Genomic DNA, 57671 nt, shown 5'->3' with positions numbered 1-57671 from the left:
AGCGGGCGCTGGGAAGAAAGCTGAAGCTGTCAGAGGGCATGATCAGGATTAAGTTTCAGATGGCGGAAGGGTTTGTAGAGGGTTGTTTGTCTATGCCTGATGTGCGCCTGGAGATGGACAGTAAATAGAGAAATAAAGCCCACAACGTGGGCTTATTCACGTTTACCATTTCTGATTTGTAAATCAGGCAAGAAAATACCTCTCATTAATAAATCTAGCTAAAACCATTAATACAACGAAAATACAGGAGTATGCATATACAAGTGTAACTCTGTAATACAAATGCATCCATTTATAAAGTTCGTGGGGGATACCATCAAAAAAGTTGTATACATTTTTGTTTTTATACCACATGAAAACAGGTTTTTTCTTTTTTAACAGGCATAAAAAGTAATAAACCAGGGTAAAGGAACCAAAAAAACCAAATAGCGAATGAAAATGGTATGGGGTATAAAATAAAAAACGATTATTATGGTATAAGTCAATGAGCCTGTTATATCTCTTTTTGTTTGCGCCGAAATGAAAGAAAAGAAAAATGAAACATACAGCACACACCCACACAGCAGCTAAACCCAAATAAGAAAATATAAGCGACATACTTTTAATCCTTGATAAAATAATCAATTATTTTGTTACCGGCAGAGCTTCCAATCGCTCCACCAGCCGCCGCCCCAACAACAGCACATGCTAAACCGCCAACACCGCCAGCGGGTGCTGTAATGATACCCAGACCAACGCAGGTTGCACCGCCCAGCGTTGCTCCCAACGCCCCGCCGCCGGTTCCCATTGCTGTAGATATTACAGGCTCTGAAAGTTATGTTTAGCTTTTTAAGCCCACGCTGTTGTGGGCTGTTTAATTAGCTGCTTTACAGGGAGAATCTGTTTATCAGATTCAGGGATGCGCCTAAGATAGCTATTATTGCGCAACAAACTGAACTGGTCATAAATGAGTAGTATAAAGCAGCTATCCATCCTGACAGCTTATGATTTCCGTTTTCGAAAAAATCATACGCTTCACTGTCTCTGTCCAGGAAAAAAACTCTCTTTTTTTCATTAACATAAGGAAGAAGTATGCCATAGGTCCAGCGCCAAAGAATCCCACCAGGCAGTGAAACGAGTATGGGGCGGGAAATGTATATTTCTTTTGAAACTCATCAAGAAGTCTGTAATATTTTTTCCTGTGTAGTGCATACACAATAATGCATGTGGCAAAGCTGACTAAACATAATCCAATAATAAAAATACCGGTTAATTTAATGATCATTTATATGCCTGTAAATTTATAAAATGTATTCACACCCAGGTTCATAAATTCGCTCCCTGCGTAGCCAGCAGCAACTGAACCAATCGCGGCACATGCAACACCACCCGCACCCGCAGTAACTATTCCAACAGCAGTACATATGCCCACCCCCACCACTGAACCCATAGCACCGGCACCCACACTGGCGGCAGTTGACAGCCCAAATTTAGTATATTCTTTAAGTGCGTATTTGCTGCATTCCTCTTCCCGCCCCGTCGTACAGGCATTCACCACATCATTCGTCACACCTGCAAACGAAAAGCCTATACCAATATACCCACCGGCCTTGAGGAAACGCGCTGCTCTTGCCGCATTGCCAACATAATATGAATACCCAGGAATACCACTCATTCCCACCGTAGACCATTCATGCACAACAGACTTGCTGGAGAGGTTTAACGCTTTTTTCATATTTTCATACTGGCGGAATTTCACGCTATAGCGGGCAAGGGATTTTAACAGCGGTTTGTTAACCAGGGATTTCAGCTGGTTGAGCAGCTGATTGCGTTCAACATAAAACTGTTGGCTGATTAGCGTCCCCTGCGTGCGAAACTGGTTTTGATAGCTGGCTTGAGGGTCTGCTCAATGCTGTTTAAGTATTTTTCACCGGCATCCCCGGCGGTGCTGAAGACTTTATCCCCGATAGCGGTCAGCGCGGCAATGGTTGCGTAATGTCTTTGCATAAACCCGGCGTCATCAGCGTCCACACCGGTAAGGGCGGCATTGGTGGCATTTTTGGCCTGCCTCAGCGTGGTAAGCATGTGCGCGGTCAGTGGGGCGGGGGTATCGGGGTCGGCCACAATCAGAATCTGTCCCGGTTTCAGATACGGCGTATCCGCATTGAGTTGCATAAACAGGCTGGTGGCAGGGGAGCGGGTGTTTCTGAACAGTTCCCGCGCCTGATTCTCCAGCGATCCCTGCCTCTCAACGATACAATATCCGGGTGCAATGTTACGTGCCATGAGTCCTTTCTCCGTCCGGGGTAAATGTCAGTGCCACAGGTTTAATAAAAACTGCGATAAATATAAATAAATCTGGTGCGTTAGGCAAAAAGAGTTGTAACCATGCAAGGCAGTGGTTACTGCGACACACCGCTTAATTATCGAAACCTCGCCATCTGGCGGGGCTTTTTGCTTTTATACGGACAAAAAAATAGCCACCTCATATCGGGTGGCTTTTTTGGTTTCTGCACTTCTGAAAATTGGCGACTGCTGACAGCTTGCACACTGCCGGTAACCTTGCACCCATACATAAGGTCATGAAGTAAACCGGGGCACATTCCGCTATCTGGCATATGTACCGGTGTGATAGAGATATAGAGCACATTGAGACCTTAAGATTCAAAGTTGCTAAGATTTATATTCATTAAAGCGTTTTTTAATATACAAAAAGCGGTTTGACACATAAATATAGGTGCCAATATCCAAAGTTAGGTACTTTACATGAACGTGACTAATTCCGGCGGAGATGTAACTCTCAGGCCTATCCTGAAGTATAATGACATTAACAACGCATGTGCTAATAATAATGGTGTGAGTGAAAATCTTGTAAATTCTGTCAGATTTGTTGCTAATGAAAATATTGCTTTGAAATCAATAAAATCTTATTGTAATAATCAAGAGGAAAAAATTAAATTTGATTATCCTGTTGTTTTTTATTTTGCTGACACAGACAACAGGAAAAACGAATTCAAATTATCTTTTATCGACAGGGCCTACAGAAGACATATGGATAAAGAGGCTAAGAAAAATGGTATGTCTTTTGCGGCGGGGCATGATAGATATGATGAAAATTCTCCTCGTTGTTATGACAATAATGTTGCCATATGTGAATATAAGAAACTGGAATAAATTTTATTTTTAAATGTCGGTCTTATGGGCGTTATTACCAAAGGAAATTGAGAACATCATTAAGGCTGCCATATGGCGGCTTTTTTTATATTTTCAAAACGGAGTCGGGCAAATGGAGCATTCGAATCTGCCGCCCGATTTCGCGGCAACATCAATTACATGGCTGAAAAACAACGCACAGGTTATTTACGGCGTGTAAGTATCCCGCATAATCGTGCCATTAACATGCAGAGATCTTCCGGCATACTCACTTTGCCAACGAAGGAGATCGCTATGCGTAAAGCCCGTTTTACTGAGCATCAGATCATTGCCGTGATCAAGTCGGTTGAAGCCTGACGAACTGTTAAGGACGTCTGTCGTGAGGCCGGTATCTCTGAAGCGACGTATTACAACTGGAAGTCTACATATGGTGGTATGGAAGCATCTGATATTAAAAAGATAAAGGATCTTGAGGACGAAAATCGACGACTCAAACCGATGTTTGCCGACCTCAGTCTTGAGAATCGCGCACTGAAAGACGTTATCAAAAGAAAAGCTCTGAAGCCGGCCTTTAAGCGTGAGCTGGTGACGCATCTGATAACCACATTTGGACTCAGTATCCGTCAGACCTGCCGGAGTCTCAACCTGAGCAGAACGGTTTACCATTAGCCCGGATACCACGCGTGACGAGCCTGTTATTTCTGCATTACAGGCTGCTGCCGAACGGTATCCACGGTATGGTTTTCCTGAGTTATTTCAGATTCTGTGGCGGCAGGGATATCAGCGGAATCATAAAAGGATTCATCGTATTTACTGTCTGCTGAAGCTGAATTTGCGCCGTAAGGGCAAACAACGGCTGCCGGTGCGTAATCCCTCGTCACTGGTCTCGCCGAAAGCGCTGAACCAGAGCTGGTCTGTCGATTTTATGCATGATGCCGTTGCCTGTGGCTGTCGTTTTCGCACATTCAATGTCATTGATGACTTTAACCGTGAGGCGTTGTCGATCGAAACAGACCTGAATCTGCCAGCCCAGCGAGTCATTCGTGTATTCGACAGGCGGGGATATCCGGTCATGCTTCGCATGGATAACGGCCCGGAATTTATCTCCCTGACACAGGCCGAATGGGCAGAGGAGCATGCCATGAAGCTGGAGTTTATCAAACCGGGCAAACCAACTCAGAACGCTTTAACCGGACATATCGAACAGAAATACTCGATTTTTATCTGTTCAGAATCCTGGATGAAGTGCGGGAAATGACAGAAAGATGGTTTCTGAATACAACAATGAACGCCCGCACGAGTCACTGAATAACCTGACACCGGAGGAATACCGCCTTCAGCATCAAAAGTCCGGGATCTCAAAAAGTGCATGGAACTAAAACGGGTCTATTTACATTTCTCATGGCCTTGCAAAGCGCTACCAGGATCAGCTGCTGGGTTGTATTCGGCACGACCTGTCACAATCGCGTAGCGAAAAACCTCACCACAACGCTGGCGTACTTTGCTTGCGAGCTCTGGCGCTCCCTGTTTTTCCATTCGTTGCAATACAGACAAAAGTTCCAGCAGCTTAATTTCATTCACTGGCTGAGAGCCTAAATAAGGGAAGACGTTATTTTTAAAAGCTCGCTTAACGTGTTCAGCATAATTCTTCGACCAGCCAGATACTTTTGCGCCATACCACTTGAGAGCGATTGTTTCAAAAGTGTTTGAAACTGAGATCTTTTTGGCTGGCTGCTCAGCTTTTTGACCTCACCTGGAACCGTATCATTTGCAAATACCTTTCTGGCTTCATCGCGTTTAGTGCGGGCTTCTGCAAGTGATATGTCTGGATTAGATCCCGAATGACAATTTTTTCTCTTTCCCGGCAAATCGATATTTCATGCGCCAGTACTTTGAACCGTTAGTATTGACCATGAGATAGAGCCCTCCGCTGTCAGCGAGCTTACAGGCAGTGTCTCTGGGCCTTGCAGTCTCAACCTGACGCGCATTTAAGGGCATTTTGGGGGCCTCGTTTTTCATTGAACAGGATAAGCCCCACCAAGGTTCCAAACGCTTATTGATTCACGTTGACATGGGTAGACATCAGTTGACGTCGCATAGCCAGAATAGAGGGTTTGTGGCTGATTATAAGGGGGGTTATTGAATTTGGTTGATATCAGGAGAGGTGTATATGGTGTCCCCTGCAGGAATCGAACCTGCAACTAGCCCTTAGGAGGGGCTCGTTATATCCATTTAACTAAGGAGACAGCGGGAGCAGTATAGCGCATTTTGATCGCCAGATTAACCACTTACCCGTCTGACTGCTGCTTTTGTCATCAGTTTTATGTCTGTTATCGTTTGTTTTTGATAAGTTTTGCAGGCGCGGCTTCAGGCTGAAGGCCCGGTTGAAAGCAATTTAAGTGAAAGTTGAGTCAGATCAAGATCTGCATAATTAGGCAGGAATATTTTAATCCGAGCCGTCCAGTTTAAATCATTCCTGAAGGAATTTACTATGCAAACTAAATTGACCCTTGCTGTAATTGCTGCCATCTGGCTGAGTTATATCATATTTGCAGCTGGTTATTATGCCGATACGTTTGCCCTGTTTAAATAACGGTGCATGCCGCCCGGCGGTGGCAAAGAGAAAGCTACTGCCGGTGATATAAGGGCATTTGACATTACAAATTAAGTCCGGTAGGGAAAAAACATCGTTTATGCCGTTTGCTTTTTACTGGCGTTTTGCAATTTTATCACTTATCCGTTTCGTCCGAAGATTTTGCGCTTCTGGCCTTTTTTTTCGCCTCTGCTTTATTTGTGTTACTCAGATCGTTACGGATCTGAGCGTGGCTGAGCAGGGCAAAAATAAATGTTCCTCCAATAATGTTGCCTGCCAGGGTAGGCAGAGCAAAAGGCCAGATAAAGTGATGCCAGCTGATGATACCGTTGAAAACCAGATAGAGTGTTTCGACCGAACCCACAACAATGTGTGCCAGATCGCCCAGCGCAACCAGCCAGGTCATCAGAATGATCACCCAGATTTTTGCCATGCCGGCAGAAGGAAACATCCACACCATTGTGGCGATAATCCAGCCAGAGATTACCGCGTTGGCAAACATCTCAGTTGGGCTGTGCGCCATGACTTTCTCACTGATGTTGATAAAAGCCTGCCGCGTGGCCTCATCAAAAATTGGCATATGGGTAAAGGCCAGCGCCGCCAGCGCCGTGCCTGCCAGATTGCCACCCAGCACAATCCCCCACAGGCGAAACAGCAACAGTATATTGCCACCTGTGGGTTTGTGCATGATGGGTAAGACTGCGGTGACGGTATTTTCAGTGAACAATTGTTGGCGAGCCATTATGACGATAATAAAACCAAAGGTATAACCCATGTTCTCCAGAAGAAAGGCGCCGGGAACACCTTCAAGATTCACCTGGAAAATGCCTTTTGCCATCAATGAAGCGCCCATCGAAAGCCCGGCGGCGATGGCCGAAAACAGCAGGGCCAGGCCATCCCTCTCCAGCTCCTTTTCTCCTTCTTCACGAATTTGTTCATGTACAGCTGCGGCTCTGGAAGGCAAAGATCTTTCGTCCACATCAATTTTCTTACCCTCGGCGCTTTCTTCGCTCTCAATTGCCACTTCTTTTTTGTTGCTGTCCATCGGCAACTCCATTTATCACGTTGATTTTTACCTTAAGCGTAGCGTGTTTGGTGTTGTCAGCTGTCTGGTTAGCGGGTTTACTGTAAAGGGCAACGCTCTGAGTCGTTGGCAAAACGTACCGAGCCGATCAGAATAAATCTGATTAAAAAGATTAACCGGCTGAATTCACTGGATAACCCTTATGCGTTGAGTCTGTATGATGGTCACGGTATGCTGTGAATTGGCTCGGGTGGCGATGACGTACTGGAAATCATTCCAAAATGGCAAAGGGATTATTCGCGCCTGCTACGCCAGCGCCTGAATGACTCGTTATGGCACAGCGTATAAAGCTATTAAGAGATAAATACCGCAAGGAGGCAGTAACATGAAACATTGCATCATTATGGTGGTAGCGCTTCTGCTGGCATTCAACGTGCTGGCTGACAATATTAATCCCACGACATTTTCTTTTGTTGAGCAGCAGCAATACCGTTACCTCACCGAAACACTGTATTGTCCCGTATGTCATAACAAAAGTATTGCTGACTCAGGCTCGACGATCGCGGCTGAAATGCGCCTCAGAGTCGGTGAGTTGCTGGAGGAAAAGTATACGCCCGATCAGGTAAAAGTCTGGATGGTGGAACACTATGGCGAAGCGGTTACCAGTCCGCCGCAGGCGGACCCTCCGGGCCTGATACTGTGGGTGGGGCCAGTACTGTTTGTGTTTCTCGGTACGCTGTTTATTATTCTGCAAAACAGCACACGTCAAATCAGCCGTTGCGATCGCGAGGTGAAACCGCAGATGCGAATGAATATTTTACGCAAAGATCACCAGAAGCAAACCCAGGTATATGATGATAAGTGGCTTACAAATCTGTACCAGCCTGTACCAGCCTGTGACGATAACAGGCAGATACCCACCCCGTAATGAATCACCGGATGGGCAGAAAAAATGTTACCAGCGTGTGGAGTGATGTATATTTCCCTCACTGTTGCCCTGCCTGGCAGTGCCGATGGCAGTCAAAAAGACCTTTGTTTTACCTTTATCGCTGGGGCAGGATAACAGCAGTGTGATGCTGCTACCTGCTCAGCATCAGGGATATGTGGTTTTTTAGTGCAACGGTCATATGCCCGCCTGTAATGGTCCGTTGGCATTCATCAACAGAAATCGTGAGCGTTTACTACTTCACTACAGGGAGATTGATATGAGCTACCGCGTGATGGGCGTTACGCTCGCCAGCGTACTGCTGATAGGTTGTGCCAGTTCGCAAACGGCGGATCGGCCGCAGGAGCGGCCCGATCCGCTGGAAGGCTTTAACCGTTCCATGTTTAACTTTAACTACAATGTGCTCGATCCTTATGTTGTGCGTCCTGTTGCGGTAGCCTGGCGTGATTATGTACCTGTTCCTGCACGAACCGGTTTAAGTAATTTCCTGGGGAACCTCAGTGAGCCGTCAACGATGGTCAACTACTTTGTGGAAGGTAAACCTTACAAAGCGATGATTCATTTCAACCGCTTCTTTCTTAACACCATTTTTGGGTTGGGCGGTTTTATTGATGTTGCTGGCATGGCCAACCCGCAACTGGCAAAAGAGGCTCCGCATCGTTTCGGTAGCATGCTAGGTAACTATGGCGTGGGCTATGGTACCTATGTGGTGTTACCGGGCTATGGCAGTTTCACCCCGCGTGAAGATGTGGGGGGAATGGTCGATAATCTTTATGCTCCGCTCAGTTGGCTGACGTGGTGGATGTCTGTCGGTAAATGGACTCTGGAAGGGGTGGAAACGCGGGCGCAACTGCTGGACAGCGATGCCATGCTGCGTAATACCGGCGATCCTTACGCCTTTATTCGGGCAGCCTATTTCCAGCGGCATGATTTCCTTGCCAGTGGTGGCAAGCTTATTCCACAGGAAAATCCTAATGCGGCGGCGATCCAGGACGATCTGCAGGACATCGACGCTAACTAAGCGTAAATAAGACCTGTCAGTTGACAGGTCTTATTGCCTTTGGGGGATGGTCAGAACTTATAGTTAAAATTCGCGCCGTAAAGCAATGCCTTACCCGTTGCACTGAAGGTATAAGTGCCTTCTTTGATGGTGACATCCTGGCCGTGCATATAAGAAATGCCCAGGTCCACTGATGCATCCTGGTTAAAGGCGTAAGATGCGCCGGTGCTTAGCCACAGTCGATCCTGATCGGGGATGGAGATACTACGGTTATCCGCTGACACCGGACTGTCATCAAAGGCGATACCCGCACGGAATGTCCAGTTATCGTCGTAGTAGTAAGATGTCCCCAGTGCGATGCGGTAAGCGTCTTTGTAGCTTTCATTCTTCAGGAACAGCGTCTGACCGTTGCTGCCTGTCGCTTTCAGCTGCTGGAACTGACTCCAGCTGGTATAGGTCATACTGTAGTGAACGGCCCATTGTGGTGCGACTTTATGGTAGCCGGACACTTCCCACATTTCCGGCAGGTTCAGGGTCAAAGCCCCTGGAATAGTCTGTCCGCCGGTGGCGTAAGGTAGCCCAAGATTACGCGCCTGGTTAATAGCATTGATTGAGCTGGGCAGAGCACTTCTGTAGTTGCCGTCAAAATCCACTTTAACTTCTGAGCGGTAGGTAAAACCAAAACGGTTATTTTTGTCTGCCTCATATAAAATCCCGGCGTTCCAGCCATAACCCCATTTGTCGCCTTTCAGATAGGCAATCTGAGTATCAGCAGGTAACCCAAGCGCCTGACCAGCTTCGCCTGCATAACGCTCGATTTTTGCCCTGGCGTAAAGAGCGTCAAATCCGACACCAAAACTGAAATGCTCGTTGAGTCGGTAAGCCGTGCTTAAATTCAGGTTCATGGTTTGCAGGTCGGTTTTACCAGCATAAGCACCTGCGGTGTAGTTATTACTGTACTTTGTCGCCAGACCATAATTGCTGGTGGCCGATGCCCCCAGCCACCACCGATCGTTTAATGGCTGGACGTAGTGAATATTCGGCACCCACTTTGATGGCGCTATATTGCTGGCGTTCAGGCTCTGTCCTGTCGGGCTGGTGCCATCAAGACTGACATCGGGATCGATAAACACCGCGCCGACAGAGAACATTGGACGGTCCATCAGCGCCATGGTGGCCGGGTTACGGCTGGCTGAGGCCGCCGTGTCACCCATCGCCCCCTCACCGGCATAAGCGCGCCCCAAACCGATAGCGGAAAACTCATTGAGCTGAAAGCCAGCTGACCAGACATTGGAAGAAACAAGGGTTACTGCAACAGCTAACGCCGACTTTGCAAACAGGCTTTTATGGTTCATGACCATAACCTCATCATCTGATTTTTATTTACTCTGTTACATCAAGTAACAAACGCCGGGAAGTTTAGGGACTGAATGACAGCTAGCAAATCAGACCAGTGGCACCAGTATAGGGCTGAGCCATTAGGATGTTGCAATATTGGCTCATAAATATTTCAGAAATGATTCCAGAAAAAGCGATCTGGTTAACAAAATAATAACAATGTTTTATAGCAGCCTGCGACTGACATGTCCTGGATCAATTTTTACTGTGATATTCCTCACTTAATGCGGCTAACCGGGCCATCCGGCGGACAACTAAATGACTTCAGCGTAAACTGTGGGCAGTTTGTCAATTTTCAGCCAGCGTATTTGCCCAGGTTAACCGGAGACTTCACATGACTGATGCTATTAAAAAATGCAGCGCGAACGAAACCGCAGCCTGCTGCTGTGTCGATGTCGGTACTGTTATGGATAACAGTGACTGCACCGCCAGTTGGAGCCAGCTTTTTACTGATCGGCAGCAGGCTGAAGAGATGCTGGCCGGACTCACTGAAAAAGCCCGCCGTGTTGAATCAGAAGCGTGCGAAATTAATGCCCGAATGATTGAGCTGCCGGAGGGTATTCAGCTTGACGCCGATTTCACTTTCAGTTGCCAGGCGGAAACCATGATTTTCCAGCTTGGCCTGCGTTAGTTTCATTCTGTTACTGAGGAGCCGGGCACCTGTCCGGCCCGTTGCCTCGTTAAGCATAATTACTTCCGTATTTTTTTCTTCCTGCCGTGCAAAATGCAAAAGTCTGGTTAACAATAAACAGGTCAGACCTCTTTGGGCAATGATGCCTTATTCCAGTTTCCGGGGTGAGAAGAATGTGCCAGGCATTACCTTTGCTGACCCGACAGGGTGACCGTATCGCCATCACGCATGGTTTACGCACGCCTTTTGCCCGCCAGGCGACGGCGCTACATGGTATTCCCGCATCAGAACTTGGCCGCATGGTGGTCAGTGAGTTACTGGCTCGTGGTGAAATTCCGCCGGAGGCGATTGAGCAGTTGGTGTTTGGTCAGGTGGTACAGATGCCGGAAGCTCCTAATATTGCGCGGGAAATCGTGCTAACCAGTGGTCTGCGGGTGGAGACTGACGCGTACAGCGTTTCACGCGCCTGCGCTACCAGCTTTCAGGCGGTAGCGAACGTGGCGGAAAGCCTGCTGACAGGAACCATTCGCGCTGGCATGGCCGGAGGTGCGGATTCCTCATCGGTTTTGCCCATTGGTGTGAGCAAAAAACTGGGGCGCGTGCTGGTTGATCTCAGCAAAGCGCGCACATGGCGACAAAAGCTGTCGCTGTTCAGCCAGTTACGCCCTGGGGATCTCTTACCTGTTCCGCCTGCCATTGCTGAATACTCGACCGGCCTGCGCATGGGCGACACGGCGGAGCAAATGGCGAAAACATACGGTATAACGCGCGAGCAACAGGATGCACTGGCACACCGATCTCATCAGCGGGCTGCTCTGGCCTGGCAGGAGAGATGGCTTGATGACGAAGTCATGACCGCGTTGGTCCCACCCTGGGACAGGGTACTGGAAAAGGATAATAACATTCGTGAGCAGTCTAAAATGGAAGATTACGCCAGACTGCGGCCGGCCTTTGATCGCAAGCATGGCACGGTCACGGCAGCAAACAGCACGCCGTTGACCGATGGAGCCGCCGTTGTGGTGCTGATGACAGAATCCAAAGCCAAAGAGCTGGGGATAGTGCCTCTGGGCTATCTGCGAAGCTACGCTTTCGCCGCGATTGATGTCTGGCAGGATATGTTACTGGGACCAGCCTGTGCTTCCCCGCTGGCGCTGGACCGGGCAGGGATCACTCTGGATGACCTGACGCTTATCGATATGCATGAAGCGTTCGCCGCCCAGACGCTGGTTAACATAAAAATGTTTGCCGATGCGCGTTTCGCCCGCGAAGTGCTAAAACGACCTCATGCATTGGGAGAAATTAACCCGGAAAAATTCAATGTGTTGGGTGGTTCCATCGCTTATGGACATCCCTTTGCGGCGACAGGTGCCAGAATGATCACACAGACGCTGAATGAACTGCGACGACGGGGGGGCGGCCTGGGACTGGTCACCGCCTGTGCAGCGGGTGGGCTCGGTGCGGCAATGGTTCTGGAGGCTGAATGATGGATACAAAATCTGCCCTTACACTGAGCCTGCGCCCGGACAACGTCGGGGTGATTACCTTCAATGTCGCCGACGAGAAAATCAACACCCTGAAGGCAGAATTTGCCGGACAGATCCGTGGCGTGCTTGCCGACGCGCGGCGCTATCCACAGCTTGCCGGGCTGGTGATGATTTCCGGTAAACCGGATTCTTTTATTGCCGGTGCAGATATCACGATGATTGCCAGCTGTTCTTCAGCCCAGCAGGCGGAGGAACTGGCACGACAGGGGCAGGAGGTGATGGCTGAAATTGCTTCGTTCCCGGTGCCGGTGGTGGCGGCTATTCATGGCGCCTGCCTGGGAGGTGGGCTGGAACTGGCTCTGGCTTGCCATCAACGGGTCTGCACGCTGGATGATCAAACCCGACTGGGATTGCCGGAAGTGCAGCTGGGGCTGTTACCAGGTTCAGGAGGGACCCAGCGACTTCCACGACTGATTGGCGCTCCCGCTGCACTGGATATGATCCTGACCGGCAAAACGTTACGGGCCAGGCGGGCATTAAAAGTGGGGTTAGTGGATGATGCCGTCCCACCGTCAATTTTGCTGGAAACCGCAGTGAAAATGACATTGCAGAATCATAAACCAAACCGCATTTTGTCACTGCGCGACCGCCTGCTTCACACGGCGGCCGGCCGGTCGCTGATGTTTCGGGTGGCGGCAAAAAAAGCACAGGACAAAACCCGCGGCAACTTTCCTGCCACGCAGAAAATTTTGCAGGTTGTGAAGACTGGCCTGCAACACGGGAGTGACGCAGGCTATGCCCTTGAGGCTCAGGCCTTTGGGCAGCTTGCAATGACGCCTGAATCTGCCGCGTTGCGCTCGATTTTTTTTGCCTCCACGGCGATGAAAAAAGCGGCGGTTGCCGATACAGCAGCGCGGGAGATTAACGCTGTTGGTGTGTTGGGCGGCGGGCTGATGGGCGGCGGGATCGCTTATGTCACCGCCATCCGTGGCGGCGTGCCGGTGCGTATCAAAGATATCCGTTGGCAGGGGATCAACAGTGCGCTGAAATACAGCTGGGATCTGTTGAGCCGCGATGTGCAGCGTCATCGCCTCACCCCTGTGCAGAGGCAACGGCGGATGGCTTTATTGAGCGGCTCCATTGATTTTCAGGGGTTTCAACAACGTGATGTGATTATCGAAGCGGTGTTTGAAGATCTGGCCCTGAAACAAAAAATGGTCGCAGAGGTGGAAGCGCACGCCGGACCTCATACGGTTTTTGCTTCCAACACCTCATCACTCTCCATCAGCGACATTGCCGCCAATGCCCGGCGACCAGAGAATATCATTGGCCTGCACTTTTTCAGTCCGGTAGACAAAATGCCGCTGGTGGAGGTGATCCCGCATGCGTTTACCAGTGCCGAAACGATAGCCACCACGGTTGCACTGGCGAAAAAGCAGGGAAAAATGCCGCTGCTGGTGGCGGATAAAGCCGGGTTCTATATCAACCGCATTCTGGCCCCCTACATTAACGAAGCGATGCGGTGCCTGCTTGACGGCGAGCCGATTGATGCTATTGACCAGGCGCTGACAAATTTTGGCTTTCCGGTGGGTCCCATCCAGTTGCTGGATGAGGTGGGGATTGATGTGGCAACCCATATTATGCCCGTGCTGACAACCGCGTGGGGCGATCGTTTTAAGGCACCTGAGGCCTTTAGCGCCGTACTGAACGACGATCGCAAAGGCAGAAAAAACGGTCGGGGATTTTACTTATATAACGGTAAAAAGTTCGCACGGAAAAAGGCGGTCGACAACAGTATCTATACACTGCTTAATATCACGCCGCAGTCTCACCTGAGTAATGATAATATTGCCCTGCGTTGTGTAATGATGATGCTGAATGAAGCGGCGAGGGTGCTGGATGACAACGTGATACGTTGTGCCCGCGATGGTGATATTGGGGCGATATTTGGCATCGGTTTTCCCCCTTTTCTTGGCGGCCCCTTTCGCTATATGGACAGGCTTGGCATCCGGCAGGTGGTCAACACCCTGGAACGTCTGATGCAGTCCCGAGGGGAACGATTTACGCCCTGCGACCGGTTATGTCAGATGGCGGATTCACGGGAAACTTTTTACACAGCGCGGGTTAATCATGAGAATCACGCTGATTCAGCGAGTTAGATTCTCTCTTTGACTGGCGGAAAACAGGAGTTGTCCTGAATGCGGTCAATTAGTAAACAATCGGTTGACTTAACTTCCGGCATTGGGTTACAACACAGCGTTCATTCCCTGAATGAAGAGTCGGCAAGTGGTTTTTTCCGGCGTTTTTGTTTAACAACAGCGGTGCACTATGCAAGTTTTCATTATGCGTCACGGCGATGCGGCTTTAGATGCTGCCAGTGACTCGGTAAGACCTCTGACTCATTGCGGCTCTGATGAATCACGGCAGATGGCGAACTGGCTTAACGGTCAGTCGGTGCATATCGATCGGGTGCTGGTCAGTCCCTATCTTCGTGCAGAGCAAACGCTTGCAACGGTGCGTGAAGCACTGGCCCTGCCAGAAGGGCAGGAAACCCTGCCAGAACTGACGCCGGGTGGCGATCCGGCACTGGTTGCCAGCTATCTGCAGGTGCTGATGAAAGAAGGCGTGAGATCGGTGCTGGTGATTTCTCATCTGCCGCTGGTGGGATATCTCGTTTCAGCGCTCTGCCCACAGGAAGCGCCGCCGATGTTCGCGACATCCGCCATTGCCTGCATTGACTATGATGCTGAAAACGCCAGTGGCAAACTGGAATGGCAGGTCAGTCCTTCCAGGCTGGCCAGAGCTATCTAGTTTCCGGCGGGCCGGGAATACCGGCCTGTTGCTTCAGGGAAGTTCCGGCGGTTGCCACTCTTCCACTTCAATTATCACCAGCAGTGCCGCATCACCACCAAACAGCCTTGGTGCCTGGTGAAACGCCATCACCATCGGATGTTGTGCCAGCCATAACGGTGTTTGCTGTTTCAACACATGTTTTCCGTGACCGTGCATTACGCTGGCACAGAAAATGTGCTCGCGCCGACAGGCTGCAATCAGCGCTCCCAGTTCATTCTTGGCCTGCTTCTGGGTTAAACCATGTAGATCGAGAAATATTTCCGGCGTGTAATCACCACGACGCAGCTTTTTCAGTTCATAATGGCTGACGTCACTTCGCACATAACGCACCGGGCCTTCCTCTGCCAGCATTGGCTGAAACACATCAGAAAAGTAGTGACTGGCGTCGATTTGCTCACTAAGCAGACGTTTTTGTGGCACCGCTGATATTTTTTTACGCAACGGTTTATGGACAATCGTGTCCTGGGCCAGTTTACGTGTACCGGCCATCAACCCGCGAAACAGGGCCTCGTCTTCGGCACTGAGGGACTGTTTTTTACTCATTGACTCTCCCGTGGCACGACACAAGCCAGGATTTTTAATTATTGCGCACAGTCTACCCCGAGTTTTCGCGTGTGATAAACAAATGTCAGCTTTTTCACGCTGCTGCGCTGAATTATCCCCGGCTTCGTGGCAAACTAGCAGCCAGATAAAATCTGGCCTGGGGAGGGCACTTTGGACAAAATTTTCGTCGATGAGGCAGTCAGTGAACTGCACACTATCCAGGATATGTTGCGCTGGTCGGTCAGTCGTTTTGCGGCCGCTCAACTCTGGTATGGTCATGGTACTGATAATCCCTGGGACGAAGCTGTTCAACTGGTGTTGCCCACGCTCTACCTGCCACTGGATATTCCTGAAGATATGCATACGGCGCGTCTGACCTCCAGTGAGCGCCACCGCATTGTTGAGCGTGTCATCCGACGCATTAATGAACGTATCCCGGTCGCCTATCTGACTAATAAGGCCTGGTTTTGTGGTCACGAATTTTATGTTGATGAGCGTGTTCTTGTGCCCCGTTCTCCCATCGGTGAATTAGTCAGTGAGCATTTTGCCGGTATCCTGCCTGACGAGCCAAAACATATTCTTGATATGTGTACCGGCAGTGGCTGTATTGCTATTGCCTGCGCGTATGCTTTTCCCCAGGCGGAAGTTGACGCGGTGGATATTTCTCAGGATGCGCTGGCGGTAGCCGAACAGAATATCGCCCAGCACGGGATGGAACATCAGGTTACGCCAATTCGGACCGATCTGTTCCGTGAACTGCCGAAAACCCCTTATGATCTGATTGTCACCAATCCACCCTACGTGGATGAGGATGATATGAGCGATCTGCCGGATGAATACCGCTATGAGCCAGAGCTGGGTCTGGCGGCGGGCAGGGATGGCCTGAAGCTGGCCCGGCGTATCCTGGCCTGCGCCCCGGATTATCTCAGTGAACAGGGCGTGCTGATTTGTGAAGTCGGCAACAGCATGGTGCATATGATGGAGCAGTACCCTGATGTCCCGTTCACCTGGCTTGAGTTCAGCCACGGTGGTGACGGGGTATTTATGCTTACCCGTCAGCAGATTATTGCCGCACAGCATCATTTCGGCATTTTTAAAGATTAATAAATTTACAGATTACAGGGCGTTGCTGTCGCAGCGATGCTGAATCTGACCGGCGCATAATAACCATGCGTTTGTGCCGGGAGATGATCTGACTGTGGCGTTTTCACCGATCTGCCGTTTAAATTGACAGGCAATTGGTGCGCGCCAGACAGTTAAACAGCGCTTTGAAGAACAGACAGGAGTAAAAATGGCGGGGAATACTATTGGTCAGATCTTTCGCGTTACCACCTTTGGAGAGTCCCATGGCCTGGCGCTTGGCTGCATTATTGACGGAGTTCCTCCGGGCATTCCGTTGACTGAAGCCGATTTGCAGCATGATCTGGATCGTCGCCGTCCCGGAACGTCGCGTTATACCACTCAGCGTCGTGAAGCGGATCAGGTGAAAATCTTATCCGGCGTCTTTGAGGGGATGACGACGGGAACCAGCATCGGCCTGCTGATTGAAAACACCGACCAGCGTTCGCAGGACTATGGTGAGATTAAAGATCTGTTTCGTCCTGGCCATGCGGACTATACCTATGAGCAGAAATATGGACTGCGTGACTACCGTGGCGGGGGGCGCTCCTCCGCCCGTGAAACCGCTATGCGCGTGGCGGCGGGAGCGGTTGCTAAAAAATATCTTGCGATGAAGCACGGAATTCAGGTGCGGGGTTACCTGGCGCAAATCGGTGATGTGGCCTGTGAACTGAAGGACTGGGATCAGGTGGAACTAAATCCGTTCTTTTGCCCGGACCCCGATAAGATTCCGGCACTTGACGAACTGATGCGCAGCCTGAAAAAAGAGGGTGATTCCATTGGCGCAAAGGTATCCGTAATAGCGGAGCATGTCCCGGTTGGCTTAGGTGAACCGGTATTTGATCGCCTGGATGCCGATTTGGCCCACGCGCTGATGAGCATTAACGCGGTGAAAGGCGTGGAGATCGGTGACGGTTTTGCGGTGATCGGCCAGCGTGGCAGTGAACACCGTGACGAGATCCGTGCTGACGGTTTCCAGAGTAACCACGCGGGCGGCATTTTAGGCGGCATCAGCACCGGGCAGGCCATTCTGGCGACCATTGCGATGAAACCCACCTCCAGTATTACCGTGCCGGGTAAAACCATTAACCGCGCGGGGGCGGAAGTCGAAATGATCACCAAAGGTCGTCACGATCCCTGCGTGGGAATTCGCGCGGTACCGATCGCAGAAGCGATGATGGCGATTGTCCTGATGGATCACTTACTGCGTCAGCGTGCCCAGAACGCTGACGTTAAAACGGACATTCCCTGCTGGTAATGATGAAAAAAACTCTGTTGGCGCTTTGTGCGCTGATGATAAGTGCGGCACCGCGTGCCGCCACGCCGTGGCAGTCGATTCGTCAGCCGATTGACGGGCCGTCTCAGGCGATTGGTGCGTTTGCCAATGGCTGCATCATTGGGGCACAGCCCTTGCCACTGGATGCGCCAAATTATCAGGTCATGCGCCAGGACCAGCGGCGTTTCTTCGGTCATCCTGACCTGATAATGTTTATCCAGCGCCTCAGCGCCCGGGTGCATAATCTGCAACTGGGTGAAGTGCTGGTGGGTGATATGGGCATGGCGGCAGGAGGACGTTTCAGCAGTGGACATGCCAGCCACCAGTCGGGTCTGGACGTGGATATCTGGCTGCAACTGCCAAAAACGCGCTGGACTTCCGCGATGCTGTTAAAACCACAGCCGCTGGATCTGGTCAGCGCCGATGGTAAAAACGTGGTGGCCCGGCACTGGCAACCGGAAATCGACAGCCTGATAAAACTGGCGGCGAAAGACGAGGATGTGACGCGCATTTTCGTTAATCCGGCGATTAAAAAACAGCTTTGTGCGGACGCGGGTATCGACCGTGACTGGCTGCGCAAGGTCCGGCCCTGGTTTGGCCATCAGGCGCATATGCACGTACGTCTACGCTGTCCGACAGACAGCCCTGAATGTCAGGAGCAGCCAGCGCCTCCGTCGGGGGACGGCTGTGGTGCCGAACTGCAAAGCTGGTTTGTGCCAGCAAAACCGGGGGCGGGCAAGCCGGTGAAGCGCCAGCCGCCGCCTTTGCCGCCGGCCTGTCAGACATTACTGGATAAACATCTGCTTTAAGGACGTAAAATGGACTGGTTTTCTGTCAGCCCGGCGGTGGCTGGCCTGCTTTTTTTTGTCGCGGTGCTTGCTGCATTTATTGACTCGATAGCCGGGGGCGGTGGCTTACTGAGCGTTCCCGCATTGTTGTCGGCGGGGCTTTCTCCCGCTCAGGCACTGGCTACCAATAAACTACAGTCTGTTGGCGGCTCGTTCTCCGCCAGCCTTTATTTCGTCCGACGCAAAGCCGTTAACCTGGGTGAACAGCGGCTTAATATCTTCATGGCGTTTATCGGATCGGTGAGCGGAGCCATGCTGATCCAGCATATTCAGCCGGGCCTGCTGCGTCAGGTGCTGCCGGTATTGATTATTGGTATCGGGCTTTATTTTTTGCTGATGCCGCGAGTGGGCGAGGAAGACAGGCAGCGTCGTCTTCATGGTCTGCCTTTTGCGCTGCTCGCTGGTGGATGTGTCGGGTTTTATGATGGTTTCTTTGGCCCAGGTGCCGGTTCGTTTTACGCGCTGGCCTTTGTCACGCTGTGCGGCTATAACCTTGCCAAATCAACGGCGCATGCCAAAGTGCTCAACTTCACCTCGAATCTGGGCAGTCTGCTGTTCTTTATGTTTGGCGGCAAAGTGGTATGGGGCACCGGTTTGATCATGCTGATTGGCGCGATTTGTGGTGCGCGACTTGGTGCCCGTATGGTGCTCAGCCGTGGCCAGACGCTAATCCGTCCTATGGTGGTGACGGTTTCAGTCGTGATGAGTGCAAAGCTTCTGTATGACAGTCATGGCGCGGCGATAGTCGCCTCATATCACCATTTTTTTGGTTAACCCCGGTGCGCCACGGATTTGGCGCTGACTCTGAGTGATTAACAATAATGAGTTCTGCACACCATTATCAGCAGCTGATTGAGATCTTCGACCGCTGCTTTTTTGATGATTTTCAGACGCGCCTGATAAAAGGCGATGACGAACCGATTTACCTTCCTGCTGATGGGGACGTCAACTATAACCGCGTGGTATTTGCGCATGGCTACTATGCCAGCGCGATGCATGAAATATCTCACTGGTGTATCGCCGGGGCGGAGCGCCGCAGGCAGGTTGATTTTGGATACTGGTACTGCCCGGACGGGCGCGATGCCATGACCCAGAGTCAGTTCGAAGCGGTAGAGATCAAACCTCAGGCGCTGGAGTGGATGTTTTGTGTCGCGGCAGGGTTTCCCTTCAACGTAAGTTGTGACAATCTCAGCGGAGATTGTGAGCCAGATCGCATTGCATTCCAGCGCAAAGTACACGCACAGGTGATGCGGTTGTTGGACGAGGGCGTGGCGGAACGGCCAGCCCGGTTTATTGCTGAACTTGGCAGCTATTACTCAACTCCTCCGCTGAGTGCCGTACAGTTTCCGTGGCCGGAAGATCTGTGAACTCAGGGGAATGATCGGATAAGGATTGGTATGATTGATGAATTCGAGGCGCGTATCCTGGCCCTGATCGACGATATGGTGGAAAGCGCCAGTGACGATGAGCTGTTTGCCAGTGGCTACCTGCGCGGGCATTTGACCCTGGCGGTGGCGGAGACAGAACAGTCCGGGGAACACACACCGGAAGCGTTGCAGATTCAGGTGCAGAACAGCCTGCAAAATGCCATTCAGGCAGGTGAGCTGTCACCGCGCGACCAGGCGCTGGTGATTGGCATGTGGGATAACCTGTTCCTTCAGGCCCGTCAGCCACTGTGACCGGAAGCTGGCGGACGTTGCGCCGCCGGCCTTCACGGTGTTCCTCAGGCGGGAGATTTTACCGCTTTACCTTTCAATAATTTTCTTATCCAGTAGCGGTTTGGATGCAATGCCGCCAGCGTGTGGCGATCCAACGGAATGGGTTCACCACACAGCTGTGCCGCCAGTACCTCTGCTGCCAGCGGGGCGCTGCACAGCCCCCTGGAACCAAGCGCCCCCAGCACAAAAAGCCCAGGATAAACCGGTGCGGTGCCAGCGTTCTGCGGGTGTTCTGCCAGCGTAGCGTACTGGTCGAGCGTCTGCTGATAGTCGGGCAGGGGACCCACCATTGGCAGATGATCGCGCGTGGCACAACGCACACCCCCGCGAGCCATGCCTCCACTGACATCTACTTCTTCAGCCCAGTGAGCTTCTGGCAGGCAGCGTAGTAGCCGCTGGCGGTTCTCCTGCTGATCGTCTTCGCAGTATTGCGCTGAACTGCTGGCACGATGGTAGCTGGCACCAATGCAGTGATGCCGGTTAGCCGGATTAACCGGCGTAAGGTAGCCGTCATAGCAGAGCACCTGCCGCAGTTTGCTCAGTTCGGGCGTGGTGGGAATATGGCTGACCTGGCCGCTGACGGCGTAGGCGGGCAGCTGTTCGCTCTGGGAAAACGAGGTCAGTGTATGCCCGTTAGCCAGCACCACGTTCCGGTGCTGCTGTTGCGGGCCGTGGGCAAAATGTAGCTCCCAGCCTGCATCGCCGGGCACCAGCTGCGTCAGGTTATGCCGCCAGTTAAGCCGCAAGCCCTGCTGTGCTGCCAGTTGATGCAGTGCCGCGGTAAGCTGGCCGGGCGCAAGCCAGCCACCGTTGGGGTAGGTGATACCGCCACAGCCTGTTGTCACGCCACAGAGGATCTCCGCTTCCTGCTGGCTGACGCTGTGCGCAATCTCTTCCGGCAGGGCCATCTCCACCATTTTGGCAATTTTACTGCTGCTTTTTTCATCCCAGCCAAGCTGGGTTACGCCGCACCAGTGGTGATCGAAGCTGACGTTCAGTCCGTCGTACACCCGGCGGGCGAAGGTAAAGGCGGCGGGAAAGAAGCAGGCCAGCGCCGGATCGTGATGATTGAGCAATGGGTAAAGCGCGCCCTGACGGTTGCCGGATGCGCCCTCAGCCGCACCGTCATCGGCACAGTAAAGCGTCACTTTTTTACCGCGACGTAGCAGGGCAAGCGCCACCAGCACCCCGGAAATGCCACCACCGATAATGGCAATATCATCGCCCTGAGCAGCAGGACGTGCATACCACGGGGCCAGAGTCGGTGCGCTGATGGGGGTTGTCAGCACGCCACAAAGCATTTCGCGCTTTATGCCAAAACCTTTACGTTTAGTCACCACAAAACCGGCCTCTTGCAAGCCACGGCGGACAAAGCCCGCCGACGTGAAGGTGGCCAGCGTTCCGCCCTCGCGGGATAATTTTGCCATGCAGCTGAACAGTTTTGGTGTCCACATCTCCGGGTTTTTCGCCGGAGAAAAACCGTCAAGGAACCATGCATCAACCTGCTGATGCAGACTGTCATCGATATCATCAATTAACCGGTTTATATCGCCAAACCACAGATCCAGCGTTACCCGCCCGCCATCCAGCAGTATACGGTGACAGCCTCGCAATGCTGCCGGCCACTGTTCACGCAGGGCGGCAGAAAAGCGCGCCAGCTGTGGCCAGTTGGCATGGGCGCTGGCCAGATCGCTTTCCTTTAACGGATATTTCTCACAGCTGATGAAGTGCAAACGTTGTAACCTGGCGCCCGGCTGCGCGTGGCGGAATTGTTCAAAGGTCTGCCAGAGCGCAAGAAAGTTCAGCCCGGTGCCGAATCCGGTCTCGGCCACGATAAACAGGTCACGTGGATGCTGGGTAAACCGCAGGGGTAAACCATTGCCCGAAATAAAGACGTAGCCTGTCTCCTCCAGCCCGTCGTCATTAGAGAAGTAGACATCGTCAAAGATTCGGGATACAGGTGTACCCTGTTCATTCCAGTGCAGCTCAGCATGGTTAATCGGGGTATTTTCCACGGTGGAAGCTCATATATCAGGCTGTGCCGCGATTGTAACGGCGTGATGCCACGCACGCAAATTTACAAAAGTTAACCGCTGATCGGACTTGTTCGGCTTACAACTGTAAGCTAAAGTGCCTGTCGAATCTAAATGTAAGTAGGAAATGAGGTATTGAATGAAACGAGCAGTGATTACTGGCCTGGGGATCGTTTCCAGCATTGGTAATAACCAGCAGGAAGTTCTCGCGTCTCTGCGTGAAGGACGTTCCGGCATTACCTTCTCTCAGGAGCTGAAAGATTCCGGCATGCGTAGTCACGTCTGGGGTAACGTCAAGCTGTCTAAAGACGAGATCTCCGGCCTCATTGACCGCAAAGTTCTGCGTTTTATGAGTAATGCATCTGCTTATGCCTATATTTCCATGCTTCAGGCCGTCGAGGACTCCGGTCTGAGCGCTGAACAGTATCAGAATAACCCGCGTGTGGGCCTGGTTGCCGGTTCAGGCGGCGGTTCACCCTTCTATCAGGCAGCAAGCGTCGATGGTATGCGGGCAAAAGGTCTGCGCGGCGTGGGTCCGTACATGGTGACCAAAGCGATGGCCTCTGGCGTGTCAGCCTGCCTGGCCACCCCGTTCAAAATTCACGGTGTAAACTATTCTATCAGTTCTGCCTGTGCCACTTCTGCTCACTGTATCGGTAACGCTGTAGAGCAGATCCAGCTGGGTAAACAGGATGTGGTTTTTGCTGGCGGTGGCGAAGAACTGTGCTGGGAAATGTCCTGTGAGTTTGATGCGATGGGCGCGCTTTCCACCAAATATAATGAGACCCCGGAAAAAGCCTCCCGCACTTACGATGCCTGCCGCGACGGTTTTGTTATCGCTGGCGGTGGCGGTATGGTGGTGGTCGAGGAGCTGGAGCATGCACTGGCGCGTGGTGCCCACATCTATGCTGAAGTGGTCGGCTATGGCGCAACCTCCGATGGTGCGGATATGGTCGCTCCTTCCGGTGAAGGTGCAGTTCGCTGTATGCGTATGGCGATGCAGGATGTTGATACGCCGGTTGATTACCTCAACACGCACGGTACGTCCACGCCGGTGGGTGATGTGAAAGAGCTGGGTGCTATCCGTGAAGTTTTCCGTGACAAAGCGCCAGCCATGTCGGCCACCAAAGCGATGACCGGCCACTCACTGGGTGCGGCAGGCGTACAGGAAGCCATTTACTCTCTGCTGATGCTGGAGCACGGTTTTATCGCACCAAGTATCAACATCGATGAGATCGATCCTGCGGCAGAAGGACTGAACATCGTTACCCAACCGACCAACCAGAAGCTGAAAACGGTGATGTCTAACAGTTTCGGTTTTGGTGGCACCAACGCCACGCTGGTGATGCGTAAGCTGGACTGATTTCTCAAAGGGGCGACTTCCTGCCCCTTTCCTGCCTCAGAGGGACCGTCTTTTTCCCCGGCATTCCGGTGCATCCCGATCGGGCCGGTCCCTTAAAAGCTGGCTGTTTGTCTCATTAATGCCCATACCCGTTGAAATCAGCAGATTGGCAAAGGCCCGATCCCGCTCTGATGTGTGCATCCCCCTAAAAGCAGGCCTCAACTGAGCAAGGTAAATCCTCAGGGGACGGTAATGAACCGGCTGGCTGAGACTGACTCCATGACAGCTGACCGGACCCGTTGCGTGCCTGGGACGGCCGTCATGCGACCCGCAATGGGACTTTTCGCTATCTCCCCCGTCATGGCGGCCCACTCATAGAATCGCGTCAGCGCGGCGGCAATATTGTTCCATGTCCGGGCCGGGACGTTTCTGGCCGAACCGCCTCTGCCTGTAATCGGTGCGCAGAACGCCGCGGTCGACCGTGCGCCAGGAAACTTGCTGCTGTGCAAGCCAGCGCAGAAACCGGGCAAGGTGGTAAGCACAGGTACGCCAGATATTACGGCCTGGCCTTGATGGATCTACCCGCGATTGCAAAAAGGCATTCACATCCCGGTCAAATGCACCATTCTCCCCGATGAGGAAGGGCTGGCCGTCAATAATGCCAGGCCGCTCTGCCACTTCCGCCAGTACTGGTGTACGACTCAGGTCCGTAAAAATTAACATGGACATCGCCTCGCTGATCGACAGAATATGTGGCCACATCCAGCCTGATATTTATTGCCTGTGAGTGCCAGCGTCACAACCAGCGCCCGACCCCCACGCCAACGGGTTTGCCACACTCGTCAGGATTTGCACCCAGTCGAGCTGTTTCAGCAGTGCCAGCGTGATATCGGTGGCCTGCTGAATTTGCCGCCATGCCGCGCGGAGCTGTTCATCCGTCCATGATGCTACGCTGCGCCCCGTCCGGCTGACCCACTGCCATACGCGGCCGGCCTGCGAGTACATCCAGTCGCCGCTGTCGTTCAGCCAGCCCGCCACGCGGTTCAGCTTATGCTGCATCTCTTCCGACAGGGCATTCCACCTGGCGGCCACGTGACGGATAACGCCTTCGCGGTGTTACCGGCATACGTCCACGGCTCGATTCTGGCCGGTACGGGCACCGCTGGTGGACGCGGCATAAATATCGGGGGATAGAGGAACCGCGGCCAGTACTTCGCGCCGCTGCCCTGTCAGGCCTTTATCGTGACGTTACCCACCTGGTCAGCCCACTGGTGCTCTTTCGGACGGCAGTCGTGAATCTCCAGTATGGTCATCTGGTTACGATCTTTGCCGACGATTTTCATATAATCGTTATATTGAAGCCGCGTAAGTTCATCCACCGGGAACTTGACCTCCACCAGCCTTGCCAGATTGTCGGCGTGCAGTTGACCCTCGCTGTCCGGCCCGGCCAGCGGTCATCTTTATCCTTCACGATAATGACGTCCGGGCGGCGGTAAATGCCCCGGCCCGGCACCGGAAAGGGCTTTGTGGTATGGCGTCGTCCGGGACCCTCATGAAATAATGTACTGCTGAGAAAAGGACGCGGCGGTAACGTGCGCATATCAAAGGTCACCTCCGCCTTGTACCACCACCGGTAGTCTCGGGCGATTTCATCCACGCGGATAAGCCCGCTCATCATCAGCTGTTTGAGGCTGATCTGATAGCCGCGCCCCTGACGGCGGATTTCCGCAGACAGGCGGGGGAAGCGCATGGCGTATTCGGCTTTGAGGTGCACAGATACTTGCGGTTTTCCGGCGCTGGCAGGCGTGACTGTTTCTCCGCCATTTCAATGCCAGTGGTGGTGCAGTCCCATGGCTGGCTGTTTGTCTCTGTGGGAGGCTGGTTCTGCCTGTCGGCGCTCCGGGTCGTTCGGGCAGTTCTATTCTGGTTTTTTCTCCCTGAATGCAGTCTTACCGCATTTATTGATGGGGTCAGTTACCGTTTCATTATGGTTCTTTGCTACGGGAAATCCGCCAGGTCATCGTCTTATGTCAAGGCAGCCGAACACTAAACTGGTGCATGACAGAAATTCTGCCGGTTCCGACATGTAACCCCATGATGAGATGCAGCAGGCTTACACAGGAAAGCGGGATGGAAATTGAGCAAGGTCAATACAATATGAAACACCGACCATGTAAATAATATAAGTATTTTTCACTCATCCGGTTTTCTTTCTCTGCAGGCACATGCCTTTTTCTTCACCGGACCCGGTGCGGGAAAATAATCTGCGTATGTTACCAGGGCCAGGGAAATGCTAGTGTTGCAGGTTAAACAAGGGGCATTTCGTTTAACCGGTAACTGAGATATGCAAAATCGTCTGACAATCAAGGATATTGCGCGAATGAGCGGCGTGGGGAAATCCACCGTTTCCCGCGTGCTGAATGGTGAAGATGGCGTCAGTCAGAAAACACGGGACAAGGTGGAAGCGGTTATTCACCAGCACGCTTTTATGCCTTCCCGGTCGGCCCGCGCCATGCGCGCGCAGAGTGATAAGGTGGTCGGTATTATTGTCACCCGGCTGGACTCATCAGCGGAAAATCAGGCCGTGCGAACCATGCTGCCCGTTTTTTATCAGCAGGGTTTCGATCCCATCGTGATGGAAAGCCAGTTCGATCCTCAACTGGTTTCAGGCCAACTGAGAATGTTGGCGCAACGCAATGTGGAAGGGGTGATCCTGTTTGGATTTAATGGCCTGACCCGCGAAACGCTCACACCGTGGCAGAAGGAAATGGTGGTAATGGTGCGTGAATATTCCGGCATTTCTTCCGTCCGCTATGATGATGTGGGTGCCGTTAACCTGTTAATGGTAACACTCTATGAGCAGGGCCACCGCAATATCAGTTACCTTGGGGTCGATGAAAATGATGCGACCACCGGAGCCGGCCGTCATAAGGCTTATCTGGATGCCTGCTTGCGGCTGGCTCTTACACCCGTCACGGCGCTGGGGTCGTTAAGCTATCAGACGGGTTACGATCTTGCAGGGAGAGTAATCGCCAGCGACACCAGCGCGATTATCTGTGCCTCTGAAAGTATCGCCCTTGGTGCCTGCAAATATTTGCAGCAGCGGCAGATCGTCAATGTACAGATTGGCGCGATTGGCGATACCCCGTTACTGCGTTTCCTGTTTCCGCAAACGTTATCCGTGGCGTTCGGTTATGGCGCGGCGGGCGCGCGGGCCGCGCACCAGCTGTTGGCTCAACTGAGTGGTGATTCTTCTCCGACCAGTTTAGTTATGCCCTGTCAGATGGCCTGAACACGTTTAACCTCTTTTCCCGCTTTATTATCCTCAAGTAACGTTAAATTGCGGCGTTTTGTGATCGTTACACCAAAAAGGGAACGTTCCCATTTATCGCAATCCGCAGGATCGTTACACTCCATCAGCCACGAATACCCCCTTCAAATCCTGTGGCTGGTTTGGTAAGCCCAAAGTGCTTTTTGCAAAAGGACAAAATAAAGGATTACTCATGAGTAAAGTAAACCCATCAGATATTCACAAACTGATCGAGTTGATTGGTGGTAAAGAGAACGTTGCTACCGTCAGCCACTGTATTACCCGTTTGCGTTTTGTACTGAACGACACAACCCTCGCCGATACGCAGCAGCTGGAATCTCTGCCGATGGTAAAAGGCTGTTTTACCAACGCCGGTCAGTTTCAGGTCATCATTGGCACCAACGTTAGCGACTATTACAAGGTGTTAATCGATACCTTGGGTCAGGGCGGTGCCGACAAAGATCAGGTCAAAGCGGCTGCCCGACAAAATATGAAATGGTCTGAGCGGGCCATCTCACATTTCGCAGAAATTTTCTTTCCTCTGTTGCCCGCACTGATCAGTGGCGGGCTGATCCTCGGTTTTCGCAACATCATAGGAGATATTCAGTTTTCAGGAGGGCAGACGCTGGCGCAATCCTCGCCGACCTGGAAAGCGCTGTATGACTTTTTATGGCTGCCGGGTGAGGCCATCTTCATGTTTTTGCCGGTGGCAGTCTGCTGGTCCACGGTGAAAAAAATGGGCGGAACGCCGGTGCTGGGGATTGTACTTGGCGTCACCCTGGTTTCACCTCAGCTGATGAACTCCTATCTGCTGGGACAGCAGCTGCCAGAAGTCTGGGATTTTGGCTGGTTCAGCATTGAAAAAGTGGGTTATCAGGCACAGGTTATCCCCTCCATTATGGCCGGAATGTTGCTGGGCTGGCTCGAAGTTCGTTTAAAGAAGATAACGCCAGACTCGCTTTATCTGGTGATCGTGCCGGTGGTCTCTCTGCTGTTATCCGTGCTGTTGGCACATCTGCTGATTGGACCTTTCGGCAGGATGATTGGTGATGGCGTCGCCTGGGTGGTGAAAGCCTTTATGACCGGTAGCCTGGCTCCGATTGGTGCCACCCTGTTTGGCTTCCTCTATGCGCCACTGGTTATCACCGGCGTGCATCAGACCACGCTGGCTATCGATATGCAGATGATCCACAGCAATGGTGGCACTCCACTGTGGCCATTAATCGCGCTTTCCAATATTGCTCAGGCTTCAGCTGTGTTGGCAATCATCATTGTCAGCCGCAAGGCAAATGAGCGGGAAGTGTCGGTACCGGCAGCCATTTCAGCTTATCTCGGCGTAACCGAACCGGCGATGTATGGCATCAACATGAAATACCGTTTCCCGATGCTGTGCGCCATGGTGGGATCGGCCTGTGCTGCCCTGATTTGCGGTCTGAGCGGGGTGCTGGCAAATGGCATTGGCGTTGGTGGCTTACCGGGTATTTTGTCAATCCAGCCGTCGTTCTGGCCAGTTTATGCGTTGGCGATGTTGGTGGCAGTGGTGGTGCCTTTGGGGCTGACCGCGCTGGTTTACCGCCATAAATGCCGCCGTATGGATATTGTGGAATAAAACATAAAGGAATGTTTACAATGAAAGAAACTTTTCCCTGGTGGATGAACGGGGTTATTTACCAAGTTTATCCAAAAAGTTTTCAGGACAGCAGTGGCAATGGCTATGGCGATCTGAATGGTATCTGTCAGCGGCTGGATTATCTGGAAGATCTGGGGGTAGCAGCGCTCTGGCTGACGCCGGTTTATCTGTCACCTCAGGTGGATAACGGCTATGACGTTGCTGACTATTACGCCATTGACCCGGCCTACGGCACGATGGCGGATTTCGAGCGTTTGGTCGCAGAAGCGCACCGCCGCGGTATCCGCATTGTGATGGATATGGTGTTTAACCATACCTCCGTTGAGCATCCCTGGTTCCGTGCCGCTCAGGATCCCGCCAGCCCGTATCGCCCGTTTTATCTCTGGCATGAGGGACACGAAGGTACGCCGCCCAACAACTGGCGTTCCAAGTTTGGTGGTTCGGCCTGGCAGTGGCATGCACAAAGCGGACAATACTATCTGCATCTTTTTGCCCCTGAGCAGGCCGATCTCAACTGGCAGCATCCACCCGTTCGTGAGGCACTGAAAAAGATTTGCCATTTCTGGGCGGATAAAGGAGTGGATGGCCTGCGCCTTGATGTGATCAATCTGGTGTCTAAACCGCAGGCCTTTGTCGATGATGAACACGGTGATGGCCGCCGCTTCTACACCGATGGTCCTCGCATTCACCAACTGTTGCAGGAAATGAACCGGGATGTGTTTAGCCCCCGTGGACTGATGACGGTGGGGGAAATGTCATCCACCACCCTGGATCACTGCCAGCAATATGCTGCCACTGACGGCGGTGAACTCTCGATGACCTTTAATTTTCATCATCTGAAAGTGGATTATCCCAACGGGGAGAAATGGGCGCTGGCCGCACCTGACTTTGTGCAACTGAAACAGATTTTCAGCCAGTGGCAGCGCGGTATGCATAGCCGTGGCTGGAATGCGCTGTTCTGGTGTAATCATGACCAACCTCGCATTGTTTCGCGATTCGGCGATGAAGGTGAACTTCGGGAAACCGCCGCCAAAATGCTGGCGATGGTGCTGCATGGTATGCAGGGCACGCCCTATATCTACCAGGGGGAGGAAATTGGCATGACCAATCCGGGTTACGCCCGGATCGATCAATACCGTGATGTGGAAAGCCTGAACATCTGTGCCGCGTTGCGTGAAGCAGGTCGAAGCGAGGAAGAGGTGCGGGCAATCCTTGCCAGTAAATCTCGTGATAACAGCCGCTCGCCGATGCAGTGGGACAACTCTGCCAGCGCGGGTTTTACCTCCGGCAGACCGTGGCTGGATTGCGCGCACAACTACCCGCAGGTCAATGCCGCGTCCGCCAGAGGCAACCCTGACTCCGTGTTTTATACCTATCGCCGTCTGATTGCACTGCGCAAAGAACTTCACATCCTCACCTCTGGAGATTACCAGGATCTGGCACCGGAACACCCGTTGCTGTGGTGCTACCAGCGCTGCTGGCAAGGAAAGCGTCTGCTGGTTGTGGCTAATCTTGGCCGCGAACCGATCGATTTACAGGCTGAGGGAATTACGCTCTCCGCCGATGCGCAGTTACTGATTGCCAACTATGCCGATGCACCGGTAGGTCTCCCGACAAGGCTACGCCCCTTTGAATCGGCGTGGTGGCTGGATAAATGGACCGCACGGATTTTGTAAAACAGGATGTGTCAAAAATGAAAAAATATACCTTACCGCAGTGTAAATGGATCCTTTGTACTTTAATGGGGGGATTTTTGTCGGCGCCGGTGATGGCCGTCGATTTTCACGGTTACGCCCGGTCCGGCATTGGTTGGACGGGAAGTGGTGGCGAGCAGCAATGCTTTCAGGCTACCGGGGCAGGAAGTAAATACCGTACCGGCAACGAATGTGAAACTTACGCGGAATTAAAACTGGGACATGAGGCGTGGAAAGAGGGTGAAAAAAGCTTTTATTTCGATACCACGCTGGCCTATGCGGTTTCACAGCGATCTGATTTTGAATCGGTTTCTCCGGGTTTTCGTGAAGTTAATGTAACGGGCGTCAACCTGATTGATGCGCTGCCCGGCGCGGTGATCTGGGCAGGTAAACGTTTTTATCAGCGCCATGACGTTTATATGATCGACTTTAATTACTGGGATATTTCCGGGCCAGGGGCGGGGCTGGAAAATGTGGACGCTGGTTTTGGTAAATTTTCGTTTGCGGTGACCCGCAACAGTGAAGAAGGCGGTTCACTTGGGTTCCTTGAAAGCCAGCGGGATGAGCGTCCGACCATTAATGATGTTTTCGACCTGCGACTGGCCGATTTACAGGCCAATTCAGGCGGAACCCTGGAATTTGGCGTGGATTATGGCCGCGCCACCGTACAGAAAGGCTATCAGCTGGCCGACGGTGCCAGCAAAGATGGCTGGATGCTAAGCGCGATACATCGTCAGAAACTCGCCGGTGGTGAAAACAAGTTTGTGGTGCAGTACGCCACCGATGCGATGACCTCGTTGATTAATGGTCGCAGCACCGGTAGTTCTGTGGATAACAATGGTAAGATGCTACGGATTATTGACCATGGCGCCGTTGATTTTAACGATCGCTTTGGCATGATGTATGTGATGATGTATCAGAATATTGACCGCGATAATCAAAATGGTTCTTCGTGGTATACCGCAGGCATCCGCCCGATGTATAACTGGACGCCGATCATGAGTAGCCTGCTGGAGCTTGGCTACGACAATGTCAAATCCCAACGCACCGGCGAACGCAACAGCCAGTACAAAGTAACGCTTGCACAACAGTGGCAGGCGGGTAGCAGCGTTTGGGCCAGACCATCGCTACGGGTGTTTGCCACTTATGCCAAATGGCAGGAAAAATGGGGATATGCCACCAGCGATGATGTCGGTTATGTAGCTAATGTGGCTTACAGTGACAGCGCACTCCATACCTTCAGCCGGGGTACAAATGACGAAGTGTCGTTTGGCGCGCAGATGGAGATCTGGTGGTGATACGCAGAGCAGAGGCTTTCTGAACAACTCGTAAATGGCTCTGGCGGTTTATTGTCTTCTTTTATTGCAAACCTCGCCCTGACCTGAATGGGTGAGGTTGACTCCCTCACGGTGCGTTCCGGGCACCGTATCTTCGACGTTCAGCGATGCTGATTGCCCCCCCCCGATGCATTTTCATCTTAACGCAGGCATGAAATCATGCCGCCAGCAGACAACCGGCGTCTTCCCGTAACGGTTAATGAAGACAGGCTTTCAGAGAAAAATCCACAGCAGAAAGATCAGGACCAGCACCGCTGAGAAAATAGTCATTGCCGTGCGATTGACCAACGGTTGCAGGCTCTGTGGTACATAAGCCCAAAGTGGCACAGTAATCGGGTGAGGATCCATCTCGCTGCCGCTTACCGGCTGCTCACGTAAGCGTTCAGCACGTCGGGCAAACAGCAGGTTAATCATATCCTGTGCCTGAGCAGGGGTAAGCACCGCCTGGGGTTGTAGTTGGAATCGTTGCTCGCTGACCTCTTCCAGCATCTTCTGTTCTGCGTGATCCGGTGGCACTTTCAGCGCGGCGAGCAACTGTGGCAAGGTTAGCGCAGTATGCTGGGTCACCATGTGGCTGGCCTGAAGGTACTGGGTCAATAGCGGAAAGACGCGCGAAGGAATAGGGTCGCCGCTGTGGAGGTTGACCATTTTCAGTACCGCTGTCCATAGTTTTACCGGGTGTTCACCTGTGGCGGCGGCGAGTTTTGCCACCTGCTGATTAAGCGTGTGGTGTTCAGCGGGCAACAGTGTACGGTCGGTAATATGGTTCTGCTGCGGCTGCGGGATCGACATCTGCCCGTTCTGCAACATGGTCAGCACCTGGCGTAGCTGTTGAGGTTCCAGCGAACTGAGCACGGTATGACCAAACTGCTGACGAATAAAGTCACTGACAGCCTGGCGGTTATTACCCTGCGGCAGTAGATCGGTTAACTGCTGAAACAGCTGACGGGTGGCGTGGGTATTCTGCACCTGCGAAAGCCTGGCGTTAAGAAACTGTTCCGCCGCAGGAAAGTGTTGGGACAGCAGGCCAGCGTCACTTTTTACCCCAACTTCATGATGTACCCCAGCCCAAAGCTCAGCTGATTTCAGCGAACTGAGGGAGATGATTTTGACAATCAGTCTTTCCAGCGTGGTGCGCTGTGCGGGCGACAGCGGTTGATTTCCCGGACCGGATGACAGCGTTGTGGGTCTGACATCGACCGATGTACGATCGCCGGTAATCGGCGCACCGGGGCCACTAAGCGGTTGCATGGCAAAATCCTCAACTCATCGGACAACATCCGGGGCGCGCCGGAAAAAGGGTGAAGCACTATGATAACAATCCCGCCCGGCGATAGGTAGAGGGCGGTGCCGGACTGCGGGAAATATTTTGTGCTGCAAAATTCGCTGAGGAGGTGGATGATTCATGCCTGCCATTATATCACCGGCAACAGTCCACCATGCTGCTTTCCGGGCAGGTGGTAAATTATCCCGGTCGCCACCTGAGTTATCGCATGACTCTTTGCGATTAAAACAGACTGACTGGTAGCGCTGAAACGCGTTTCATGCTTTCCACCACATGGTGATTTTTCGGCATGTCGTAGTGTGTGGTGATCAGTATGGTGATATTTTTGTGCCCTGAATGATAGTAGCCATCGGTGTCAGGCAAGCCAGTTTGCCACGGAGCGAGCATGTGGTGAAGCCCGCTACCGGGATAAGTTTGTGGTGCATTTTGCGCCCATTCATAGCGATAATATATGCCGGGCACATGATGACAGTCCAGGCCAGTGTATTAACACGGGCTGGTGACTGGCAGAACATTATTTTCTGCTGTGTGAGAACAAGTGCAAATGAAATAAGCGATCCTTACGAATCCTGCTGATGTTGACCATTAACGTCATTAAAAAAACACTATGTTCTCTGGAATAACTGCGGGAAAACCCCAGCTTTGGGGATTGATATTGTGATGGTAAGGTCGCGCTGAATAATTACGTGCATAATAAACGTTAATGCCGGCCAGTAGTGAATATTTACAGGGTAATACTGAATGTAAAAATCTTCTCTCCTTCTTGCATGATTAAAATTTTTTCTTTCTAATATTATGTTTTTTTGATAAATTTCATTGCCCTGCATGGTTAACTTTAATTTATTTTGTAGAATATTTTTTTACACTAATTAATTGATGTTGTTTAACAGGGTGTCCCTGCTGCAGCCCGGAAGTGATGGGGGTGTTGTCTTTTTGTAGTGTGTATGACTGATATTTTCGATAAGATTTTTTTATCTAAAGTAAATGATGCTCATTTGCGTAGTCTGGTTTTCTCATTCTGTTTATTCGGGATTGAAGATGGTTTTTTTATTAAGTCAGGATGGGTATTTAACAGCGCTTTTTTATTGAAAATATATCATCAGGTAATATATGGGGGTTTTTCTATACATCGTTTTTCATTTTTGTTTCAAGTATTTTCTTTGATGTGATAATTCGTGGTGTAATTAAAGTTATTTATATAATATAAAGGTTTTTTATGGTTCTTGAAATTGATTTGCAGAAAAAAATGCCTTCTTTCTGCGAGAGGATGGGAGGCGCTGACCAGTTTATTCATAATGAATCGCCTGTGCTATCTTCTTTGAAATCTGTTGAGAATAGCCCTTTTTCTGAAATGGCTGTTAATTTTAAAGGCGATGTGAAATTGCAGGAAGAGGCTGGTTCTATATTTGATAAAAAAATGGATTTTTATAGAGAATATCATCATTATGGTTACAATCCGGTAAATGTCAGCGCTATACCTGAAGCTTTTGACATTGCCATCAAAAACAATTTTTTAAAATATCCTTCCTGTGTTGAGATGACTGAAAAAATTAACACCATGCTCCCTTTGCTTCATAAGTTAGCAGCGACCATTCTGACAGAAGAAGACCGGAAGCACCTGCCGAATAAGAGAGTTTATGAAATAAATAAGCAAGAAAATATAGTGAGAAGGTTGCTGACTACCATTGAGGGCCTGCCCGTATTACTGCAAAAGGCGGAGAGGCAAATCAGTCTGCCGGAAGATCCTCTTGTCAGGAACGCACTGGCTGATGAACTTATCGAAAGTGTTTTAACCCGATTACCTGACGGCAGAGAGAATGAAAAGTGGCGTCAGGAACTAAAAATGAAAATATTTTCGGCAACGGAATCACAATGGCTACCGAAACCAGAGCAGGAGCAGATAAAGTATTTTTTTGATCACAGTCTGGCAGAACTACAGGGATCTATACAAAAAGAACTTCAGGATGAAATTCGTAAAATAAAAACAACCGCAGATGCAGCATTGAGGTTTATTGCTACCCATTACCGGTCAGCTGGCAAAGATTTCGTCGATACTGTAAGCCATCTGGTAAAAATTCTGGATAATTTTCTCAACAGACTCGAAAATGATTGCGTTAAGAAAAAAATAATTAAACCGTTAAAAGAAAGGGGCCGTGGAAGTTGCCTGAATAAGACAGTCCTTTTACAATCCGGTAAGAAAATGTTGGATAAAGTGCAGCATACTCCGCATAGCGCAAGAATAAAACTGGACAGAATGGGTAAAAACCTGAAAACGTTCTTTCCCCGCGATCGTCTGGATCCTTTCTTAGGGCTTTCCCTTGAAGATAAACAGACATGCCTGGCGATGAAAAAAAGAGTTGCGCCGCTACAGGATAATGCGTTGCTGATTCAGCAAGCCGCTTCACGGCTGAAAGAAGCCATAAACGACGCAAGTTATGCTGGGGTAAGCGGAGATCTGAGCGTCACCACGCTGGAAGAGGCGCTTTCCAGAGAACTGATGATGCTCACTACAGATACGCCGAAAACCCGATTTATTAGTACGGTGCAAACGGCGAAGGCGGTGGCAAAACAGGTGCTGAGTGATGTTGAAGTGAAAGCACTTGCGTCTACGAATAAGCAGGATCCGTATTCTCTTTTTATACAGGAAAACGCAAAAGTACTTATCTTGGCTGCGGAAAGTTTACTTGAAGGGGCAGAACAGGGAGAAACTCATTTTTCTCAAAATGTCGCCACGGCTGAGCTGGATTATGCAAAAAAAACTGCTGGAAGACTACAGGATATTATTAATAAAGGGCTGGAGTCGGTGACGGGGATATCACTGTATGACGGCGATGAGTGGCTTCACAAGTTAAATGCCGAAATTCAAAATAGCTGGCAGGGATTAACCGAACTGGTGGTAAAAAGTTACCGACCCTATCTCGCTTTCAGGGAGGTAAATGCTAATGATGTGCAGAAAAATGAACATTTCAACGCGGTGCATTGTGCAGTTTTTCCATTGCTCAATGAAACAGAAAAGCTGCGCATAGCATCTGAGGAGCTTGAAGCAGTGCTGAGCGAAAAAGTAAATATCAAAAATCAGCATCGCAGCGCCGTGGAAAAAGCTGCAAAAAAATGCAGAGAAATTGATCCAGAAAATCTGCGTCTCTTTACAGAAGAACTTGGCCAGCAACTCAGAAAAAGGGACATCACAATTTCTCAGTGTGTCATGGGCAACATTACCGGGACAACACTGGCTAAACAACTTAATTTGCAGGCAGAGAAGTTAATGGAAGCAACAGAAACACTGCATCATGTGGCCTGGCTTGCTGAATGGGTCCCTGCTAATAAACAGGGCAAAGTGATTGATATATTGACTATGCTGCAAAGTAAGATGACTTCCATCAAGGTCAATATTAAGAATGTGGTAGAGGCTGGAACAGGAACCCGGTTGCACAATAACCCGGTCGAGGGAATGATCGCAAAGGATGCGGGAGAATGGCTGGTAAAAATGAAAAATGAATGGAGAGCGGCAAAGCCTGATGCTTCGCCGCAAGAATGGGGTAATACGATAGAACCGATGCTGGAGCAATTGGCTGAACAATTCAGCACGGATGACGATCCTGAAGGGAAGTTGTTCCGTCTGAGAGTGGAGCTGGCAATGAAGGATGCAGAAAAGGGGGGGATTCCCTGGGTGCCGTCTGCCGAACAGCAGCTGGCGCGGGTGAAAAGCAATAAGGATTATACGCTTGAGTGGGCTGAGAAACGGCTGACGTATGGCGTGGTGTTCAATCTTTTGGCATATCGCAGTCTGATGGCAATGCTGTCGCCCTATAAAAATATAGTGGCGTCTCCACTCAGAATGATAAATTTACTGTTAACGCCTGTAAGAAAGGAAATAACGATAAGAGCGATGAAAAAGGTCAGACCGGGCAATTCGTGGCCAGCGGAACAATTAGATGAATACCGTTTGCGTGAGAACTATCAGGCAGCATTCAGGATTCTATCCATATTATCGCCACAATTATTAAAGACGGTTGTGGCATCTGGCGTTCTGTCATACGGATTGATAAAAGGAGGAGAATACCGTGATGAGTTTTTGAGTCGGGCGCTGCACAGAGTTCGGGGAGACCTCTTCTGGAGCAGTCTGTTCACTGGCTGGCAACAGTGGGTGGATGCTTCTGGCGCGTTGAAGTTGAATGAAAAATATGTTGATGCAATGGCTCGGCTTCCTGATTATCTTGCCATGCTGGAGAATTCGCATATTATCGTGACAACAGGCAGTGGTCGCTTTTCGGGTGAACCGGAAAGCGTGATGAATATTGCTGAGCCTACGGATCATGCTGTTTCTGATTAAAAAATGCCGAGGCAGACTTACCGCTCGTTGGAACATCGTGGATGGGGTTCATTTCTGGGTGACGGACCCTGTTTCCTGAATAGCCATAAGTGGGAACCGGCGGAACAGAAAATAAGCATTCGACATACCGACACAGAGATCCTTACATAATTCTGTATCATGGTCACCTAATTAAAGATGACAACTCAGGCAGTCACTGCATAGTTCCGCCGGAACAGGGCACACCCTTTTTTTCATCTGTCTGTGACAACGGTATTTATAAAGTGATGCATTTATCAAGTCACGGCTATATCAGTGTGCTCCTGATAACTTAACCGGTAACAGTGGAAACACAGCTCAGTGTGCCCCCGCCCGCGACAGGTAGATCTGAAAAAGACACTCACCGGTATTTCGTCAGGAAATAAGTACATTGGCAGTTCACATAAGTGTGGCAGCAGCGGTTCAGTACGGCGATATATTGGTTGTCATAAGCAGCGATCCTGCTTTTTTTTTCAAACAGGGCAGGAAGTATCTGCAAATATAGCCATTGCCGTAAAATACCCGGTTACGGTACTGAGCAGCCTTTGCCAGTTGTCAGAGATCTGACCACGGGTAAAGATCGGCTATCTGCGATTGTCTGTGAGGTTTTACAGATGAGAGTGGTGTGGCGAAGACCCTGACAAAACACCGTGGTTCCCCCTGGCCGACGATAAGAGTGAGGCTAAGGCAATTAACCTGCAGAAGAATACGGTTCAACACGTTTACGCTGACAACATTTCTCCATTCTGAAGGCGAACTACATCCATCATAAAGGTGTTATCCGCAGGAACCCGATCTGGATGGCTGTGTTTAACAGTTAATAAGTTTGATTATAATCACTTTTTCGGACACGGCAGAAAAGGACATGTTTTGCCTTTTTCAGGTGACGATGGAGAGGGCGGTTGATGTTTTTTTTTATTTTTAAGTAAATGTAGCCTGCCGCAAAACGGGCGTTGTGGGTAACAGAAACGGGTTCTGACCGGAGTAAATAAAAAAGTGCTAAAAATTATCGTTGATGAAAACATGCCGTATGCTCACGAACTGTTCAGCCGCACGGGAAAGGTTGTCAGCGTGCCGGGCCGCCCGGTACCCCAGGCGGAACTGGATGATGCTGATGGGCTGATGGTGCGTTCGGTTACTGCGGTTAACGCGGAGCTGCTGCGTGGCAAATCTGTCAGATTTGTCGGCTCAGCCACCGCCGGGACCGACCATATAGATGAGGCCTGGCTGCAACAGCAGGGCATCGCTTTTTCTGCCGCGCCGGGTTGTAACGCAATTGCCGTGGTGGAGTATGTCTTGTCTGCGTTACTGTCTCTGGCCGAACGCGATGGTTTCCAGCTTCACGATCGTAGCGTCGGTATCGTCGGTGTCGGTAATGTGGGACGCCGGTTACAGGCACGTTTGCAGGCACTGGGGATCCGCACTTTGCTCTGCGATCCACCTCGCGCGGATCGCGGTGATAAGGAGGATTTTCTGCCGCTCTCCACGCTGGTGCGCGAAGCTGATATTCTGACTTTTCATACGCCGTTGTTCAGGCAGGGGCCGTACCGGACATTGCATCTGGCAGACGAAGCGCTGTTACGGGCGCTGAAACCGGGAACCATTCTGATCAACGCCTGCCGTGGCCCGGTGGTGGACAACGCGGCGTTGCTGAATGTATTGCAACAAGGTCGCGATCTGAGCGTGATACTGGATGTGTGGGAACCGGAACCGGAATTATCGCTGCCATTACTGGAAAAAGTGGATATTGCGACGCCGCACATTGCCGGATACACGCTGGAAGGCAAAGCGCGGGGCACCACGCAGGTGTTTGAAGCCTGGAGCGCCTTCCTGGGGCAGCCACAACAGGTAGCCCTGGATACGCTGCTGCCAGCACCAGAGTTTGGCTGCGTAACCTTGCACGGTGAAGTTACGCAGGCAGCGTTAAAAAGGTTGGTACATCTGGTGTATGATGTGCGCCGCGATGATGCCCCGTTACGAAAAGGTGCTGCCCGCAGCGGCGAGTTTGACCGCCTGCGTAAGCATTATCAGGAACGTCGTGAATGGTCTTCGCTACAGGTGATTTGTGATTCGCAGCAGGCTGCGACACTGCTGATAAAACTGGGTTTTAATGCGGTTTTCCAGCGTGCGTGCTGAAACGGTACAGCCCGATCCCAACCTTGATATTTAAAGGCTTCCTGACGTTGCGGTAAGGTGTTGTGAATAATCTGATTTTCCGGGCGGTGTTATCACCGCCTTATATTTTTATGTCATTGTCTGGAGTAAACCAACATGTCTGACGGCTGGAATATTGCGCTACTGGGCGCGACAGGCGCAGTAGGGGGAGCCGTACTGGAACTACTGGCGGAGCGCCAGTTCCCGGTGGGTGAAATGTACCTGCTGGCGAGCGAACGCAGCGCCGGAGAAAACCTGCGTTTTGAAGGTCGGACCTTACAGGTTACTGCCGCCAGTGATTTCGACTGGTCGCAGGTTCAGCTGGCGTTTTTTGCCGCCGGACGCGATGCCTCCTCACGCTATGCTGAGGAAGCGGCCAGCGCGGGCTGCCTGGTGATTGATTCCAGCGACCTGTATGCACTGGAGCCGGATATACCGCTGGTGGTACCGGATGTGAATCCACAGGTGCTGGCGGATTACCGCAATCGTAACCTGGTCTGCGTGGCTGACAGTCTGACCAGTCAGTTACTTTGTGCCGTCAAGCCGCTGGTCGAACAGGCCGGGCTGGGGCGTTTGCAGGTGACCAGCCTGATTGCTGCCTCGTCACACGGTAAAGCGGCGGTGGATTCACTGGCCGGTGAGAGCGCACGTTTACTGAATGGCCTGCCTGCGGAGGCGCACTATTTTGGCCGTCAGCTGGCGTTCAATACGTTGCCACTCCTGCCAGATGCTGAAGGTAGCGTGTTGCAGGAGCGCCGTCTGGTCGATCAGGTGCGTAAGGTGATGCAGGATGAAGGACTGCCGATCACAGTCAGCACCGTCCAGGCACCGGTTTTCTATGGCAATGCACAAATTGTGCAGATGGAAAACCTGCGTCCGGTATCGGCAGAAGAAGCGCGGGACGTGCTGATGCAGGCCGAAGATATCACCCTGTCTGAGGAAAATGATTACCCGACGCAGGTAGGGGATGCCTCTGGCAATGCGCAACTCAGCGTTGGCTGTCTGCGTAATGACTACGGTGTGCCGGAGATGCTGCAATTCTGGTCGGTGGCGGATAATGTCCGTTTTGGTGGCGCGCTGATGGCGGTCAAAACGGCTGAGAAGCTGGTGCAGGAGTATTTCTGGTGATCTCTGAGACTGCCGTGGTGCCACACGGCAACAGGCTGGCGCTGGGTATTGAATATGACGGCAGCCGTTACTATGGCTGGCAGCGTCAGCAGGAGGTGCGAAGCGTACAGGAAAAGCTGGAAAAAGCCCTGTCTGACGTGGCGAATCACCCGGTTACTGTTTTTTGTGCAGGTCGCACTGACGCAGGCGTACACGGCACCGGGCAGGTGGTGCATTTTGATACCACTTCGCAGCGTAAGGATGCTGCCTGGACGCTGGGCGTCAATGCAAACCTGCCTGATGATATTGCGGTGCGCTGGGTTAAGACGGTGCCGGGTGAGTTTCACGCCCGTTTCAGCGCCACAGCGCGGCGCTACCGCTATATCATTTATAATCAGCGCCTGCGTCCCGCCATCCTGCATGGCGGTGTGACGCACTTTTATCACCCTCTGGATGTGCAAAAAATGCAGCGCGCCGGACAGGCGCTGATCGGTGAAAACGATTTTACGTCCTTTCGTGCCGTGCAATGCCAGTCGCGCACGCCGTGGCGTAATGTTATGCACCTTAACGTCAACCGATATGGCGCGTACGTGGTGGTGGATATCAAAGCTAACGCCTTTGTCCACCACATGGTGCGCAATATTGTCGGCAGTCTGATGGAAATAGGCTGTGGAAATCAGCAGGAAAGCTGGATGGCAGAGTTGCTGGCGGCGAAAGACCGCACGCTGGCCGCCGCCACCGCCAGGGCTGAAGGGCTCTATCTGGTGGCAGTGGATTATCCTGAACATTTTGATTTACCACGTCCGCCAATGGGACCTTTGTTTCTTGCGGATTAAACCTGGCCTGGAGTCTCAAGGAAATTTCTATGGATCTGATTCACACCGTTATTGATTTTATTCTGCACATTGATGTCCATTTGCAAGCGATGGTTGCGCAGTACGGCGTCTGGATTTATGCCATATTGTTCCTGATCCTGTTCTGCGAAACAGGGCTGATTGTTACACCATTTTTACCGGGCGACTCTCTGCTGTTTGTGGCCGGCGCGCTGGCGGCAATTCCTGATACGGCGTTGAATATTCATCTTATGGTGATGTTACTCTGTGTGGCGGCCATTGTTGGTGATGCGGTGAATTACACCATTGGCCGGTTATTTGGCGAGAAGCTGTTCAGTAACCCAAATTCAAAAATTTTCCGTCGCCGCTATCTGGATAAAACCCATCAGTTTTATGAACGCCACGGTGGCAAAACCATTATCCTGGCCCGCTTTGTTCCCATTGTTCGCACCTTTGCACCTTTTGTTGCCGGTATGGGCAAAATGTCCTACCGGTATTTCGCGTCGTATAATGTGGCGGGTGGACTACTCTGGGTGATTCTGTTCTCCTATGCCGGTTATTTCTTCGGTAATCTGCCAGGGGTACAGAAAAATATTCACTATCTGATCGTGGCGATCATTCTGGTTTCCATCCTGCCAGGCATCATTGAAATTGTTCGCCATCGTCGTGCGGCGCGGCGGCAGAACCCGCAGTAATTTCCCGTTTACTTTCCGATGCCGGATAGATATCTCCGGCATCGGGTGCATTGCTTCAGGCCACAGGCTGTATTACTGCTAAGTAATGGTGGCCAACGATCTCTCTTCTCTCACCCGGCGATGGATCGAAAATACTTTCCGCCATTCAGCGCAAATACGCACAGGGTGATGAGTTACTGATTGAGGGTGATCCTTCCCAGCGAACGCCAGAGGCGTTCTTTATCCGCCGGTTTTAAGTTGGGCTGATTGATTGCCTGCATAAACGCATTTTTATCTGTGAATTTCACACCCTGTTTCAGGTTCGCACTGATATCGGTCAGAATATCGGTATTTAACGCGCTTATTTTTGCTCTTACCTGATCCAGCGGAGCAGGCTGCCAGCCGTTTTCTGTCTCGGATAACCAGTCGGCTCTGTAGCGATACTGAATGGCTTTGGCCGCATCCATCTGCGCCTGAATAAATGGCTTAACGGATCCGCCATTCAGCCCCAGTTTTTCCGCAATTGCCACTGAACCGGACAACACCTTGCCTTCCTGGGTCAAATCTTCAATCGCCAGATGATTTTTTGCTTTATATCCCGCCACGTCTTTCATATAAGACAGTCGCTGATTAATTAACAGCGCTATATCGTCTTTGGCAGTAGATGCTGCCATCGCACTGGCAGAAATAAATAATCCAGCCGACAGCAGCATACTTAACGTCATCTTACTTTTCATTTTCTCTCACTTTTTTCCGTTGTTTTTTGGTGATGGTGGTCGCGGATAGCATACTCAGGCTGTGAAAATTTGCACAGGGCCGGTTGCTATCTGTTTTGTCAGTAAGACCTGGCTGGCAGCAAAAAAATAGGCCTGGGCGCAACAAAAGTTAACGTTACCGGATATCACTCAAGTGAAGTACCGATAGCGGTTACTGTATCAGGTCAGTGACTTGAAGATGTCAATAAGGTGGCGAGATGGCATAAGTACAGCACCACACACCACCTGAAGATATTCAGACATTTCTGAATACAGAGCGCCAGCCAACAGAAACAGTAAATTATTATAAAAGACCCACAGCTGCCGTTGCCACAGGCTGACGATGGCTGTCTCTGAAAATGAGTGTCTCCATCATCAGCTGATTGAACAAACCATCTGCGATGAAAAGGGATTGCAAAATTTATTCTGGTAAGTTTGCTGTTGAAAACATTAACAGGGATTGCTGCTTAAAAAAAGAAGGCGGGGAATTATCTGCCTTTACATTGTTTGTTGCTGAAAAGTCAGCGTTTACCTCTGAGGCATAAAAGAAAAACCTGGGAGGCTTATGGATATCGTCACCAGATTGCTTCATGTAAGTGAAGAGAGTGAAAAAATGATGTTGATGACCGTGTTGAGCCAGATGAATTTTGAACCCGGAGCATCAGACAGGTATCGTTTCAGTATTTAATTGCTCCTGAACTATCGGATCGGATGCTGATCAAAAGATCAAAAGCAGTTCGGGTACCGACTGGTCATCTTTCTGCATCCCACCATACAGATAAAATTGCTGCCAGTGCCTCATTGCAACATGGTCAGTCAGCATCGTATTCACAGAAACCAGAGGGGATAAGCAAATATATATAAGTGTCTTCCTGTTATTTTAGTTGGGATGAGGGGAGTATCAGATAAAGAATAATATTTCCTGCGGAACTTATTATCCGGTATGTGAAGTATGATGATAATAAAACAGTGATGATTTATATCTGATGTTTGCTGGTGGTGGGTTTTCATATGATTTTATTTAGTGTTTATTTATTGTATCAGTGATATATGAAAATACAGTAAATATATACTCAGATATGCGTTTTTTGACGGTGACCACAGAGTGAACAGGAGTATTACGAGGGCCAGGCCAATATTTTTGCGATTTTCTTCCCTGATAGCGGGATCAATTTTACAGTTCATAAATTTGTTTCTGCTCCGTTGCTGATGCTTTCCTGCCGTTTGCATGCGGTATTCGGAAACACTGAGGCCGACTATTTAACCCGACATTTTCAGGTAAGCGATATCATTGCAATTCCTGGTTGCCATATTTACGATAACTTCAATCCGGGTACACAGGCCCCCTGTAATTTTAAAAACGTCCTCAAAAACAGAAGGGCGTTAATGATTGTGTGGCAGACTTTGTTGTTATGTGCTGTAATAGCCGGCAAATCTTACGCAAAAATCAGCGCCATATCGTTGATTTATAACGATTAACCAGATGCAGAGTTGCCCATGAGCTGGATTGAACGAATTCTTAATAAAAGCACCATTTCCCCCTCACGCAAAGCCAGTATCCCGGAAGGGGTGTGGACTAAATGTGATAGTTGTGGTCAGGTACTCTACCGCGCCGAGCTGGAACGCAATCTGGAAGTCTGCCCGAAATGCGATCACCACATGCGTATGCATGGTCGTGAACGTCTTCACAGTCTGTTGGATGAGGGCTCACTGGTTGAACTGGGCAGTGAGCTGGAACCAAAGGATTTGCTCAAGTTCCGTGATTCCAAGAAATATAAGGATCGTCTGGCCAGCGCTCAGAAAGAAACTGACGAGAAAGATGCGCTGATTGTTATGAAAGGTACGCTCTGTGGGATGCCGGTTGTGGCGGCAGCCTTCGAGTTTTCTTTTATGGGCGGCTCAATGGGGTCGGTGGTTGGCGCACGTTTTGTTCGTGCCGTTGAGCAGGCGCTGGAGGACAACTGTCCGCTAATTTGCTTCTCCGCTTCCGGTGGTGCCCGTATGCAGGAAGCGCTGATGTCGCTGATGCAAATGGCAAAAACCAGTGCCGCGTTGGCAAAAATGCAGGAACGTGGGCTGCCTTACATTTCAGTGCTAACCGATCCAACCATGGGTGGCGTTTCTGCCAGCTTCGCCATGCTGGGCGATTTGAATATTGCTGAACCCAAGGCGCTGATCGGCTTTGCCGGACCGCGCGTCATTGAGCAGACGGTGCGTGAGAAACTGCCAGCGGGATTCCAGCGCAGTGAGTTCCTGATCGAAAAGGGTGCGATCGATATGATCGTCCGCCGTCCCGTAATGCGCTTAAAACTGGCGGGCGTTCTGGCGAAGATGATGAATCTGCCGGCGCCACAGGAGGAAAGCCTGCCACAGGTGGTCACGGACGACGCTCATCAAAGCCATGACGCCTGAATGATGATGGAAAGGAGCTGACGGCTCCTTTCTCCCATGAACCACAACGTTGTGAACAGGACAAATGGATAAGACTCCTCAAGCCACGTCGCCTCTGGTCACGTGGCTTCATTATCTTGAGAATCTGCATACTCAGTCTGTTGACCTTGGCCTGACGCGTGTTCAGCAGGTGGCAAAACAGCTTGACCTGTTAACGCCCGCTCCCTTTGTATTCACCGTCGCCGGGACCAATGGTAAAGGCACCACCTGCCGCACCCTGGAAACGTTGCTGATCGCAGCGGGTTACCGGGTGGGCGTATACAGCTCACCGCATTTGCGGCGCTATACCGAACGGGTGCGCATTCAGGGTGACGAACTGGCCGAGTCCATGCATACGGCATCATTTGCGGAAATCGAAGCGTGGCGCGGCAACACATCGTTGACCTATTTTGAGTACAGCACGCTTTCAGCACTGTGGCTGTTTAAACATGCCGCGTTGGATGTGGTGATCCTTGAAGTGGGGCTGGGTGGGCGACTGGATGCAACCAATATCGTTGATGCTGACCTTGCGGTTATTACCAGTATCGCGCTGGATCATACTGACTATCTTGGCCCGGACCGTGACAGCATTGGCCGCGAGAAAGCGGGTATATTTCGTGGTGGCAAACCCGCGGTGGTTGGTGAGCCAGATATGCCTGTCACCATCGCAGAAGTGGCATCGTCAGTAGGTGCACGCCTGCTTAAACAGGGGGAGGCGTGGTCTTATTCCACGGGTGAATATCACTGGACCTTCCGTGATGGCGATGGTGAACTTACCGGGCTGCCATTTCCTCAAATTCCGTTGCCGAATGCGGCTACCGCGCTGGCGGCGTTGCGGGCTTCTTCTTTGCAGGTTGATCCGGCGGTAATTCGTCACTGGCTGGGACAAATTGGGTTACCGGGGCGTTTTCAGACCGTTGCTGAATCACCCAAGGTGATCCTGGATGTGGCACATAATCCTCATGCCGCTGCGTGGCTTGCCGGACAGTTGAGTCGGCTGGCAAAAAGCGGCAAAGTTCACGCCGTGGTCGGCATGTTGCATGATAAAGACATTGCCGGAACGCTGGCCTGTCTGCTGCCACAGGTTGACTACTGGTACTGTGCTTCGCTTGATGGTCCACGTGGGGCACGGGCAGATGAACTGAAGACGCATATACCCGATGCCAGCGTATTCCCCGGCATGACAGAAGCCTTCTGTCATGCCCGTCAGCAGGCTTCTGCTCAGGATATTGTGCTGGTATGTGGTTCTTTTCATACCGTGGGGCAGATAATGGAAATACTGGAAACGGAGAATGGTAGTGGCAAGTAAATTTCAGAACCGTTTAGTCGGAACTGTGGTTATCGTGGCACTGGGCGTGATCATTCTGCCGGGTTTGCTGGACGGTAAGAAAAAACATTACAAAGAGGAGTTCGCGGCGATCCCGCTGGTGCCAAGGCCTGGCGATCAGCAGGAAACTGACGGGGTGCCGCCGGTAACACAGGCTCTGCCTGCACAGCCGCCTGAGGGAGCAGGTACGGCGCTGGCAGGGCATGACAGTGGCAACACCTCTCAGGCCGAAAGCGGCTCAACCATGCCACAATCGCTCAATCAGCCGGCACTGACAACGCCACCGTCGGTGCAGTCGTCACAGCCTGCTCAGCAGCAGTCGGTTGAGAAAGCCAGGCCGGTGGAAAAGTCCAGACCGGCAGAAACGGTGAAAACGCAGCCAAAACCGGCCGAAAAGCCGGTTGAAAAAACCAGAACACAGCCGAAGTCTGAGCCAGTTGAGCAGCCTGAGAGTCAGCCCGCTGAGCGGGAGCAGGCACCTGGCGGGCAGGCTTATGTTGTGCAGCTAGGCGCACTGAAAAATGCCAGCAAAGTGAATGAGGTTGTCGCCAAACTACGTCTGTCGGGATACCGGGCCTTCACCGTGCCGTCGACGCCGGTACAGGGAGAGATCACTCGCATTTATGTCGGGCCGGATGCGTCGAAAGCGAAAATGCAGGCGGCGGTTGCTGAACTCAAAAATCTCTCCGGGCTGGCTGGGGTGGTCAAGCCTTACAGCGCACGGTGACTCTGCGAGACGCAGGCTATTGCTGCAACAGTCGGCGCCTTCTGAGATAGTGCAACCGGTCCAACTCGCGCGCGAAATAAGGCCATTCTGGCCGGTTATCTGATGTAAATCAGCTAATTGCCAGGATGTGCCTGGCACGGCGTTTTTACTGAATTTTTTGGCCCCTTGTTTTAATTAATTCGGCAAAGGAAAACCCTACGCAAACGTTTTCTTTTTCTGTTAGAATTCGCCCCGAACGACAGGTCGCATCCCTGAATCCCTGCTCTGTGCTGTCGGATTTGAGCATAATCTGGTATGTCCTGCATCACACGCTTTGATAACGGGCCTGGGTGCATCGCTACCATGTGCAATAAAGGGATACGATCTTAAGGGCACTGTTGCTGGAAGAGTTCATGATCTGGATAGATTACGTCATCATTGCAGTTATTGGTTTTTCGGCTCTGGTTAGCCTGATCCGGGGGTTTGTTCGGGAAGCATTATCACTCGTCACCTGGGGTTGTGCATTTTTTGTCGCCAGTCATTACTACTCTTTCCTTGCTGTCTGGTTCACCGGTTTTGAAGATGAACTGGTTCGAAACGGCATTGCCATCGCGGTGTTATTTATCGCCACGCTTATCGTCGGGGCGATTGTTAACTACGTGATTGGTTCGCTGGTTGAAAAAACAGGCCTGTCAGGTACTGACAGAGTGCTGGGCGTCTGTTTTGGGGCGTTACGTGGCGTACTTATCGTTTCTGCCATTCTGTTTTTTCTCGATACCTTCACCGGCTTTGCCAAAAGCCCGGACTGGCAGCAGTCCCAGTTGGTTCCCCAGTTCAGTTACGTCATCAGATGGTTTTTTGACTATCTGAAAAGTACGTCGAGTTTTTTACCCCGGTAATGGCGTCGGGGGTGCGGCTTAATGAGGAAATGACTACATGTGCGGTATTGTCGGGATCGCCGGTTTTATGCCGGTCAATCAGTCGATTTATGATGCGTTAACGGTGTTACAACACCGTGGGCAGGATGCCGCAGGCATTGTTACTATTGATGCGCTGAACTGTTTCCGTCTGCGTAAGGCAAATGGTTTGGTCAGCGATGTTTTTGAAGCCCGTCACATGCAGCGCATGCAGGGCAATATGGGTATCGGCCACGTTCGCTATCCGACTGCGGGAAGCTCCAGCGCTTCCGAGGCGCAACCTTTTTACGTCAATTCACCTTACGGTATCACCCTGGCGCATAACGGTAATCTCACCAATGCCCATGAACTGCGTAAGCAGCTGTTTGAGAGTGGACGTCGTCATGTTAACACCACCTCTGATTCCGAAATTTTGCTCAATATTTTCGCGGCTGAACTGGATCGTTTCCAGCATTACCCGCTGGAAGCAGAGAACATCTTTGCTGCCGTTGCGGCGATGCATAAACAGGTTCGTGGTGCTTACGCCTGCGTGTCGATGATTATCGGCCATGGGCTGGTGGCGTTCCGCGATCCAAACGGCATTCGCCCGTTGGTGATTGGTAAGCGCGCGATCGCCGATGGCCGCAATGAATACATGGTCGCTTCTGAGAGCGTGGCATTGGATACGCTGGGCTTTGAGTTTCTGCGTGATGTGGCACCCGGCGAAGCGGTTTATGTCACCGAAAAAGGGCAGCTTTTCACCCGTCAGTGTGCGGAAAACCCGAAAGCTAACCCCTGCCTGTTTGAATACGTCTATTTTGCCCGGCCGGATTCGTTTCTGGATAAAATCTCCGTTTACAGCGCTCGCGTGCGCATGGGGACCAAGCTGGGTCAGAAGATAGCCCGTGAGTGGGAGGACCTGGATATTGACGTGGTGATCCCGATCCCGGAAACCTCCTGCGATATCGCGCTGGAAATGGCCCACATTCTGAATAAGCCCTATCGGCAGGGGTTTGTAAAAAACCGCTACGTTGGCCGCACCTTTATTATGCCCGGCCAGCACCTGCGCCGTAGCGCGGTGCGCCGTAAGCTGAACGCCAACCGCGCGGAATTTCGCGACAAGAATGTGCTGTTGGTCGATGACTCTATCGTGCGTGGCACCACCTCTGAACAGATCATCGAAATGGCCCGTGAAGCCGGTGCGAAAAAAGTGTATCTGGCTTCTGCCGCACCGGAAATCCGCTTTCCAAACGTCTACGGTATTGATATGCCAAGCGCCACCGAGCTGATTGCGCATGGTCGTGAAGTAGAAGAGATCCGTCAGCTGATTGGCGCGGATGCCCTTATTTTCCAGGATCTGAGCGATCTGATTGACGCCGTTCGGGAAGAAAACCCGGATATCGCGCAGTTTGAATGTTCGGTGTTCAACGGTGTTTATGTCACTAAAGATGTCGATCAGCAATATCTGGAATACCTCCAGTCACTGCGTAATGACGATGCCAAAGCGCTGGCCCGTCAGAATGAGGTGGAAAATCTGGAAATGCATAACGAAGGCTGATGTCCTCCGATGTTGCAACAGGTATGATGGGCCGGAAGCGATTCTGGCCCATTTTTACTTTTGCAGACAGGACTGAAACAGCGAGGGAATATAATGCAACGATTGATTGTTGGTATCTCCGGCGCCAGCGGCGTGATCTATGGCATTCGTATGCTACAAATTTTGCAGCAGGTCGGTGATGTCAGTACGCACCTTGTGATGAGCAATGCGGCACGACAGACGCTGGCACTGGAAAGTCACTACTCATTGCGTGAGGTACAGGCGCTGGCCGATGTGGTTCACGATGTGCGGGATATTGCGGCCAGTATCTCTTCCGGCTCATTTAAAACCGCCGGTATGGCGATCCTTCCCTGCTCGATTAAAACCCTCTCTGGCATTGTTCACAGCTACAGCGATGGCCTTTTAACCCGTGCGGCAGATGTTGTGCTGAAAGAGCGGCGTAAACTGGTGCTGTGTGTGCGTGAAACCCCGCTGCACCTTGGACATTTGCGCATGATGACCGCTGCGGCTGAGCTGGGTGCAATCATCATGCCGCCGATGCCCGCTTTCTATCACCAGCCTGAGAACATCATGGACATTGTTGATCAGACCATCAATCGCGTGCTCGATCAGTTCGACATAACGCTCGACAGGGAGCTGTTTACGCGCTGGCAGGGTGCATAGTCGCATGTTGTTGCTTTTTATTGGTGCGTAAGCAGGGGCTGAATTGCTTTAAAATGCATCTGTTGCACCATAATGGGGTGTCATTGCCCTTAGGTGGTCAGAAATCTGCCGAAAAATCCTCGCCTGAACAGGCGATCCTCCCCGTCAGGGGCGTTGCCATACCTTTGCGCTGCAATGGGGCGGCCGTAAATAAAAGTGGCACGAAAGCTGCAAATAGGTTTTGCTGCTACGGCGTACTACACATCACGACTCGATAATAAAAACCAATGTAAGGGGAATCCATGAAAAAGCAGGTACTGACCTTTTCACTGCTGCTCGCACTGGCAATCAGCGGCAGTGCTTTTGCTGCCGTACCAAAAACACTGCGTCTTGGTACTGATCCCACCTATGCACCATTTGAAACAAAAAATGCTCAGGGGCAACTGGTGGGGTTTGATATTGAGCTGGCCAATGAAATCTGTAAACGTCTACAGACCAAATGCAGTTACGTGGAAAGTGACTTTGATGCGTTGATCCCGTCACTGAAAGCGAAAAAAATTGATGCGATCATCTCTTCCCTTTCAATCACCGAGAAGCGCCAGGAAGAGATCGCTTTCTCCGAAAAACTCTATGCCGCTAATTCCCGCCTGATTGCGCCAAAAGGGGCAAAAATTCTGCCGGACGTGGCGTCACTGAAAGGCAAAACTATCGGTCTGTTGCAAGGAACCGTGCAGGAAACTTACGCCAATCAGTACTGGCGTCCTAAGGGGGTTACGGTGACACCTTATGCCAATCAGGACCTGGTTTATCAGGATCTGGCCGCAGGACGAATTGATGCTGCGTTCCAGGATGAAGTGGCCGCCAGTGAAGGTTTCCTCAAGCAGCCGGCAGGTAAGGACTATGCCTTTGCCGGGCCGGCGGTAAAAGATAACAAAATCTTCGGTGTCGGTACCGGGATTGGGATGCGTAAAGATGATGCCGACCTGAAAGCGGCAATCGATAACGCCTTTGATGCCATACGTAAAGATGGTACCTACGCAAAAATAGCGAAGAAATATTTCGACTTTGACGTTTACGGCGGTTAAAAGAACCTGTCATGGGGCCAGCCTTCGGAGGGCGGCCCCGTTTTGTGCGCCTCCGGCGGATGAAACGCGAAGTAATTACCAGGACAGGACATGTTTATGCTGTATGGCTATTCTGAAGTGATATTTAAAGGCGCGCTGGTGACGCTGGAGCTGGCGCTCAGCTCGGTGCTGCTGGCGGTGATCCTCGGTTTGATTGGGGCCGCTGCCAAACTCTCCAACAGCCGTGTGCCGGTGCTGATTTTTGAGGCTTACACCACCCTTATCCGTGGCGTACCGGATCTGGTGCTGATGCTGCTGATTTTTTATGGATTGCAAATCGCGCTGAACGCATTCACCGATCTGCTTGGCGTCGCCCAGTTTGACATCGATCCTATGGTGGCAGGGATTATTACCCTTGGCTTTATCTACGGAGCTTACTTCACCGAAACCTTCCGTGGCGCCTGGATGGCAGTGCCAAAAGGGCAGGTTGAAGCGGCAACCGCCTTCGGTTTTACCTCATCCCAGACATTTCGCCGTATCCTGTTTCCCGGCATGATGCGCTTTGCGCTGCCGGGTATTGGCAACAACTGGCAGGTTATCCTGAAAGCGACCGCGCTGGTATCGCTGCTGGGGCTGGAGGATGTGGTAAAAGCCACCCAGCTGGCGGGAAAAAGCACCTGGCAACCGTTCTGGTTTGCCATTGTTGCCGGAGTGATCTATCTGATTTTCACTACGCTCTCCAATGGGGTGCTGTGGTGGCTTAACCGTCGCTACTCGGTAGGCGTAAGAAGGGCCGATTTATGATGGAGATTATTCTGGAATACGGCAAAGCCCTGCTGTGGAGTGATGGTTACCGTTTTACCGGCGTGGCGATCACGCTGTGGTTACTGATTATTTCCGTGGCGTTGGGGGGTTGCCTGGCCGTGCTGTTGTCCATTGCGCGTGTTTCTCCTGTCAAAGCGGTGCGTTTTCCCGTCTGGCTGTTCACCTATATTTTTCGCGGTACGCCGCTGTATGTGCAGCTGCTGGTGTTTTACTCCGGTATGTACACGCTGGAGGTGGTCAAGGGCAGTGAACTGCTGAACGCCTTTTTCCGCAGTGGACTTAACTGTACGCTACTGGCCCTGACGCTGAATACCTGTGCCTACACCACGGAGATTTTTGCCGGTGCTATTCGCGCGGTGCCCCACGGTGAAATTGAAGCAGCGCGGGCGTATGGATTTTCCACCGTTAAACTGTACCGCTGCATTATTCTGCCTTCGGCGCTGCGCACCGCGCTGCCTGCTTACAGTAATGAAGTGATTCTGATGCTGCATTCCACGGCGCTGGCGTTTACTGCCACGGTGCCCGATCTGCTCAAAGTAGCGCGAGATATTAACGCCGCCACCTACCAGCCGTTTACCGCATTTGGTATTGCAGCCGTACTCTATCTGCTTATCTCGACTGTGTTGATTAGTCTGTTCCGCAAGGCGGAGAAACGCTGGCTGAAGCACGTTAAACCCTCATCAACCCATTGAGCAACATTATGAGTAAAAAATTAAGTGTCACTGAACTGCATAAGCGTTATGGCGAATTTGAGGTGCTGAAAGGCGTATCGCTTCAGGCCAGTGCCGGTGATGTCATCAGTATTATTGGTTCCTCTGGTTCCGGTAAGAGCACCTTTCTGCGCTGCATTAACTTCCTGGAAAAACCCAGTGAAGGCACTATCGCGATTAATAATCAGATGATTAATCTGGTCCGCGATAGCGACGGGCAGCTAAAGGTTGCTGACAAAGAGCAACTTCGCGTACTGCGTACCAGCCTGACCATGGTTTTTCAGCACTTCAACTTGTGGAGTCACATGACGGTGTTACAGAACGTCATGGAGGCCCCAATGCAGGTGCTTGGTCTGAGCAAAGCCGCAGCACAGGAGCGGGCAATTCGTTACCTGGATAAGGTGGGGATAGATGAACGCGCCCGCGCTAAATATCCGGTCAATCTTTCCGGTGGCCAGCAGCAGCGGGTGTCCATCGCGAGGGCGCTGGCGATGGAGCCGGAAGTCCTCCTCTTTGATGAGCCTACCTCGGCACTGGATCCTGAGTTGGTGGGTGAAGTGTTGAAAATCATGCAGAAACTGGCCGAAGAGGGCAAAACAATGGTGGTGGTCACGCATGAAATGGAGTTTGCGCGTCACGTCTCCAGCCACGTTATTTTTCTGCATCAGGGCAGAATAGAGGAAGAGGGGCCGCCGCAGGAACTTTTTACCCAGCCGAAAAGCCCTCGTCTGCAACAGTTTCTCTCTGGCGCGCTGAAGTAATTTCCGGTTAAGGGGGTGAATAGCGGAACGCCGTTACGGTAAAAAAAGCACCCCTGGAGTGAACAGGTGGAGACAGTCCTGTCTCCGCCTGATGCAGGCAGCGTATGCCGGTATCATTTGATTTTTATAACATCCTCAAACCACATCTCTCAGCGCGCTTTCCAGTTCAGGCCAGCGGAAAATGAAACCTGACTCTTCCAGCCGTTTTGGCCGCACATGCTGACCACCCAGCAGTAGCACCGATGATTCACCCATCATCAGCTTAATGGCGCTGGCAGGTGTGCGTACAAACGCCGGTCGATGCATTGCCCGGCCCAGGGTGGCGGCAAACTGCCCGTTACGCACGGCGCCGGGCGCAACCATATTGAATGCTCCCCTCAGAGGTGGGTTATCCAGCAACCATAAAATGGCACCGAGCATGTCATCGAGGTGGATCCACGGCATATATTGCCTGCCATTACCCAGCGGACCGCCAATACCAAACTGAAACGGTAACTTCATTTTTCCCAGCGCGCCCCCTTCCCTGGCCAGTATCACTCCGGTGCGCAGCAGACAGACCCGCGTTATTTCGCTGTCGGCTGCCAGTGCCAGTGCCTCCCATTCGGCACATAACCGGTGGGTAAACTCCTCCTGCCCGGTATCCTCTTCGGTCAGAACCGTATCCTTTCTGTCGCCATAATAGCCGGTGGCAGAGCCTGAAATAAACACGGTTGGTGGTGTGTTACTGGCCTTAATTAAGGCGGCCAGCTGCCCGGTGATATGCCAGCGGCTGTGACAAAGTCGCTTTTTCTGCTGTTCAGTCCAGCGTTTGTCCGCCACAGGCTCCCCCGCCAGATTGATTACTGCATCAATGCCGTTAAGATCGCGCTGTTGATCCAGCCCTGACCAGAGATTAACGTTGTCACCGAGTTTGCGGTGTGCGCCTGCCACATCGCGGGTCACCACACTTAGCTGGTGGCCCCGTTGCAGCAGATGTGGAATAAGATGGCTACCGATCAGGCCGGTTCCGCCGGTCAGTAAAATATGCATCCTGTCTGTCCTTAAAAGGTGAAAGTAAAGGACCCTGCGGCCCACCATTCAGCTTAGAGTATGTTGCGCGGTAACGTGCATGAACCTGCTTATCAAAAAGACGGAGGCAGTGAATTCAGGCCACCGCCCGGAAGGTGGTGCTGTATTGTTATTTCGATGTTGCACAGAGATTGCCTTCCGTTAAAAAAGTGGGTAAACAGGATAAACCCCCTTTGTGAGGAAATCAGGATGAATTACCCTACTATTACACTCTGGTCCGATGCCTGTTTTTTCAGTCCGTATGTGATGTCGGTATATGTTGCGCTGAATGAGAAGGGGGTGCCTTTTTCGATCAGGCATGTTGACCTTTCCAGCCAGCAAAATCTGGCCAGGCCTTATTGTGATATTTCACTGACCTCCAGAGTACCGGCGCTACAAATCGATGATTTTACGCTGTCAGAGTCGTCCGCTATTGTGGAATATCTTGAGGAGCGTTTTCCGGCACCGGACTATGAGCGCCTGTATCCCCGTGACCGTGAAAAACGCGCCAGAGCGCGTGAAATTCAGGCCTGGCTGCGAAGTGATTTGATACCGCTCCGTGAGGAGCGACCCACCGATGTGTTGTTTGCCGGAGAAACCTTTGCTCCTCTTAGCGAAAAGGGAAAGCGCTCAGCCTCTGTACTCTTTACGGCCGTGGCGCGTTTGCTGCAACCAGGACAGCACAACCTGTTTGGCGAGTGGTCGATTGCCGATACCGATCTGGCATTAATGATCAACCGGCTGGTATTGCATGGCGATGCGGTGCCTGATTTCATGGCGGACTATGCCCGTTTCCAGTGGCAACGCGCGTCAGTCCGGCTGTGGCTGGCGGAGTCGTCCAGAAGTTACGCTGAGTAGCACACTGCGGGATTATAAATTTTTGTTAGCCGTGGCACACTGCCCCGGAAAAACCGATAAGCGCTTATGCGCCTGAACAGAAAAGGGTGAAGGATGGTGGAGCAAGACAGCGGCGTGGAATGGGTGGATATCGTTAATGAAGATAACGAGGTCATTGCACAATCCAGCCGGGCACAGATGCGGGCACAATGTTTGCGTCACCGCGCAACCTACATCGTGGTTCATGATGGCACGGGGAATATTCTCGTTCAGCGACGCACCACGATAAAAGACTTTATGCCTGGGATGCTGGATGCCACCGCCGGTGGCGTGGTGCAGAGCGGTGAGGAGCTGCTTGAATCTGCCCGACGCGAAGCAGAAGAAGAACTGGGCATAGCCGATGTGCCCTTTGCGGAACACGGCGTGTTTTATTTTGAGGATCAACACTGCCGTGTCTGGGGAGGATTGTTCAGCTGTGTTTCGCACGGTCCTTTTGCCATGCAGGAAGAAGAAGTGGATGAGGTTTTCTGGATGACACCGGAAGAGATCACCTCACGTTGCGATGAGTTCACCGATGACTCCCTGAAAGCGCTGTCGCTCTGGCTGAGCCGCAACAGCGAACAAAACCATCAGCCTGCCGCCAGGTAGCGATAACGCGCGGGTTTATGCATTAAGCCGTATTTTATTCCCGGATGCATCCGTCGTTTGCATCCGGTGTCCTGCTTTGACGGAGTGATGTTTGATAAACCGCAGCGGAATAATGAACTCCAGGCAAGAGTGGTAAAAGCCTGGTCATCACCGATGTCAGGACTCTTTTTATTGGCATAAAGGAATTAAGGACGGCAGAATAGATAGCAGGTTAAGTATTTCAACCATTATTAAATAGGCTGGCAATGGGTAAAAATCATTGAGGCCGGGTTACCCGGGGAGATTAACCCGGCCTGGTAGCAGAGATTATCTTTAAATACATTGCAACTTAATCAGAATAACCGCGGAAATTAATTCCCACTCAGATCGCTGAGGCAAGTTGGGTTTTTGTCGCAGGGAGTGATATAAGGCGATCCCTTTTCAATTGGAAGTGAGTGAACGGTCCCACGAGCGGCATCAGCCGCGAAGACTGTGAACATTGACAACGAGATAAAGAATAAAAATTTAGAAATGTTTTTCATTTGCTAACCCTCCGTTATTGGTAAGTGGAATTTATCATAATGAGTATGGTTGTAAAATGAATTTTTTGTTTTGAGATTAATCTTAGCGATATGAAATATTGCCCCTGCTATAAAATTTTCGATGAAAATATCTTACTCAAGAGGTGGAACTTTTTTGGTTTATTTACCACCCGCTAAATATAAATGGCAGTTTAATCGAAGAAAGCAGACGTTATTGCCAGGGCTACCGTAGTTGTTTATCCATTTTTAAAAGCGGCTTCTTTGAACAGGCAGACTACTGCTTTGGCGATGTCATTTTGTCTGCTGCGTCGACAGCGCTGAAAACATTGCCTTCAGGGACTGGCGTCCCCTGAGGATTACTGGCAGATAAACAGCCTGATGGAGTGTCTTCACCGCCGGGTCACCGGCCAGTTGGTCAAAGGTTAAATGCGCTTGCTGAACATCAAGGCAGGTCTGAGTAGCCTCAGGATTAACTATAACCTCAGTGTCTCATTCTGACGCTGCGCACCGCTATTTATTGCGAGCAGCGGTGCGGGGAGGCAGAAGCAGATAGCGTTATTTCGCTACGAAACGCGCACTGTCAGCGTGTGATCTTTTCATCAGTCTCCCGGAAAGACCGCGGGCAGATC

The 57671-nt window shown here is 51.4% G+C and carries 46 protein-coding genes, 1 tRNA gene and 4 pseudogenes (1 of these 51 only partly in view); 37 read left to right on the top strand and 14 right to left on the bottom strand.

Annotated features, from left to right (window positions below; genetic code table 11):
* A pseudogene (locus EB241_RS01460) lies at positions 1-128 on the top strand (antiterminator Q family protein); its annotated part reaches 115 nt to the left of the window's first position; the annotation flags it as partial.
* Between the two features lie 1136 nt (positions 129-1264).
* Here EB241_RS01460 and EB241_RS01450 read toward each other — a convergent pair.
* Positions 1265-2265: pseudogene (locus EB241_RS01450) on the bottom strand (hypothetical protein).
* A 480-nt stretch (positions 2266-2745) separates the two neighbouring features.
* Between EB241_RS01450 and EB241_RS01445 the strand changes: the two are divergent.
* Positions 2746-3153 (top strand): hypothetical protein, encoded by a 408-nt coding sequence (locus EB241_RS01445; RefSeq protein WP_124231448.1) that lies wholly within the window; start codon positions 2746-2748, stop codon positions 3151-3153.
* 273 nt (positions 3154-3426) lie between these two features.
* Positions 3427-4511, top strand: a pseudogene (locus EB241_RS01440) (IS3 family transposase).
* A gap of 7 nt (positions 4512-4518) precedes the next feature.
* Here the strand turns inward: EB241_RS01440 and EB241_RS21240 are convergent.
* The 4 genes from EB241_RS21240 to EB241_RS01425 form a co-directional block, all read right to left on the bottom strand.
* On the bottom strand, positions 4519-4824 hold the full coding sequence (locus EB241_RS21240) for a tyrosine-type recombinase/integrase (RefSeq protein ID WP_233592522.1): 306 nt from the start codon (positions 4822-4824) through the stop codon (positions 4519-4521).
* A 138-nt stretch (positions 4825-4962) separates the two neighbouring features.
* Positions 4963-5130: an Arm DNA-binding domain-containing protein gene (locus EB241_RS21835; RefSeq protein WP_325050344.1), complete on the bottom strand. Its 168-nt coding sequence runs from the start codon at positions 5128-5130 to the stop codon at positions 4963-4965.
* A gap of 173 nt (positions 5131-5303) precedes the next feature.
* A tRNA-Arg gene (locus tag EB241_RS01430) sits at positions 5304-5378 on the bottom strand.
* Positions 5379-5861: 483 nt separating this feature from the next.
* A complete protein-coding gene (locus EB241_RS01425) occupies positions 5862-6770 on the bottom strand; it encodes a formate/nitrite transporter family protein (protein ID WP_233592508.1) in 909 nt (302 codons plus the stop codon).
* Positions 6771-7134: 364 nt separating this feature from the next.
* Between EB241_RS01425 and EB241_RS01420 the strand changes: the two genes are divergently transcribed.
* Positions 7135-7677: a cytochrome c-type biogenesis protein gene (locus EB241_RS01420; protein ID WP_124231446.1), complete on the top strand. Its 543-nt coding sequence runs from the start codon at positions 7135-7137 to the stop codon at positions 7675-7677.
* Between the two features lie 277 nt (positions 7678-7954).
* Positions 7955-8716, top strand: a complete 762-nt coding sequence (gene mlaA / locus EB241_RS01415) for a phospholipid-binding lipoprotein MlaA (RefSeq protein WP_124231445.1) — start codon at positions 7955-7957, stop codon at positions 8714-8716.
* A gap of 50 nt (positions 8717-8766) precedes the next feature.
* Here the strand turns inward: mlaA and fadL are convergent, their stop codons facing one another.
* A complete protein-coding gene (gene fadL / locus EB241_RS01410) occupies positions 8767-10050 on the bottom strand; it encodes a long-chain fatty acid transporter FadL (RefSeq protein WP_124231444.1) in 1284 nt (427 codons plus the stop codon).
* Positions 10051-10427: 377 nt separating this feature from the next.
* Between fadL and EB241_RS01405 the strand changes: the two genes are divergently transcribed.
* From EB241_RS01405 to sixA, 4 genes are all read left to right on the top strand, one after another.
* A complete protein-coding gene (locus tag EB241_RS01405; RefSeq protein ID WP_124231443.1) occupies positions 10428-10724 on the top strand; it encodes a YfcZ/YiiS family protein in 297 nt (98 codons plus the stop codon).
* 173 nt (positions 10725-10897) lie between these two features.
* The gene (fadI, locus tag EB241_RS01400) at positions 10898-12208 is read left to right on the top strand and encodes an acetyl-CoA C-acyltransferase FadI (RefSeq protein WP_124231442.1); all 1311 of its coding nucleotides are present in this window, start codon (positions 10898-10900) and stop codon (positions 12206-12208) included.
* Positions 12208-14367: a fatty acid oxidation complex subunit alpha FadJ gene (fadJ, locus tag EB241_RS01395; RefSeq protein ID WP_124231667.1), complete on the top strand. Its 2160-nt coding sequence runs from the start codon at positions 12208-12210 to the stop codon at positions 14365-14367. The genes fadI and fadJ overlap by 1 nt, the downstream gene beginning before the upstream one ends.
* Before the next feature lie 169 nt (positions 14368-14536).
* Positions 14537-15019: a phosphohistidine phosphatase SixA gene (sixA, locus tag EB241_RS01390; RefSeq protein ID WP_124231441.1), complete on the top strand. Its 483-nt coding sequence runs from the start codon at positions 14537-14539 to the stop codon at positions 15017-15019.
* Between the two features lie 33 nt (positions 15020-15052).
* Here the strand turns inward: sixA and smrB are convergent, their stop codons facing one another.
* Positions 15053-15604 carry an endonuclease SmrB gene (gene smrB, locus EB241_RS01385; RefSeq protein ID WP_124231440.1) on the bottom strand — a complete coding sequence of 184 codons (552 nt, stop codon included), beginning with the start codon at positions 15602-15604 and terminating at the stop codon, positions 15053-15055.
* Between the two features lie 171 nt (positions 15605-15775).
* On the opposite strand from smrB, the gene prmB reads away from it, so the two are divergent.
* The 6 genes from prmB (at position 15776) to EB241_RS01355 (ending at position 20526) form a co-directional block, all read left to right on the top strand.
* Positions 15776-16708: a 50S ribosomal protein L3 N(5)-glutamine methyltransferase gene (gene prmB, locus EB241_RS01380; protein ID WP_124231439.1), complete on the top strand. Its 933-nt coding sequence runs from the start codon at positions 15776-15778 to the stop codon at positions 16706-16708.
* Positions 16709-16895: 187 nt separating this feature from the next.
* The gene (aroC, locus tag EB241_RS01375; protein ID WP_124231438.1) at positions 16896-17981 is read left to right on the top strand and encodes a chorismate synthase; all 1086 of its coding nucleotides are present in this window, start codon (positions 16896-16898) and stop codon (positions 17979-17981) included.
* A gap of 2 nt (positions 17982-17983) precedes the next feature.
* Positions 17984-18808 carry a penicillin-insensitive murein endopeptidase gene (gene mepA, locus EB241_RS01370; RefSeq protein ID WP_124231666.1) on the top strand — a complete coding sequence of 275 codons (825 nt, stop codon included), beginning with the start codon at positions 17984-17986 and terminating at the stop codon, positions 18806-18808.
* Between the two features lie 9 nt (positions 18809-18817).
* On the top strand, positions 18818-19621 hold the full coding sequence (locus EB241_RS01365) for a sulfite exporter TauE/SafE family protein (RefSeq protein ID WP_124231437.1): 804 nt from the start codon (positions 18818-18820) through the stop codon (positions 19619-19621).
* A 47-nt stretch (positions 19622-19668) separates the two neighbouring features.
* A complete protein-coding gene (locus tag EB241_RS01360; RefSeq protein WP_124231436.1) occupies positions 19669-20214 on the top strand; it encodes an elongation factor P hydroxylase in 546 nt (181 codons plus the stop codon).
* Positions 20215-20244: 30 nt separating this feature from the next.
* On the top strand, positions 20245-20526 hold the full coding sequence (locus EB241_RS01355) for a YfcL family protein (protein WP_124231435.1): 282 nt from the start codon (positions 20245-20247) through the stop codon (positions 20524-20526).
* 44 nt (positions 20527-20570) lie between these two features.
* Here the strand turns inward: EB241_RS01355 and mnmC are convergent, their stop codons facing one another.
* Entirely contained in the window at positions 20571-22580 is a 2010-nt protein-coding gene (mnmC, locus tag EB241_RS01350) for a bifunctional tRNA (5-methylaminomethyl-2-thiouridine)(34)-methyltransferase MnmD/FAD-dependent 5-carboxymethylaminomethyl-2-thiouridine(34) oxidoreductase MnmC (RefSeq protein WP_124231434.1), read from the bottom strand.
* 157 nt (positions 22581-22737) lie between these two features.
* On the opposite strand from mnmC, the gene fabB reads away from it, so the two are divergent.
* Positions 22738-23961, top strand: coding sequence for a beta-ketoacyl-ACP synthase I (gene fabB / locus EB241_RS01345; protein ID WP_124231433.1), 1224 nt, complete (start codon positions 22738-22740; stop codon positions 23959-23961).
* A 351-nt stretch (positions 23962-24312) separates the two neighbouring features.
* On the opposite strand, the gene EB241_RS01340 is transcribed toward fabB, so the two are convergent.
* Positions 24313-24663: an alkaline phosphatase family protein gene (locus EB241_RS01340; protein ID WP_124231432.1), complete on the bottom strand. Its 351-nt coding sequence runs from the start codon at positions 24661-24663 to the stop codon at positions 24313-24315.
* 108 nt (positions 24664-24771) lie between these two features.
* Positions 24772-25862: pseudogene (locus tag EB241_RS01335) on the bottom strand (VRR-NUC domain-containing protein); the annotation flags it as partial.
* Positions 25863-26284: 422 nt separating this feature from the next.
* On the opposite strand from EB241_RS01335, the gene treR reads away from it, so the two are divergent.
* The 4 genes from treR to EB241_RS01315 all read left to right on the top strand — a co-directional run bounded on the left by treR (position 26285) and on the right by EB241_RS01315 (position 31872).
* A complete protein-coding gene (treR, locus tag EB241_RS01330) occupies positions 26285-27232 on the top strand; it encodes a trehalose operon repressor TreR (protein WP_124231431.1) in 948 nt (315 codons plus the stop codon).
* Between the two features lie 211 nt (positions 27233-27443).
* A complete protein-coding gene (treB, locus tag EB241_RS01325; protein ID WP_124231430.1) occupies positions 27444-28859 on the top strand; it encodes a PTS trehalose transporter subunit IIBC in 1416 nt (471 codons plus the stop codon).
* 20 nt (positions 28860-28879) lie between these two features.
* Positions 28880-30556, top strand: coding sequence for an alpha,alpha-phosphotrehalase (gene treC, locus EB241_RS01320; RefSeq protein WP_124231429.1), 1677 nt, complete (start codon positions 28880-28882; stop codon positions 30554-30556).
* A gap of 65 nt (positions 30557-30621) precedes the next feature.
* Positions 30622-31872, top strand: a complete 1251-nt coding sequence (locus EB241_RS01315) for a maltoporin (protein WP_124231665.1) — start codon at positions 30622-30624, stop codon at positions 31870-31872.
* A gap of 252 nt (positions 31873-32124) precedes the next feature.
* Here the strand turns inward: EB241_RS01315 and flk are convergent, their stop codons facing one another.
* Both flk and EB241_RS01305 read right to left on the bottom strand, forming a co-directional pair.
* The gene (flk, locus tag EB241_RS01310; protein ID WP_124231428.1) at positions 32125-33162 is read right to left on the bottom strand and encodes a flagella biosynthesis regulator Flk; all 1038 of its coding nucleotides are present in this window, start codon (positions 33160-33162) and stop codon (positions 32125-32127) included.
* Between the two features lie 256 nt (positions 33163-33418).
* On the bottom strand, positions 33419-33658 hold the full coding sequence (locus EB241_RS01305) for a hypothetical protein (RefSeq protein WP_124231427.1): 240 nt from the start codon (positions 33656-33658) through the stop codon (positions 33419-33421).
* Between the two features lie 754 nt (positions 33659-34412).
* Here EB241_RS01305 and EB241_RS01300 point away from each other — a divergent pair.
* From EB241_RS01300 to EB241_RS01280, 5 genes are all read left to right on the top strand, one after another.
* Entirely contained in the window at positions 34413-37529 is a 3117-nt protein-coding gene (locus tag EB241_RS01300; protein WP_124231426.1) for a hypothetical protein, read from the top strand.
* 1014 nt (positions 37530-38543) lie between these two features.
* Positions 38544-39683 carry a 4-phosphoerythronate dehydrogenase PdxB gene (gene pdxB, locus EB241_RS01295; protein WP_267436279.1) on the top strand — a complete coding sequence of 380 codons (1140 nt, stop codon included), beginning with the start codon at positions 38544-38546 and terminating at the stop codon, positions 39681-39683.
* A gap of 135 nt (positions 39684-39818) precedes the next feature.
* A complete protein-coding gene (locus EB241_RS01290) occupies positions 39819-40829 on the top strand; it encodes an aspartate-semialdehyde dehydrogenase (protein WP_124231425.1) in 1011 nt (336 codons plus the stop codon).
* A gap of 14 nt (positions 40830-40843) precedes the next feature.
* The gene (gene truA / locus EB241_RS01285) at positions 40844-41644 is read left to right on the top strand and encodes a tRNA pseudouridine(38-40) synthase TruA (RefSeq protein WP_199737296.1); all 801 of its coding nucleotides are present in this window, start codon (positions 40844-40846) and stop codon (positions 41642-41644) included.
* A 29-nt stretch (positions 41645-41673) separates the two neighbouring features.
* Positions 41674-42336 (top strand): DedA family protein, encoded by a 663-nt coding sequence (locus EB241_RS01280; protein ID WP_124231424.1) that lies wholly within the window; start codon positions 41674-41676, stop codon positions 42334-42336.
* A 173-nt stretch (positions 42337-42509) separates the two neighbouring features.
* Here the strand turns inward: EB241_RS01280 and EB241_RS01275 are convergent, their stop codons facing one another.
* Positions 42510-43052, bottom strand: a complete 543-nt coding sequence (locus tag EB241_RS01275) for a chorismate mutase (protein WP_124231423.1) — start codon at positions 43050-43052, stop codon at positions 42510-42512.
* 1515 nt (positions 43053-44567) lie between these two features.
* Between EB241_RS01275 and accD the strand changes: the two genes are divergently transcribed.
* The 10 genes from accD (at position 44568) to hisP (ending at position 53989) form a co-directional block, all read left to right on the top strand.
* On the top strand, positions 44568-45482 hold the full coding sequence (accD, locus tag EB241_RS01270) for an acetyl-CoA carboxylase, carboxyltransferase subunit beta (RefSeq protein WP_124231422.1): 915 nt from the start codon (positions 44568-44570) through the stop codon (positions 45480-45482).
* Between the two features lie 64 nt (positions 45483-45546).
* The gene (gene folC, locus EB241_RS01265) at positions 45547-46809 is read left to right on the top strand and encodes a bifunctional tetrahydrofolate synthase/dihydrofolate synthase (protein WP_124231421.1); all 1263 of its coding nucleotides are present in this window, start codon (positions 45547-45549) and stop codon (positions 46807-46809) included.
* Positions 46799-47554, top strand: a complete 756-nt coding sequence (gene dedD, locus EB241_RS01260) for a cell division protein DedD (protein ID WP_124231420.1) — start codon at positions 46799-46801, stop codon at positions 47552-47554. The genes folC and dedD overlap by 11 nt, the downstream gene beginning before the upstream one ends.
* Positions 47555-47946: 392 nt before the next feature.
* A complete protein-coding gene (cvpA, locus tag EB241_RS01255) occupies positions 47947-48432 on the top strand; it encodes a colicin V production protein (RefSeq protein WP_124231419.1) in 486 nt (161 codons plus the stop codon).
* 37 nt (positions 48433-48469) lie between these two features.
* Positions 48470-49987: an amidophosphoribosyltransferase gene (gene purF, locus EB241_RS01250; RefSeq protein WP_124231418.1), complete on the top strand. Its 1518-nt coding sequence runs from the start codon at positions 48470-48472 to the stop codon at positions 49985-49987.
* 93 nt (positions 49988-50080) lie between these two features.
* Positions 50081-50650, top strand: coding sequence for a UbiX family flavin prenyltransferase (locus EB241_RS01245; RefSeq protein ID WP_124231417.1), 570 nt, complete (start codon positions 50081-50083; stop codon positions 50648-50650).
* A gap of 281 nt (positions 50651-50931) precedes the next feature.
* Positions 50932-51714: a lysine/arginine/ornithine ABC transporter substrate-binding protein gene (locus tag EB241_RS01240; protein ID WP_124231416.1), complete on the top strand. Its 783-nt coding sequence runs from the start codon at positions 50932-50934 to the stop codon at positions 51712-51714.
* A gap of 96 nt (positions 51715-51810) precedes the next feature.
* On the top strand, positions 51811-52497 hold the full coding sequence (locus tag EB241_RS01235) for a histidine ABC transporter permease HisQ (RefSeq protein ID WP_124231662.1): 687 nt from the start codon (positions 51811-51813) through the stop codon (positions 52495-52497).
* The gene (locus EB241_RS01230) at positions 52494-53210 is read left to right on the top strand and encodes an ABC transporter permease (protein ID WP_124231415.1); all 717 of its coding nucleotides are present in this window, start codon (positions 52494-52496) and stop codon (positions 53208-53210) included. The genes EB241_RS01235 and EB241_RS01230 overlap by 4 nt, the downstream gene beginning before the upstream one ends.
* 8 nt (positions 53211-53218) lie before the next feature.
* Positions 53219-53989, top strand: a complete 771-nt coding sequence (hisP, locus tag EB241_RS01225) for a histidine ABC transporter ATP-binding protein HisP (RefSeq protein WP_124231414.1) — start codon at positions 53219-53221, stop codon at positions 53987-53989.
* A 135-nt stretch (positions 53990-54124) separates the two neighbouring features.
* On the opposite strand, the gene EB241_RS01220 is transcribed toward hisP, so the two are convergent.
* Positions 54125-55018 carry a TIGR01777 family oxidoreductase gene (locus EB241_RS01220; protein ID WP_124231413.1) on the bottom strand — a complete coding sequence of 298 codons (894 nt, stop codon included), beginning with the start codon at positions 55016-55018 and terminating at the stop codon, positions 54125-54127.
* Between the two features lie 228 nt (positions 55019-55246).
* Between EB241_RS01220 and yfcF the strand changes: the two genes are divergently transcribed.
* Together yfcF and yfcD are read left to right on the top strand one after the other, a co-directional pair.
* Positions 55247-55894: a glutathione transferase gene (yfcF, locus tag EB241_RS01215; RefSeq protein WP_124231412.1), complete on the top strand. Its 648-nt coding sequence runs from the start codon at positions 55247-55249 to the stop codon at positions 55892-55894.
* Positions 55895-55987: 93 nt separating this feature from the next.
* Positions 55988-56521: an NUDIX hydrolase YfcD gene (yfcD, locus tag EB241_RS01210; protein ID WP_124231411.1), complete on the top strand. Its 534-nt coding sequence runs from the start codon at positions 55988-55990 to the stop codon at positions 56519-56521.
* Positions 56522-57671 lie beyond the last annotated feature (1150 nt).

It is taken from the genome of Erwinia psidii (assembly GCF_003846135.1).
Lineage (GTDB): Bacteria > Pseudomonadota > Gammaproteobacteria > Enterobacterales > Enterobacteriaceae > Erwinia > Erwinia psidii.
Note: the sequence above shows the minus strand (reverse complement) of the source record. Positions and strands in the feature narration are given on the sequence as shown.

Coding starts and splice junctions, on each gene's coding strand:
- EB241_RS01445 (WP_124231448.1), top strand. CDS start 2,746: ATGAACGTGACTAATTCCGGCGGAGATGTAACTCTCAGGCCTATCCTG.
- EB241_RS21835 (WP_325050344.1), bottom strand. CDS start 5,130: ATGCCCTTAAATGCGCGTCAGGTTGAGACTGCAAGGCCCAGAGACACT.
- EB241_RS01425 (WP_233592508.1), bottom strand. CDS start 6,770: ATGGACAGCAACAAAAAAGAAGTGGCAATTGAGAGCGAAGAAAGCGCC.
- EB241_RS01420 (WP_124231446.1), top strand. CDS start 7,135: ATGAAACATTGCATCATTATGGTGGTAGCGCTTCTGCTGGCATTCAAC.
- mlaA (WP_124231445.1), top strand. CDS start 7,955: ATGAGCTACCGCGTGATGGGCGTTACGCTCGCCAGCGTACTGCTGATA.
- fadL (WP_124231444.1), bottom strand. CDS start 10,050: ATGAACCATAAAAGCCTGTTTGCAAAGTCGGCGTTAGCTGTTGCAGTA.
- EB241_RS01405 (WP_124231443.1), top strand. CDS start 10,428: ATGACTGATGCTATTAAAAAATGCAGCGCGAACGAAACCGCAGCCTGC.
- fadI (WP_124231442.1), top strand. CDS start 10,898: ATGTGCCAGGCATTACCTTTGCTGACCCGACAGGGTGACCGTATCGCC.
- fadJ (WP_124231667.1), top strand. CDS start 12,208: ATGGATACAAAATCTGCCCTTACACTGAGCCTGCGCCCGGACAACGTC.
- sixA (WP_124231441.1), top strand. CDS start 14,537: ATGCAAGTTTTCATTATGCGTCACGGCGATGCGGCTTTAGATGCTGCC.
- smrB (WP_124231440.1), bottom strand. CDS start 15,604: ATGAGTAAAAAACAGTCCCTCAGTGCCGAAGACGAGGCCCTGTTTCGC.
- aroC (WP_124231438.1), top strand. CDS start 16,896: ATGGCGGGGAATACTATTGGTCAGATCTTTCGCGTTACCACCTTTGGA.
- mepA (WP_124231666.1), top strand. CDS start 17,984: ATGAAAAAAACTCTGTTGGCGCTTTGTGCGCTGATGATAAGTGCGGCA.
- EB241_RS01365 (WP_124231437.1), top strand. CDS start 18,818: ATGGACTGGTTTTCTGTCAGCCCGGCGGTGGCTGGCCTGCTTTTTTTT.
- EB241_RS01360 (WP_124231436.1), top strand. CDS start 19,669: ATGAGTTCTGCACACCATTATCAGCAGCTGATTGAGATCTTCGACCGC.
- EB241_RS01355 (WP_124231435.1), top strand. CDS start 20,245: ATGATTGATGAATTCGAGGCGCGTATCCTGGCCCTGATCGACGATATG.
- fabB (WP_124231433.1), top strand. CDS start 22,738: ATGAAACGAGCAGTGATTACTGGCCTGGGGATCGTTTCCAGCATTGGT.
- EB241_RS01340 (WP_124231432.1), bottom strand. CDS start 24,663: ATGTTAATTTTTACGGACCTGAGTCGTACACCAGTACTGGCGGAAGTG.
- treR (WP_124231431.1), top strand. CDS start 26,285: ATGCAAAATCGTCTGACAATCAAGGATATTGCGCGAATGAGCGGCGTG.
- treB (WP_124231430.1), top strand. CDS start 27,444: ATGAGTAAAGTAAACCCATCAGATATTCACAAACTGATCGAGTTGATT.
- treC (WP_124231429.1), top strand. CDS start 28,880: ATGAAAGAAACTTTTCCCTGGTGGATGAACGGGGTTATTTACCAAGTT.
- EB241_RS01315 (WP_124231665.1), top strand. CDS start 30,622: ATGGGGGGATTTTTGTCGGCGCCGGTGATGGCCGTCGATTTTCACGGT.
- flk (WP_124231428.1), bottom strand. CDS start 33,162: ATGCAACCGCTTAGTGGCCCCGGTGCGCCGATTACCGGCGATCGTACA.
- EB241_RS01300 (WP_124231426.1), top strand. CDS start 34,413: ATGGTTCTTGAAATTGATTTGCAGAAAAAAATGCCTTCTTTCTGCGAG.
- EB241_RS01290 (WP_124231425.1), top strand. CDS start 39,819: ATGTCTGACGGCTGGAATATTGCGCTACTGGGCGCGACAGGCGCAGTA.
- EB241_RS01280 (WP_124231424.1), top strand. CDS start 41,674: ATGGATCTGATTCACACCGTTATTGATTTTATTCTGCACATTGATGTC.
- EB241_RS01275 (WP_124231423.1), bottom strand. CDS start 43,052: ATGAAAAGTAAGATGACGTTAAGTATGCTGCTGTCGGCTGGATTATTT.
- accD (WP_124231422.1), top strand. CDS start 44,568: ATGAGCTGGATTGAACGAATTCTTAATAAAAGCACCATTTCCCCCTCA.
- folC (WP_124231421.1), top strand. CDS start 45,547: ATGGATAAGACTCCTCAAGCCACGTCGCCTCTGGTCACGTGGCTTCAT.
- cvpA (WP_124231419.1), top strand. CDS start 47,947: ATGATCTGGATAGATTACGTCATCATTGCAGTTATTGGTTTTTCGGCT.
- purF (WP_124231418.1), top strand. CDS start 48,470: ATGTGCGGTATTGTCGGGATCGCCGGTTTTATGCCGGTCAATCAGTCG.
- EB241_RS01245 (WP_124231417.1), top strand. CDS start 50,081: ATGCAACGATTGATTGTTGGTATCTCCGGCGCCAGCGGCGTGATCTAT.
- EB241_RS01240 (WP_124231416.1), top strand. CDS start 50,932: ATGAAAAAGCAGGTACTGACCTTTTCACTGCTGCTCGCACTGGCAATC.
- EB241_RS01235 (WP_124231662.1), top strand. CDS start 51,811: ATGCTGTATGGCTATTCTGAAGTGATATTTAAAGGCGCGCTGGTGACG.
- EB241_RS01230 (WP_124231415.1), top strand. CDS start 52,494: ATGATGGAGATTATTCTGGAATACGGCAAAGCCCTGCTGTGGAGTGAT.
- hisP (WP_124231414.1), top strand. CDS start 53,219: ATGAGTAAAAAATTAAGTGTCACTGAACTGCATAAGCGTTATGGCGAA.
- EB241_RS01220 (WP_124231413.1), bottom strand. CDS start 55,018: ATGCATATTTTACTGACCGGCGGAACCGGCCTGATCGGTAGCCATCTT.
- yfcF (WP_124231412.1), top strand. CDS start 55,247: ATGAATTACCCTACTATTACACTCTGGTCCGATGCCTGTTTTTTCAGT.
- yfcD (WP_124231411.1), top strand. CDS start 55,988: ATGGTGGAGCAAGACAGCGGCGTGGAATGGGTGGATATCGTTAATGAA.